General features: G+C 62.4%; 49 protein-coding genes and 1 tRNA gene. 27 read left to right on the forward strand and 23 right to left on the reverse strand.

Translation table 11 applies throughout. The features are described from left to right. Positions 1–171: 171 nt before the first annotated feature. Positions 172–1,053, forward strand: coding sequence for a 3-hydroxybutyryl-CoA dehydrogenase (locus CO670_RS27315; RefSeq protein ID WP_097593099.1), 882 nt, complete (start codon positions 172–174; stop codon positions 1,051–1,053). Positions 1,054–1,354: 301 nt separating this feature from the next. Here the strand turns inward: CO670_RS27315 and CO670_RS27320 are convergent, their stop codons facing one another. After that, positions 1,355–2,017, reverse strand: a complete 663-nt coding sequence (locus tag CO670_RS27320; RefSeq protein ID WP_097593133.1) for a TlpA disulfide reductase family protein — start codon at positions 2,015–2,017, stop codon at positions 1,355–1,357. A 26-nt stretch (positions 2,018–2,043) separates the two neighbouring features. Here CO670_RS27320 and argH point away from each other — a divergent pair, with 26 nt between their 5' ends. The 4 genes from argH (at position 2,044) to CO670_RS27340 (ending at position 8,110) form a co-directional block, all read left to right on the forward strand. Next, entirely contained in the window at positions 2,044–3,447 is a 1,404-nt protein-coding gene (argH, locus tag CO670_RS27325) for an argininosuccinate lyase (RefSeq protein WP_097593100.1), read from the forward strand. 155 nt (positions 3,448–3,602) lie between these two features. Continuing rightward, positions 3,603–3,797, forward strand: a complete 195-nt coding sequence (locus CO670_RS27330; RefSeq protein ID WP_003582619.1) for a lipoprotein — start codon at positions 3,603–3,605, stop codon at positions 3,795–3,797. An 11-nt stretch (positions 3,798–3,808) separates the two neighbouring features. After that, the gene (lysA, locus tag CO670_RS27335) at positions 3,809–5,077 is read left to right on the forward strand and encodes a diaminopimelate decarboxylase (RefSeq protein WP_097593101.1); all 1,269 of its coding nucleotides are present in this window, start codon (positions 3,809–3,811) and stop codon (positions 5,075–5,077) included. Between the two features lie 381 nt (positions 5,078–5,458). Beyond that, the gene (locus CO670_RS27340; protein WP_097593102.1) at positions 5,459–8,110 is read left to right on the forward strand and encodes a TIGR02302 family protein; all 2,652 of its coding nucleotides are present in this window, start codon (positions 5,459–5,461) and stop codon (positions 8,108–8,110) included. Positions 8,111–8,213: 103 nt separating this feature from the next. Here the strand turns inward: CO670_RS27340 and CO670_RS27345 are convergent, their stop codons facing one another. From CO670_RS27345 to CO670_RS27355, 3 genes are all read right to left on the reverse strand, one after another. Beyond that, positions 8,214–8,573 carry a response regulator gene (locus tag CO670_RS27345; RefSeq protein WP_010028815.1) on the reverse strand — a complete coding sequence of 120 codons (360 nt, stop codon included), beginning with the start codon at positions 8,571–8,573 and terminating at the stop codon, positions 8,214–8,216. A 217-nt stretch (positions 8,574–8,790) separates the two neighbouring features. Next, positions 8,791–9,333, reverse strand: coding sequence for a hypoxanthine phosphoribosyltransferase (hpt, locus tag CO670_RS27350; RefSeq protein WP_097593103.1), 543 nt, complete (start codon positions 9,331–9,333; stop codon positions 8,791–8,793). Positions 9,334–9,465: 132 nt separating this feature from the next. Next, entirely contained in the window at positions 9,466–10,116 is a 651-nt protein-coding gene (locus CO670_RS27355) for a hypothetical protein (RefSeq protein ID WP_097593134.1), read from the reverse strand. A gap of 206 nt (positions 10,117–10,322) precedes the next feature. Between CO670_RS27355 and ftsE the strand changes: the two genes are divergently transcribed. From ftsE to CO670_RS27375, 4 genes are all read left to right on the forward strand, one after another. Next, positions 10,323–10,982, forward strand: coding sequence for a cell division ATP-binding protein FtsE (gene ftsE / locus CO670_RS27360; RefSeq protein WP_097593135.1), 660 nt, complete (start codon positions 10,323–10,325; stop codon positions 10,980–10,982). Then, positions 10,975–11,988: an ABC transporter permease gene (locus tag CO670_RS27365; RefSeq protein WP_097593104.1), complete on the forward strand. Its 1,014-nt coding sequence runs from the start codon at positions 10,975–10,977 to the stop codon at positions 11,986–11,988. The genes ftsE and CO670_RS27365 overlap by 8 nt, the downstream gene beginning before the upstream one ends. Before the next feature lie 67 nt (positions 11,989–12,055). Then, the gene (locus tag CO670_RS27370) at positions 12,056–12,772 is read left to right on the forward strand and encodes a YdcF family protein (protein WP_176539034.1); all 717 of its coding nucleotides are present in this window, start codon (positions 12,056–12,058) and stop codon (positions 12,770–12,772) included. Between the two features lie 104 nt (positions 12,773–12,876). After that, entirely contained in the window at positions 12,877–13,674 is a 798-nt protein-coding gene (locus CO670_RS27375; RefSeq protein WP_097593105.1) for a 1-acyl-sn-glycerol-3-phosphate acyltransferase, read from the forward strand. Positions 13,675–13,782: 108 nt separating this feature from the next. On the opposite strand, the gene CO670_RS27380 is transcribed toward CO670_RS27375, so the two are convergent. Then, positions 13,783–14,313: a gamma-glutamylcyclotransferase gene (locus CO670_RS27380; RefSeq protein ID WP_088689333.1), complete on the reverse strand. Its 531-nt coding sequence runs from the start codon at positions 14,311–14,313 to the stop codon at positions 13,783–13,785. Between the two features lie 49 nt (positions 14,314–14,362). Between CO670_RS27380 and CO670_RS27385 the strand changes: the two genes are divergently transcribed. Continuing rightward, complete coding sequence (locus CO670_RS27385; RefSeq protein ID WP_097593106.1) at positions 14,363–15,379, forward strand: DUF2125 domain-containing protein; 1,017 nt, start codon at positions 14,363–14,365, stop codon at positions 15,377–15,379. Between the two features lie 12 nt (positions 15,380–15,391). On the opposite strand, the gene CO670_RS27390 is transcribed toward CO670_RS27385, so the two are convergent. From CO670_RS27390 to CO670_RS27405, 4 genes are all read right to left on the reverse strand, one after another. Continuing rightward, the gene (locus CO670_RS27390; RefSeq protein WP_097593107.1) at positions 15,392–15,811 is read right to left on the reverse strand and encodes a GNAT family N-acetyltransferase; all 420 of its coding nucleotides are present in this window, start codon (positions 15,809–15,811) and stop codon (positions 15,392–15,394) included. A 7-nt stretch (positions 15,812–15,818) separates the two neighbouring features. Then, positions 15,819–16,745 (reverse strand): prephenate/arogenate dehydrogenase family protein, encoded by a 927-nt coding sequence (locus tag CO670_RS27395; protein WP_097593108.1) that lies wholly within the window; start codon positions 16,743–16,745, stop codon positions 15,819–15,821. Beyond that, complete coding sequence (gene hisC, locus CO670_RS27400) at positions 16,742–17,839, reverse strand: histidinol-phosphate transaminase (RefSeq protein ID WP_176539035.1); 1,098 nt, start codon at positions 17,837–17,839, stop codon at positions 16,742–16,744. The genes CO670_RS27395 and hisC overlap by 4 nt, the downstream gene beginning before the upstream one ends. 92 nt (positions 17,840–17,931) lie before the next feature. Then, the gene (locus CO670_RS27405) at positions 17,932–18,708 is read right to left on the reverse strand and encodes a class I SAM-dependent methyltransferase (RefSeq protein WP_088682887.1); all 777 of its coding nucleotides are present in this window, start codon (positions 18,706–18,708) and stop codon (positions 17,932–17,934) included. A 53-nt stretch (positions 18,709–18,761) separates the two neighbouring features. Between CO670_RS27405 and gloB the strand changes: the two genes are divergently transcribed. Both gloB and CO670_RS27415 read left to right on the forward strand, forming a co-directional pair. Further along, positions 18,762–19,532 carry a hydroxyacylglutathione hydrolase gene (gloB, locus tag CO670_RS27410; RefSeq protein WP_097593137.1) on the forward strand — a complete coding sequence of 257 codons (771 nt, stop codon included), beginning with the start codon at positions 18,762–18,764 and terminating at the stop codon, positions 19,530–19,532. Then, a complete protein-coding gene (locus CO670_RS27415; protein ID WP_097593110.1) occupies positions 19,532–19,954 on the forward strand; it encodes a cupin domain-containing protein in 423 nt (140 codons plus the stop codon). Before gloB ends, CO670_RS27415 begins: the two co-directional genes overlap by 1 nt. A gap of 2 nt (positions 19,955–19,956) precedes the next feature. On the opposite strand, the gene CO670_RS27420 is transcribed toward CO670_RS27415, so the two are convergent. Next, positions 19,957–20,847 (reverse strand): EamA family transporter, encoded by an 891-nt coding sequence (locus CO670_RS27420; protein WP_097593111.1) that lies wholly within the window; start codon positions 20,845–20,847, stop codon positions 19,957–19,959. A gap of 30 nt (positions 20,848–20,877) precedes the next feature. Beyond that, a complete protein-coding gene (locus CO670_RS27425; RefSeq protein WP_097593112.1) occupies positions 20,878–21,657 on the reverse strand; it encodes a DUF3108 domain-containing protein in 780 nt (259 codons plus the stop codon). 240 nt (positions 21,658–21,897) lie between these two features. On the opposite strand from CO670_RS27425, the gene rpmB reads away from it, so the two are divergent. Together rpmB and CO670_RS27435 are read left to right on the forward strand one after the other, a co-directional pair. Continuing rightward, complete coding sequence (rpmB, locus tag CO670_RS27430) at positions 21,898–22,194, forward strand: 50S ribosomal protein L28 (protein WP_008527777.1); 297 nt, start codon at positions 21,898–21,900, stop codon at positions 22,192–22,194. A gap of 112 nt (positions 22,195–22,306) precedes the next feature. Next, on the forward strand, positions 22,307–22,942 hold the full coding sequence (locus CO670_RS27435) for a VUT family protein (protein WP_097593113.1): 636 nt from the start codon (positions 22,307–22,309) through the stop codon (positions 22,940–22,942). 12 nt (positions 22,943–22,954) lie between these two features. On the opposite strand, the gene CO670_RS27440 is transcribed toward CO670_RS27435, so the two are convergent. The 5 genes from CO670_RS27440 to CO670_RS27460 form a co-directional block, all read right to left on the reverse strand. Next, positions 22,955–23,521 carry an AAA family ATPase gene (locus CO670_RS27440; protein WP_097593114.1) on the reverse strand — a complete coding sequence of 189 codons (567 nt, stop codon included), beginning with the start codon at positions 23,519–23,521 and terminating at the stop codon, positions 22,955–22,957. A gap of 66 nt (positions 23,522–23,587) precedes the next feature. Beyond that, positions 23,588–24,613, reverse strand: a complete 1,026-nt coding sequence (locus CO670_RS27445; RefSeq protein WP_097593115.1) for an esterase-like activity of phytase family protein — start codon at positions 24,611–24,613, stop codon at positions 23,588–23,590. Positions 24,614–24,637: 24 nt separating this feature from the next. Next, the gene (gene cobT, locus CO670_RS27450; RefSeq protein ID WP_097593116.1) at positions 24,638–26,539 is read right to left on the reverse strand and encodes a cobaltochelatase subunit CobT; all 1,902 of its coding nucleotides are present in this window, start codon (positions 26,537–26,539) and stop codon (positions 24,638–24,640) included. 12 nt (positions 26,540–26,551) lie between these two features. Then, positions 26,552–27,544 carry a cobaltochelatase subunit CobS gene (gene cobS, locus CO670_RS27455; RefSeq protein ID WP_097593117.1) on the reverse strand — a complete coding sequence of 331 codons (993 nt, stop codon included), beginning with the start codon at positions 27,542–27,544 and terminating at the stop codon, positions 26,552–26,554. 308 nt (positions 27,545–27,852) lie between these two features. Next, positions 27,853–28,470, reverse strand: a complete 618-nt coding sequence (locus CO670_RS27460; protein WP_085779650.1) for a J domain-containing protein — start codon at positions 28,468–28,470, stop codon at positions 27,853–27,855. Between the two features lie 105 nt (positions 28,471–28,575). Here CO670_RS27460 and CO670_RS27465 point away from each other — a divergent pair, with 105 nt between their 5' ends. Then, positions 28,576–28,857, forward strand: coding sequence for a BolA family protein (locus CO670_RS27465; protein WP_097593118.1), 282 nt, complete (start codon positions 28,576–28,578; stop codon positions 28,855–28,857). A 48-nt stretch (positions 28,858–28,905) separates the two neighbouring features. Here CO670_RS27465 and CO670_RS27470 read toward each other — a convergent pair whose 3' ends face one another. The 3 genes from CO670_RS27470 to CO670_RS27480 are packed head-to-tail and all read right to left on the reverse strand — an operon-like array spanning position 28,906 to position 31,933. Continuing rightward, positions 28,906–30,216, reverse strand: coding sequence for an HlyC/CorC family transporter (locus CO670_RS27470; RefSeq protein WP_097593119.1), 1,311 nt, complete (start codon positions 30,214–30,216; stop codon positions 28,906–28,908). Further along, positions 30,216–31,346 (reverse strand): 3-dehydroquinate synthase, encoded by a 1,131-nt coding sequence (gene aroB / locus CO670_RS27475; RefSeq protein WP_097593120.1) that lies wholly within the window; start codon positions 31,344–31,346, stop codon positions 30,216–30,218. The genes CO670_RS27470 and aroB overlap by 1 nt, the downstream gene beginning before the upstream one ends. Further along, entirely contained in the window at positions 31,343–31,933 is a 591-nt protein-coding gene (locus CO670_RS27480; RefSeq protein ID WP_097593121.1) for a shikimate kinase, read from the reverse strand. The genes aroB and CO670_RS27480 overlap by 4 nt, the downstream gene beginning before the upstream one ends. A gap of 148 nt (positions 31,934–32,081) precedes the next feature. Between CO670_RS27480 and CO670_RS33110 the strand changes: the two genes are divergently transcribed. From CO670_RS33110 to CO670_RS27525, 9 genes are all read left to right on the forward strand, one after another. Continuing rightward, positions 32,082–32,258, forward strand: coding sequence for a hypothetical protein (locus CO670_RS33110; protein ID WP_088677634.1), 177 nt, complete (start codon positions 32,082–32,084; stop codon positions 32,256–32,258). A gap of 4 nt (positions 32,259–32,262) precedes the next feature. Continuing rightward, a complete protein-coding gene (gene xerD / locus CO670_RS27490; protein WP_097593122.1) occupies positions 32,263–33,216 on the forward strand; it encodes a site-specific tyrosine recombinase XerD in 954 nt (317 codons plus the stop codon). A 62-nt stretch (positions 33,217–33,278) separates the two neighbouring features. Further along, the gene (locus CO670_RS27495; RefSeq protein ID WP_008527808.1) at positions 33,279–34,232 is read left to right on the forward strand and encodes an acetyl-CoA carboxylase carboxyltransferase subunit alpha; all 954 of its coding nucleotides are present in this window, start codon (positions 33,279–33,281) and stop codon (positions 34,230–34,232) included. 197 nt (positions 34,233–34,429) lie between these two features. Then, entirely contained in the window at positions 34,430–35,656 is a 1,227-nt protein-coding gene (locus CO670_RS27500) for a murein L,D-transpeptidase family protein (protein ID WP_097593123.1), read from the forward strand. A gap of 5 nt (positions 35,657–35,661) precedes the next feature. Then, entirely contained in the window at positions 35,662–35,886 is a 225-nt protein-coding gene (locus CO670_RS27505; RefSeq protein ID WP_088689252.1) for a sulfurtransferase TusA family protein, read from the forward strand. 463 nt (positions 35,887–36,349) lie between these two features. Further along, positions 36,350–37,327, forward strand: coding sequence for a TRAP transporter substrate-binding protein (locus CO670_RS27510; RefSeq protein WP_097593124.1), 978 nt, complete (start codon positions 36,350–36,352; stop codon positions 37,325–37,327). 142 nt (positions 37,328–37,469) lie between these two features. Next, complete coding sequence (locus CO670_RS27515; protein WP_097593138.1) at positions 37,470–38,048, forward strand: TRAP transporter small permease; 579 nt, start codon at positions 37,470–37,472, stop codon at positions 38,046–38,048. Between the two features lie 4 nt (positions 38,049–38,052). Beyond that, positions 38,053–39,333, forward strand: coding sequence for a TRAP transporter large permease (locus tag CO670_RS27520; RefSeq protein ID WP_097593125.1), 1,281 nt, complete (start codon positions 38,053–38,055; stop codon positions 39,331–39,333). Positions 39,334–39,342: 9 nt separating this feature from the next. Next, a complete protein-coding gene (locus tag CO670_RS27525) occupies positions 39,343–40,113 on the forward strand; it encodes a FadR/GntR family transcriptional regulator (protein ID WP_097593126.1) in 771 nt (256 codons plus the stop codon). 19 nt (positions 40,114–40,132) lie between these two features. Here CO670_RS27525 and CO670_RS27530 read toward each other — a convergent pair whose 3' ends face one another. Next, entirely contained in the window at positions 40,133–41,290 is a 1,158-nt protein-coding gene (locus CO670_RS27530) for a GTP-binding protein (RefSeq protein ID WP_097593127.1), read from the reverse strand. Between the two features lie 11 nt (positions 41,291–41,301). Beyond that, entirely contained in the window at positions 41,302–42,435 is a 1,134-nt protein-coding gene (locus tag CO670_RS27535) for a D-alanyl-D-alanine carboxypeptidase family protein (protein WP_097593128.1), read from the reverse strand. Positions 42,436–42,591: 156 nt separating this feature from the next. Between CO670_RS27535 and CO670_RS27540 the strand changes: the two genes are divergently transcribed. Together CO670_RS27540 and CO670_RS27545 are read left to right on the forward strand one after the other, a co-directional pair. Then, positions 42,592–43,755, forward strand: coding sequence for a M20 aminoacylase family protein (locus CO670_RS27540; RefSeq protein ID WP_097593129.1), 1,164 nt, complete (start codon positions 42,592–42,594; stop codon positions 43,753–43,755). Between the two features lie 155 nt (positions 43,756–43,910). Continuing rightward, a tRNA-Arg gene (locus CO670_RS27545) sits at positions 43,911–43,987 on the forward strand. Positions 43,988–44,037: 50 nt separating this feature from the next. Here the strand turns inward: CO670_RS27545 and CO670_RS27550 are convergent. Together CO670_RS27550 and CO670_RS27555 are read right to left on the reverse strand one after the other, a co-directional pair. Continuing rightward, positions 44,038–44,283: a DUF982 domain-containing protein gene (locus CO670_RS27550; protein WP_097593130.1), complete on the reverse strand. Its 246-nt coding sequence runs from the start codon at positions 44,281–44,283 to the stop codon at positions 44,038–44,040. A gap of 86 nt (positions 44,284–44,369) precedes the next feature. Then, entirely contained in the window at positions 44,370–44,888 is a 519-nt protein-coding gene (locus CO670_RS27555) for a DUF2937 family protein (protein WP_097593131.1), read from the reverse strand. Positions 44,889–45,056: 168 nt separating this feature from the next. Here CO670_RS27555 and CO670_RS27560 point away from each other — a divergent pair, with 168 nt between their 5' ends. Then, a complete protein-coding gene (locus CO670_RS27560; RefSeq protein ID WP_097593132.1) occupies positions 45,057–45,314 on the forward strand; it encodes a hypothetical protein in 258 nt (85 codons plus the stop codon). Positions 45,315–45,383 lie beyond the last annotated feature (69 nt).

Raw genomic sequence — 45,383 nt, forward strand, 5'->3', positions numbered from 1 at the left:
CGACGCACTGCCGGAATTGCAAAAGGCGCTCTGAGCGGGCGCCATGCTTTTCTTTCGCACTTGCGAATGACAGGAAAATTGTCTTTTATCTGCTGCCGGGCGATCTTTCGTCCGGCAGTAATGCTAAAATAATCGGCAACGCGGGGGCGATTGCCGAGCGGGGGTTTGGAGATGAGTGCGGTGTTGAAGAATATTGGTATCATCGGCGCCGGCCAGATGGGCTGCGGCATCGCGCATGTTTCGGCCGCCGCAGGTTACAGGGTTTACATCTACGATCTCTCGCAGGACCGCATCGAATCCGGCCTCGCCACCATAAACGGCAACCTCGCCCGGCTGGTGACGAACGGCAAGATGACCGACGAGGAGCGCAAGGCGACCCTGGCGCGCATCAGCGGCTCCGCCGATGTCAACGATCTCGCTCCCTCCGACCTTGTCATCGAGGCCGCCACCGAGGACGAAAGCGTCAAGCGCAAGATCTATACGCAAGTCTGCCCGGTGCTGAAGCCGGAGGCGCTACTCGCCACCAACACGTCATCCCTTTCCATCACCCGGCTTGCCGCCGCCACCGACCGCGCCGAGCGCTTCATGGGCATACATTTCATGAATCCGGTTCCGGTCATGAAGCTGGTCGAGCTGGTGCGCGGCATCGCCACCGACGAAAAGACGTTCACGGCCGCCAAGGAGTTCGTCGCCTCGCTGGAAAAGACCGTCACGGTCGCCGAAGACTTCCCGGCCTTCATCGTCAACCGCATCCTGCTGCCGATGATCAACGAGGCGATCTATACCCTTTACGAAGGCGTCGGCACGGTCGATGCCATCGATACGGCGATGAAACTCGGCGCCAACCATCCGATGGGACCGCTCCAGCTTGCCGATTTCATCGGCCTCGATACCTGCCTCTCGATCATGCAGGTGCTGCATGACGGCCTGGCGGATTCGAAGTACCGCCCCTGTCCGCTGCTGGTAAAATATGTCGAAGCCGGCTGGCTCGGACGCAAATCCGGCCGCGGCTTCTACGACTATCGCGGTGAAGTGCCGGTCCCGACCCGCTAAAGCATGTCGCGCAAACTGTGCAGCGGTATTCTCAGGCAAAGCGCGAAGCGCTTTTGCCGCAACCACATGCGTAAAACAAGGACTGAAGCGGAAGGAGCGAATCTGAAAGATCGCCACGCGCTTCGGACCATCACTAGAAAGGGCGAGTGGACCGAACGCCCCCGACATGCTTTCCTTGCCGGGAACGGGAGGAAACGCCATGTCGACCGAAACACCCATGTTCCTGCTGCAGTGCTGCGTCCTTATCGGAATTGCGGGCGTTTTCCTCATCAGAGGAGACGGCGACTCCTGAGCAATACTCTTAGGAGCCGATCGCACCCTTGATCAAAGCCTTGGCGTCGTCGCTGTCCCAGGCGGCGGGGCCGTTCATGGCGGAGATCAGGCAGCCCTTGTCGTCGAGCAGCAGCGTCACCGGCAGGCCGAAGGCGAGCCCCTCCTTCTTCAGGCTGTTGAACACCCCGATCGTGTTGTCGCGGTAAAGCTGCAGCGCATCGACGCCGATTTCGTTCAGGAAACTCTTCGGCTTCTCATCGTCGCCGGTGTCGATATTGACCGGCACGACCTGGAACTTGTCGCTTCCCATCTCCTTTTCCAGCGCGTTCAGGGCCGGCATCTCCTCGCGGCAAGGCACGCACCAGGTGGCCCAGAGATTGAGAAGCACGGTCTTGCCCGCGAAATGATCGAGCGTCATCGGTTTGCCGTCGGGACCATTGAAGGAAACCGCCGCCAGCTTGCGCGGCTCGTTGGCCGCCACCATGGCGGCAACCTGTCCCTTCATCAGCGGCGTCAGATTGGCGGCTCGCTCCTTCGCCAGCGGGCATTCGGCCGAAGCGCTGCTGCCGATGCCATTGCCAATCCCCGTCTCCTTCACGTATACCGCTGCCGCACCCGCAACGACGCCTGCGACGGCGGCGATTGCGATCAGTTTTACGGACGGCAGGCCGAAGGGTTTTTTCGTCGTCATTTCATTCTCCAGGACGGGCATCTTCCATGGCCGAGAGCAACACGGACACCAAATCCTCCAACCAGATGTGGGGTGGGCGCTTCGCCTCCGGCCCGGACGCGATCATGGAGGAGATAAATGCCTCGATCGGTTTCGACAAGAAGCTATTCGCACAGGATATCCGCGGTTCGGTCGCCCATGCAACGATGCTCGCCCATCAGGGGATCATTTCATCGGACGATAAGGACAAGATCGTTCACGGGCTAAACACGATCCTGTCAGAAATCGAAAGCGGCAATTTCGAATTCTCGCGCCGGCTCGAAGACATCCACATGAACATCGAAGCGCGCCTGGCGACGCTGATCGGGCCGGCCGCCGGCCGGCTGCACACCGCCCGCTCGCGCAACGACCAGGTGGCGCTCGACTTCCGCCTTTGGGTGAAGGAAGAGCTGCAGAAAACCGAACGGATGCTGACCGGCCTGATCGCCGCCTTCCTCGACCGCGCCGAGGAACATGCCGAAAGCGTTATGCCGGGCTTCACCCACCTGCAAACCGCCCAGCCGGTTACTTTCGGCCATCACTGCATGGCCTATGTCGAAATGTTCGGGCGCGACCGCTCGCGTGTGCGCCACGCCATCGAGCATCTGGACGAAAGCCCGATCGGCGCTGCTGCGCTGGCCGGCACCGGCTATCCGATCGATCGCCACATGACGGCCAAGGCTCTCGGCTTCCGCGAGCCGACCCGCAACTCAATCGACACGGTCTCCGACCGTGACTTCGCCATCGAGTTCCTGTCGATCGCCGCGATTGCGGGCATGCACCTGTCGCGCCTGGCGGAAGAGATCGTCATCTGGTCGACCCCGCAGTTCGGTTTCGTGCGCCTGTCCGACGCCTTCTCGACCGGCTCCTCGATCATGCCGCAGAAGAAGAACCCTGACGCAGCCGAGCTGGTGCGCGCCAAGACCGGCCGCATCAACGGCTCGCTGGTGGCACTGCTGACGATCATGAAGGGCCTGCCGCTCGCCTATTCCAAGGACATGCAGGAAGACAAGGAACAGGTCTTCGACGCGGCCGAGAGCCTGGAGCTCGCCATCGCCGCCATGACCGGCATGGTGCGCGACATGACCGTCAACACCGCGCGCATGAAGGCTGCCGCCGGCTCGGGCTTTTCGACTGCGACCGACCTTGCCGACTGGCTGGTGCGCGAAGCGGGCCTGCCCTTCCGCGATGCCCATCACGTCACCGGCCGCGCCGTGGCGCTGGCCGAAAGCAAGGGCTGCGACCTGGCCGAGCTCTCGCTGCCCGACCTGCAGGCGATCCACTCCGCGATCACCGACAAGGTCTATGACGTACTGACGGTGGAAGCATCCGTCGCCAGCCGCAAGAGCTTCGGCGGCACGGCGCCCTCCGAGGTGCGCAAGCAGATCGCCTTCTGGCGCGCCCGCAACTGAGAAATGCCGGGCGCGGCGAAAGCCGCCCCGCCCCTCGCGCAAGGCCGGCAGGACCGTCCAACAATCAGGGTGCACAAGGCGGATAAACTTCGCTATGAAGATCCCCATCATTCGAAATGAATGATGTCCGCCATATCTCGTACAAGAGGATATCCATGCAGAAGAGCTTGCCGCACCTCATCCGCCTGACGGCGGTGCTCGCCGTCATCGGCCTTGCCGTTGCCGGATGCGGACGCAAGGGCGACCTCGATCCGCCGAGTGCTGCGGCAACGAAAGAAGGCGACGTTTCCAAGCCGACGAAACAGCCGGGCACTGTCGACAAGCCCTTCCTTCTCGATCCTCTTCTTTAAGGCATAAGCCCGTGAACCATTTCGAGTACCGCGACGGCATCCTTCACGCCGAGAACGTCCCCGTTCCCGAGATCGCCAAGGCGGTCGGCACGCCCTTCTATGTCTATTCCACCGCAACGCTGGAACGCCATTACCGCGTCTTCTCCGAAGCCTTCGCCGATGTCGACTCCATGGTCTGCTACGCGATGAAGGCGAATTCGAACCAGGCGGTGCTGAAGACGCTTGGCCGCCTCGGCGCCGGCATCGACGTCGTCTCGGAAGGCGAGCTGCGCCGCGCGCTTGCCGCCGGCATTCCGGCGGACCGCATCATGTTTTCCGGCGTCGGCAAGACGCCGCAGGAGATGGATTTCGCCATTGAGGCCGGCATCTACTGCTTCAACGTCGAATCCGAACCCGAGCTCGAGATCCTCAACCAGCGCGCCGTCAATGCCGGCAAGAAGGCGCCGGTCTCCTTCCGCATCAACCCGGATGTCGATGCAAAGACGCATTCAAAGATCTCGACCGGCAAGAAGGAAAACAAGTTCGGCATCTCCTGGGAGCGCGCCCGCGCCATCTACGCCCATGCCGCCAAGCTGCCGGGCATCGAAGTGACCGGCATCGACATGCATATCGGCAGCCAGATCACCGAGCTGCAGCCCTTCGACGACGCCTTCAAGCTGCTCAGCGACCTCGTCGCGACGCTGCGCGCCGATGGCCACACCATCCACCACGTCGATATCGGCGGCGGCCTCGGCGTCCCCTATAAGGACGACAACAATCCGCCGCCGCTGCCCGATGCCTATGCGGCGATCGTCAAGAACCAGCTGCGCGGCCTCAACTGCAAGATCATCACCGAGCCCGGCCGCCTGATCGTCGGCAATGCCGGCATCCTCGTGACCGAGGTCCTCTATGTGAAGGATGGCGGCGAGAAGACCTTCGTCATCGTCGATGGCGCGATGAACGATCTCATCCGTCCGACCCTCTACGAGGCCTATCACGAGATCCGTCCGGTCACGATTTCGGCGGCCAACGCCCCGCGCATCCGCGCCGACGTCGTCGGCCCCGTCTGCGAGACCGGCGACTACCTGGCGCTCGACCGTGAGATGGCGATGCCGAAGCCCGGCGATCTGATCGCCGTCAGCACCGCCGGCGCCTATGGCGCGGTGCAGGCAGGTACCTATAACAGCCGCCTGCTGGTGCCCGAAGTTCTGGTCAAGGGCAGCGATTTTCATACGATTCGCCCGCGTAGAACCTACGCCGAACTGATCGGTCTCGATTCGGTTCCGGCCTGGCTCGATTAGAGCATGATGCCGAAAAGTGTGAGCGGCTTTCAGGCGACATCATGCTCTAACTCTTTAATTTAGAACAGGATTCAGATTTTAGGCCGGGCAGGCCTAAAATCATTCCTGTTCTAAGGCATGTCGCGCAAAAGTGCGCAGCGGTTTTTGCCATCACGACATGCGTAAAACAAAGACTTAAGCGCGAGGAGCGATCTGAAAGATCGCGACGCGCTTTAAGCAGCCATCACTTTTTGGCGAACAAACGTGAAAAGCCGGTATTACCGGCCGCTCGCCCTCGCCTTCGCCACAAAGAGTGTTATCCTTGTCAATCATGAGCGTATTGCCCCGCAATCGCCGGAAGCGCCCTCTGTACCAGAACGCCAGATCGCGGAGACCGGACCGATGACAAGCCCTACGAGGCAGAAGAAAGGTGCATTCGCGCTCCGTCCCTCGCTTGCCCGGCTGGTAACGACGAAGCGCCTGTTGGCGCGCATCGTGCTCTTCTTCGAGCAGTTGCTGCCGCCGCTGATGCCGGTCCTGTCGGTCATCGCTTTTTATCTCTCCGCCTCCTGGTTCGGTCTCTTCCGCAGCGTGCCGGACTGGATGCGCATCCTGCTGCTGATCGCTTTCGCCGCCACGTTCCTCGTCTCGCTCGTCCCCTTCCGCAATCTGCGCTGGCCGAAGGTCGCCGAAGCCGACCGCATGCTGGAAGAACGCAACGGTCTGCCGCACCAGCCGGTCACCGTCCAGGAAGACGATCCGGCCTTCGATACGCCGTTCGCCCGGGCGCTTTGGCGCGAGCACCAGGCGCGCATGGCCGAGAAGATCGCCGCCCTCGATGCCGGCATGCCGAGGCCCGATATCGCCGCTCATGACCGCTTCGCCCTTCGCGCCATTCCGGCGCTGCTTGTCGTCACGGCCTTCGGCTATTCGCTGTCGATCAACGGCGGCTCGATGGGCGACGCCCTGCAGGCGGCCCCCGAACAGGTGACCGTCGACCCAGCAGTGCGGATCGACGCTTGGGTGACGCCGCCCTCCTATACCGGCCGCGCGCCGGTTTATCTTACAGCCGACGGCAGCGAGCAGGCGGCAATCGGCATTCCGCAATTTTCGGGCCTCACCGTGCGCGTCAGCGGCGGAAAGACGGCCGAAAAGGTGGTCTTCCGCAAGGCGAACGGCGAGGCGCGGGATATCCCCGTGCAGGCGGACACAAAGCCGCTACAGGCAGCGGCGCCCGCCGGCGAGCAGCCGACGGCCGGTGCACCTGCCAACAATGCCCTCGTCGCGCAGACCCATGTGATGAAGCTCGAGGAAAACGGCGCGCTCGAGGTCAATGGCCGCCGCTGGAGCTTCGACGTGCTGCCCGACAAGGCGCCTGAAATCGCCTTCGACGGCATGCCGAAGCCGAGCGTCAACGGCGCGCTCGAAATCGGCTTCACCGTCAAGGACGATTACGGCGTGCAGGAGGCGCATGCGGAAATCGTACCGGTCGAAGCCGATCCGACGGCGACGCCGCTCTATCCGCTACCGGAATACCGGCTGGATATTCCCCGCCGCAACGCCCGCGACGCCAAGGGCGTGACCAGCCGGAACCTGACCGAACATCCGCTTGCCGGCAAGCGCGTGCGCATCACCCTCGTCGCCAAGGATGCCGCCGGCCAGACCGGCCGCAGCCCGCCGCATGCGATGATCCTGCCCTCGCGGCCCTTCAACGAGCCGCTTGCCGCGGCCGTCGCCGAGGAGCGGCAGGTCTTCGCCCTCGACACGCGCAAGATGCCGCAGGCGATCGCGCTGAACGAGGCGCTGACCATTCGTCCTGAGGAGACTATTCCCAAACTCACCAATTATCTGCTGCTGGAATCCGCCTTGGCCCGCATGAAGCTCGCAAAAGGCGAGGATGCGCTGAAGGATACGGCTCAATATCTCTGGGAAATTGCGCTTGGCATGGAGGATGGTGATCTTTCGCTGGCCGAGCGCAAGCTGCGCGAAGCCCAGCAGAAGCTCGCCGATGCGCTGAACCGCAATGCGCCCGACGAGGAGATCAAGAAGCTGATGGATGAGCTGCGCAAGGCGATGCAGGATTACCTGACCGAGCTTGCCCAGCGCATGCAGAACGCCCCGATGCAGCCGAACCAGAATGCGCAGAACATTCTGCGCCAGCAGGATCTGGAACGGATGATGGACCAGATCGAGAATCTCGCCCGCTCCGGCAATCGCGACGCGGCCCAGCAGATGCTCTCGGAATTGCAGCGCATGATGAACAACCTGCAGGCCGGGCGCCCGCAACGTGGCCAGCAGGGCCAGGAAAACAGCGAAGCCCGCAAGCAGATCGACAAGCTCGGCGAGATCCTGCGCGACCAGCAGAAGCTGATGGAAGAGACCTTCCGCCTCGATCAGCAGCTCAAGGATCGCATGCAGCGCGGCGAATCCGATATGGGCGAGAACGATCCGCTCCTCGACCAGATGACCCCGGGCGAGAACGGCGAGCCGCGGGACCAGCAGCAAGGCCAGCAAGGCGAGGACCAGCAGCCTTCCGATCAGATGACGGCCGAGCAGCTGCGGGAGGCGTTGAAACAGCTGCGCGCCCAGCAGGATGCGCTGGGCAAGCAGCTTGGCGAATTGCAGAAGAAACTCGGCGAAATGGGCATGAAGCCCGGCCCGGGCTTCGGCCAGGCTCAACGCGAGATGGACGGCGCCGGCCGCGAGCTCGGCCAGGGCCGCGGCGACACGGCCGTCGAGAACCAGGGCCGCGCGCTGGAAGCCCTTCGCCAGGGCGCCCGCGACATGATGAACCAGATGATGCAGGCGCAGCGGGGCCAACAGGGACAGGGCCCGAACGGCCAGGTCGGCCAAGGCGATCAGAACGGCCGCGATCCGCTCGGACGGCCACGCATGAGCAAGGGCTATATCGACGACGACGGCGTGAAGGTGCCTGACGAAATCGACGTCCAGCGGGCGCGGGAAATTCTCGATGCGATCCGCGAAAAGCTCGGCAACAATCCGCCGCAGGAAATGGAGCGGCGCTATCTCGAACGGCTGCTGGATATCCAGTAGGCCGACGTCACCAAGCAATTTGCATCAGGCTTCGACGCGCGTAACCCCGGAAATCCCAATCGATTTCCGGGGTTACGCGTGAATTGGAAAAAATGAAAATGCGTTAAGCGACGAGCGCCCGGGCGACAGCCTTGCGTATATCGGGAAGCGCGAAGGGCTTGGCGACGACGTCGATAATCTTTTCCGCGAGGTCGTCGGCGCGCTCGCGCTGTTCGGCATAGCCGGTCATCAGCAGGATCTTCAAAGCAGGAAACGCATCCTTTGCCTGATGGGCGAGCTCGATGCCGTCCATCACGGGCATGCGGATATCCGACAGCAGCAGATCGTAGACCCCGTCCTTCAGCTTCTCCAGCCCTTCGGCGCCGTCGGCCGCTTCATCGGTCTCGTGACCGTCGAGCCGCAAGGCCCGGGCTACGAAAGACCGCAGGGAGTCCTCGTCTTCCGTAATCAGAATTCTTGCCATATGTGCATTGCTCCGTCTTCAGCCCCGCGACGGAAATCACCAGACTTTCCTTTTCGATCGGTAAAGATGGCGAAGCGATGGACGGGATGGTTAACAACCCGTCTTTGATCCCATGACAGCGCCGCGCGTCTGAAGGACACGCAAAGGACGCTGTAACACTTTGAATCGCTGCTTAATTTTTTTAAATCGATTCCGATTTAAGGCGTTATGCGGCAGCTCAGGCGTCGCCGGTAACCACGCCGACGAAGGGCAATTCGCGAAAGGCATAAGCGACATCCATGCCGTAGCCGACGACGAAATAATCGGGGCATTCGAAGCCGACATAATCGGCTTCCAGCTTTTCCTTGCGCTTGACGCGCTTGTCGAGCAGCACGGCGATCGTGACGTTGCGCGCGCCGCGCTCGAAGAGCAGCTCCTTGGCAAAAAGCAGCGTCCGGCCGGATTCAAGGATATCGTCGATCAGCAGCACGTCGCGGCCGTGCACGTCGCTGTCGATATCCTTGACGATGCGCACACCCTGGGAAACGGTGCCGCTGCCGTAGCTCGACAGCGTGATGAACTCGACCTCCGGGGCAAGCCCGGTGCCATGCAGGGCGCGGATCAGGTCCGCCGCGAAGATGAAGGAGCCCTTGAGCACGGCGATGACGAGCAGGTCCTTGGTTGGACCATTGGCGATTTCCCGCGCCATCGAATGATTGCGCTCGGCGATCTGCTCGGCGGTGAAGAGCGGCTCGATGTTTTTTCCGCGCACGACAGGCATAGGGGCTTGCTCCATGAAAAAGAAGGTAAGCCGTTAGCACATATGCAGGCATGAAACAGCCTCGCCGGGCATGAAATTAACGCGATTCGTGCGTCCTGCGGCGGGAAGCCGGCCGTCATGCCCCCTGCGGCGCTAAGGCAGGAAGGAAAGCCTGACTTCCGGCACCTTGCCGCCGGCATGCTGGACGCGGGCCGAGAAACCCCGGCTTTGACCGGCATAGACGACGTCGGCCGGCGGTTCGATGACGATGCTTGCCGTCAGCCGTTCGTCGGTCACGAGATCGGCGCGGATCGGATGCACCGTCTGCGTCGTGCCGCTTTCGTTTTCGATGATGCCGTTGATATCAAGCACGCGCATGCCGTTGGCATCACGCGGCGTCACGGTCACATGGGTGAAATGCAGTGGCGCTCCGGCGGCGGCCCCCTCGGCGGAAAGGCCGGAAAAGCCGCCTGCAAGCCCGAAGACGAGCACGGCAAGTCCCAGCACCAATACCGCGAAGCTGCGCAGAGACGCGCGCTGCAACCAGGCTTCCGCCGCCCGCAGAACCGAAGCCATCGTTGGCAGAAGCGGCGGCTGCGCGCCGCTTGCCGCGGCCATGCGTCTGCGATTGTCGTTATAGGTCCTTGCGTTGAATTCCCTTGGCCGGACTTTGCCGACCGTCACGAACTCGGCGTCGGAAATATCGGCAGGGCGTGCCGTGCGGTATTGGCGGCGTGCGGGTTCCGGCGGCAGGAAATCATAGGCCTGACCCGGCGCCCGGCGGCTGAAGGAGGATGCTTCCATGGTGGCTGCCTCGCAGATGTCCACATGGTTTCGATGCCGGTCGAAATCTTGGCATTGAAACGAATCCTCCTCAGTCGTAAATTTTAATGGTTAATGCTTCGCAAAGATTGCCATCAAACGGGCGTCTTTCCGGGAAAATTTACCGGCTGTTAACGGTGTTGGTTAACAAGTCGCGCGGTGAAACCAAGAACAGACTGAGCTGCCCGTTGATCCACTTCGAGAATGTCGGTTTGCGCTATGGCATGGGCCCGGAAATCCTCCGGGACCTGACCTTCGACATTCCGAAGAAATCCTTTCAGTTCCTGACGGGCCCATCGGGCGCCGGCAAGACGACGCTGCTCAGGCTGCTCTTCATGTCGCTGCAGCCGACGCGTGGCCTGATCCGCATGTTCGGGCGCGATATTTCCGAAATCCCCCGCCCCGAACTGCCGCTGCTGCGCCGCCGCGTCGGCATCGTCTTTCAGGATTTCCGCCTCCTCGACCATCTCACCACCTATGAGAATGTCGCTTTGCCCTTACGGGTGCGCGGCAAGGAAGAGAGCTCCTACAAGACCGACGTCATCGAGCTCCTCAAATGGGTCGGCCTCGGCGAACGCATCAACGTCCTGCCGCCCGTGCTTTCCGGCGGCGAAAAGCAGCGTGCCGCGATCGCCCGGGCGCTGATGGACCGGCCGGAAGTGCTGCTCGCCGACGAGCCGACCGGCAATGTCGATCCGCCCATGGCCCGGCGCTTGCTCAATCTTTTCCTCGAGCTGAACCGGCTCGGCACCGCCGTGGTGATCGCCACCCACGACCTGGCGCTGATGGAGCAGGTGGAAGCCCGCCGCATGATTCTTTCGGGGGGGCACCTCGATATCTATGACTGAGCCCCCATCCAGAGACCGAGAAAAGGCGCCGGCGCAAAACCAGCAGAAGCGGCCGGAAATGCGCGTGCGCCCGACGGCGCCGATCCTGCCGCCCTCCAACATCCAGGGCAACGCCCTGATGGTGGTCATATCGATCATGGCCTTCCTTGCCTGCCTGACGCTCGGCGGCGTCAGCATGGTGCGCTCGACCGCGGCAAGCTGGGAGAGCCAGATCTCCCGCGAGATCACCATCCAGATCAAGCCGGACGACAAGCTCGACATGGAAAAGGCGCTGGCTCAGGCGCGCGACCTGGCCTTGACCTTCGTCGGCACCAAGAGCGGCCAGATCGTCGACGAGGCGGCCACCGCCCGCCTGCTGGAACCCTGGCTCGGCCCCGGTCTCGATCTCAAGGACCTGCCCGTTCCCCGCCTCGTCGTCATCACCATCGACGAGAGCAATCCGCCGGATTTCGAAGCAATGCGGGGATTGCTCAAGGAGAGCATCCCGCAGGCGAGCCTCGACGACCACCGCACCTGGGTCGATCGGCTGGTCTCCATGGCGCATACGACGGTGCTGATCGGCACCGGCATCCTGCTGCTGGTATTCTCGGCAATGGTGCTGACCGTCGTCTTCGCCACGCGCGGCGCGCTGTCGGGCAACCGCCACATCGTCGAAGTGCTGCATTTCGTCGGCGCCGAAAGCTCCTTCGTCGCCACCGAATTCCAGAAGCATTTCCTGAAGATCAGCCTCAAGGGCTCGGCGATCGGCAGCGCGCTTGCCGCGCTGTTTTTCGCCACGGCAGGCTTCTGGCAGAGCCGCACGCTGGCAACCCCGGAGACCGACCAGGCGACGGCGCTTTTCGGTACTTTCTCCGTCGGCGTGCTCGGTTATGCCGGCATCTTCGCGACGATGATCGTCATCGCGCTGCTCACGACATTCACCGCGCGGCTGACCGTCATGCGGACGATCTACGAAATCGATACATTGCGTTCGGACCCGACACGGACCGACGGCATCGCAAGTTGATCGCAACCGTGCCGTTTTGTCATGTCAGCGTCTGTTCTGCGCCGCAATCAGCGTATAATCACGATTCATGACCATGGGCCATACGACACGCAACCCGATTCGGCAGGACCCGGAGCTTCAGCGCCCGGCGGGTCTGCCGCCGCGGCGCGGCCCGATCCGCCGCCTGCTGCGCTGGGGCGGCTTTGCCTGCGTGCTGGCGATCGCCCTGGTGTTCGGCGGTTTCCTGCGTTTTGCCGATTCGGTGACGACGCTGAAGCCGCCGGTCGAGCCGAAGGCAGACGCGATCGTGGTGCTGACCGGCGGTTATCAGCGCATCGATCAGGCCGTGGAACTGCTGCAGAAGGGCGCGGGCAAGCGGCTGCTGATCTCAGGCGTCCACCCGACGACGACACCGGCGCAGATCCGCAAGATGACGCAGGGCTCGGCCGATCTCTTCTCCTGCTGCGTCGATATCGGCCACGACGCCATCGACACGATCGGCAATGCCGAGGAAGCCTCCAACTGGATCCACGCGAGGGGATACAGGAGCGTCCTCGTCGTCACCAACAATTACCACATGCCGCGCAGCCTCGCCGAACTCTCCTATGTCGATCCCGACATCGAGTTCATCCCCTATCCCGTCGTCAATTCGGATTTGAAGACCCGCAACTGGTTTACCGATCCGAACGCGATGCGCGTCATGCTCGCCGAATATGTAAAGGTGCTCCTGGCCGGCGCCCGCAACATTACCGGCTTCGGCCGCCACACCGGACTGCGCTCGGCCAGCGTCTCCGCCGCCGACTGAGGCCTGACCTAAAAATGAATCCTGTTCTGGGGCATCATCAAACGCTTTTTATGACGGGCAATATCGTGTAGGCCGGTCGCGTGAGCATGCCTCGGGAAAATTTCATGATCGCCCTGCGTTCCGTCCTCTTCAACACGATCTTCTATGCCAACCTCATCATCCGGATGATCGTGCTCTCGCCCTATTATTTCGTGGTGCCGCGTCTGACCGCCTATGAAATCCCGAAGAACTGGGCGCGCTCCAATCACTGGCTGATGCGCGTGATCGTCGGCACGACCTTCGAAATCGAAGGCCTGGAGAACCTGCCCGACGGCAGCTACATCCTGGCGCCGAAGCATCAATCCTTCTGGGATACCTATGCGCTGCTGCCCCGGCTCAAGGACCCGGTCTACATCCTGAAGCGCGAGCTGATGTGGATTCCGCTCTTCGGCTGGTATGCCAAGAAGCAGCGCATGATCCCGGTCGATCGCGGCGCCCGCGGCAAGGTGATGGTGGAGGTGCTGAAACGCACGAGGGAAGAGCTTGCCACCGGCCGCCAGCTCATCATCTATCCCGAGGGCACCCGCCGTCCGCCGGGCGCGGAACCGGTCTATAAATACGGCATCGCCCGCATGTACCGCGACCTTGGCATCCCCGTCGTGCCGATCGCCATGCATCCCGGCCTCTTCTGGCCGCGTCGGAGCATCCGCCGTTACCCCGGCCATTTCAAGGTGAGGATCCTGCCGCCGATCATGCCGGGCATGGATCCCGACGCCTTCTTCGCCCATCTGATCGAGGTCACGGAACAGGCGAGCGACGAGCTTCTCATCGATACCGTCGAACGCAATCCGCATCTGCCCTTGCCGCCGACGGCAGTCAAAAGGCTGGCCGAACTGCGCAAGGTGAACGCCGCCACGGCGTGACTAAAGCATGATGCCGAAAAGTGTGAGCGGTTTTCGGCATCATGCTCTAACTCTTTAATTTAGAACAGGATTCAGATTTTAGGCCAACGGGCCTAAAATCCTCCTGTTCTAGGCGGCGCGCAGCCGCTCCACTTCGTCGACGACCTGCTCCAGCCAATGGTCCCGGATGCCCATCTGCTTCAGATGCGCAAGCGTGTTGAAGACATAGGCATCGTTCGGGCCGGATTGCCCCTTGGCCTCGTTCACCACCCGCGCCGCCGCAAGGGCATCGAGCGTACCGGCATATTGCTCGTGGCCGCGATCGGCAATGTAGGTCACCGCCTCCACCCTGCGGCCGCCGGCAAACTGCAGTCGCACCCGGCGTTCCAGATAGACGTTGGTGACGAGCTCGCGGGCGCGCAGATAATCGATCACCTCGTCCCACTTGTCGGGCGCAATGCGGAACGCCATGCCGCGGCAGGCCCCACCCCTGTCGAGGCCGAGAACGAGGCCCGGATTGTCACGCGTGCCGCGATGGACGAAGGAGCGCACGCAGAGCGAACGCCTGTAACCATGCACCAGAGCCTCTGCCCGTTCCAGGAACTCGAAGCCCGGATTCCACATCAGCGAGCCGTAGCCAAACACCCAAAATTCGTCCATATCGCACGCCAGACCGGAATCACTTTGCGATTCACCATTGGAGAACATCATGGCAGCGTCAAGCCGATCCGGCAGCGGCCAATCTGGCAGTAGCAAGAAATTCTGGTTGCTGGGCGGCGCCATTCTCCTGGCGATCGCGCTCTATACCGGCGGCTGGTTCTATGCCGCGTCGGCGCTGAAGACCACGGTGCTGAAAGCGATCGCGCCCCGCGACCAGGCGGGCGTCAGCGGCGAATGCGCCGATATCGAATTCCGCGGCTATCCCTTCCGCATCGGCTTGTTCTGCTCCAAGGTCGATGTCGACGACAATGTCAACGGCGTCTCCGCCACCTTCGGCGCACTGCGTTCGGCCGCACAGGTCTATGCGCCCGGCAATATCGTCTGGGAACTCGATTCGCCGGCGGAGATCCGCACCACCAACGGCCTGACGATCTCGGCGCAATGGACGAATCTCCAGGCGAGCCTCGCCACCAGGCTGAAAGGCATCGACCGCAGCTCGACGGTCATCGAGGGCCTGAAGGCAACGGCGGTTTCCTCGTTCACCGGCCAGACCGTCAACTTCGATGCGGCCCGCACTGAAATTCACTTACGCCAGAACGGAGCCGATCTCGACGGAGCGATCTCCGTGGAGGATGCAAACACCGCGATCAAGGACTGGCCGCAGATCTTCCCGAAACTCTCCGCCAGCATCGATCTCACCGTCGCCGGCAAGGCCGGGCTGATCGACGGCAGCGATCCGAACGGCCTCAACGGCTCCGCCGGCGAGCTGCGCCGCATCGTCGCCGATATCGGCGATGGCAAGGTGATGACGCTGACCGGCCCCTTCTCCTTTGACGAGCAGGGTTTTCTCTCCGGAAAATTCAAGCTGGAGATCGAACAGCTCGGGCCCTGGGGCGACAGCCTGAAACAGGCCTTCCCCGACATTGCATCGAGCGTCAACACAGCGACGAAGCTCCTGCAGTCGCTTGCCGGTGGCAAGGACAAGGTCTCGGTCGATCTCGTCGTCGATCACGGCAACGCCACCGTCAGTGGTTTCATCCCGCTCGGCCGGATACCGCCGATCTGACAGGCTCTGCCTTCAGCCGATGTGTTTGATGAAGAAAACCTCGGGCACCGATTGCAAGCCGGGCAGCTCGATGGCGCCGGTTTCGGTAAATCCGTTGCGGCAATGCCAGTCCTGAGGCCGGCTCTCGTCGCATTCGCTCGACGTCATCAGCAGGCGGGCGCCCTCGGCGCGCATCGCCTCTTCCCAGGCAAGAAACAGCGCAGTGCCGACGCCCGACCGGCGACGGGCAGGCTGGATACGGATCATTTCCAAATAGGGAATCCTGCCCCAGAAACGGGAGAAGCGCAGGAAGCCGACGATCTCGCCGGTCTCCCTGGCCACGAGATATTCGCCGAGCGCCACGCAACGCGATACCCACGCCTTGCCGGCATTGGCATCCTCGCGCACCAGCCAATCGATATCCGCCTGGCTCGCGCTCGCCACCTCCACCATCGCGCGGCTACTTCTTGTCCAGCGGGTGAGGGCGGCCGAAATCCGGTGCGTCGACGTCCTGGCCGGCCTGGATGATCGAGCGGCGGATGGCACGCGTACGGGTGAAGAGCTCGAAAATCTTGTCGCCCTCGCCCCAGCGGATCGCCCGCTGGAGATAGGCGAGATCTTCCGAGAAGCGCGCCAGCATTTCAAGGATCGCATCGCGATTGTGCAGGCAGACATCGCGCCACATTGTCGGGTCGGAGGCGGCGAGACGGGTGAAATCGCGAAATCCGGAGGCCGAATATTTGATCACTTCCGATTCCGTTACCGTCTCCAGATCGTCGGCGGTGCCGACGATGTTGTAGGCGATGATATGCGGCAGGTGCGAAACGATCGCCAGCACCTTGTCGTGATGTTCCGCATCCATCTCGTCGACCTTCGAGCCGAGCGCTTCCCAGAAGCCGCGCAGGCGCTTCAGCGCCGTCTCGTCGGTATTCGCGACCGGCGTGAAGATGCACCAGCGGCCTTCGAAGAGGCCGGGGAAGCCGGCATCGGGACCGGATTTTTCCGTGCCGGCCAGCGGATGTCCGGGGATGAAATGCACATTGTCAGGCGTATGCGGCTGCATCTGCGCGATGACGGAAGCCTTGGTGGAGCCGACATCGGTGACGATCGCGCCCGGCTTCAGGCTCCCGGCGATTTCCTTCGCGACACTTTCCGAAGCGCCGACCGGCACCGAAACGATGATGAGGTCGGCATCCCGCACCGCCTCTGCCGAAGAGGTCGTGTAGCGATCGCCGAGGCCAAGCTCTTCCGCACGCTTCAGCGTGTCGGCGCTGCGCGTGGCGACGACGATCTCCTTCGTAAGCCCGAGCCGCCGGATGTCGTGGGCGAGCGAAGAGCCGATCAGGCCGATGCCGATCAGCGCGATCCGGTCGAACAGCACGCTCATGCCTGACGTCCCATGAATTCGCGTAGCGTTGCGATGACGCCGCGATTGGCCTCTTCGGGGCCGATGCTCATGCGCAGCGCATTGGAAAAGCCGTAGCTGCGCACGGCGCGCAGGATATAACCACGGCTCGTCAGCAATTCGTCGGCATCGGCCGCGCGCTTGCCGTCGATGTCGGGGAAATGGATGAGGACGAAATTGGCGACCGACGGCGTCACCTTCAGCCCGATCGCTTCTAGGGCCTCCGTGAGCGTTTCCACCCACATCTGGTTGAAGAAAACGGCCTGCTGGACGAAAGCCTGGTCGCGGATGGCCGCGGCACCGGCAGCGATTGCCGCCGCATTCAGGTTGAAGGGTGCGCGGACGCGGTTTACGGCGTCGACGATCTCGGCGGGCGCATACATCCAGCCGACGCGAAGCGCCGCCAGGCCATAAGCTTTCGAGAAGGTGCGGGTCATCACCATGTTGGGGCAGGAAGAGACGACCTCGATGCCGGCTTCGTAATCGTTGCGGCGCACATATTCGGCATAGGCGGCATCGAGCACGAGGACGACGTGTTTCGGCAGGCCGGCCTGCAGGCGGCGGATTTCGCTGACGGGAACATAGGTGCCTGTGGGATTGCCGGGATTGGCGATGAAGACGATCTTCGTCCGTTCCGTCACCGCGGCAAGGATCGCGTCGACATCGACGGTATAGTCCTTCTCCTTGACGACGACGGGCGTCGCACCCGTGCCCATGATCTGGATCTTGTAGACGAGGAACCCGTGCTCGGTGATGATGCCTTCGTCGCCCGGGCCGAGATAGACATGGCAGAGCAGGCCGAGCAGCTCGTCCGAGCCGTTGCCGCAGAGGATGTTTGCCGGATTGAGGCCGTGCACGGCGGCGATCGCCTCACGCAGTTCGATCGCCTGCCCGTCGGGATAGCGCCCGAGATTTTCTGCAGCCGCCTTGACCGCCTCGATGGCTTTCGGGCTGGCGCCGAGCGGCGTTTCATTGGAGGAGAGCTTGTAGACGCGGGCAACACCCGGCGCATGTTCCTTGCCCGGCACATAGGATGCGATATCGAGAATACCGGGACGCGGAACGGGCTTGCTCATCTCAACGCTCATGGGTCGACCTTGGATTTTCCGGAAAATGACCAAGTGGCATTAAAGCGGAATGCGGTTCTTGTCGAGAGCCGGAAAGGGGATCACCGGTTGCGCGTCGTCGGCACGCCATGGGGTGCAAGAACCGGCACGAAGACGCGGCGGGAGGCGCGCGCCGCCACCGGCAGCCCCTGATAGAGCCGCTTCTGCGCCTCGACGATGATGACGCCCGAAAAGGCCGGCCACAGCGTCCGGCCTATCCGTTCGAAGGCACGGCGCAACCGCAGGATCGTCCTGAGCTTGGAAGGCGGGAAGAACAGCGCCTCGGCCGTCGCCCCGGGCGTGAAATTCGTCTCCCGCAGCAGATGCGTCAGCTGGCCGCGCGAATAAGGCCGGCCCGAACCGAAGGGCGTATGCTCCATGCGCGCCCAGACGCCGCGCCGGTTCGGCACGACGATGACCAGCCGCCCGCCCGGCGCCAGCACCCGCCAGAGCTCCTTCAGCGTCTCGCGCGGGCTTTCGGCAAATTCCAGCGAATGCACCATCAGCACCCGGTCGATCGACGAATCCGGCAGCGGCAACTCCTCATCGAAGACCAGCGTCGTTGACGAAAGCGAGCCCATCGGCCAGTTCACCGCCCCCTGCCCGGCCGGCATAAAGGCGAAGGTGCGCTCGGTATCGGCCTGGAAGCGGTCGAGGAAAGGCACGGCATAACCGAGGCCGACCAGACGCTCCTGCGGCAGCCGCACCCAGAGCGAGGAGAGCGCCATGGCGATCGATTGCTCGGCAAGACGCCCGAGATCGGAATGGTAGAACTGACGTAGGTCGACGATATCGGCGTGCATTGCGATAAATGTTATCAGCGGGCGGTTGGACTTCAAGGCCGGACCCTCTACATTCCCGCAAGACTCGCATGACAAAGGATTATTTGACGATGAAACCTTTGGAATTAGACGTTTTTCTCTGCCGCACCGACAATTTCGGCGTTCTCGTGCACGACGTGGAAACGGGCTTTACCGCGGCGATTGACGCGCCGGAGGAAGGCCCGATCCTGGAAGCGGCGACGCGCCGCGGCTGGAAGATCACCCATATCTTTACCACCCATCACCACACCGATCACGTCGCCGCCAATCTGGCGCTGAAGCAGCAGTTCGGCTGCGAGATCATCGGCCCGATCAACGAGGCGGTCGCTATCCCCGGCCTCGACCGGGCGCTGGCCGATGGCGACAGGTTCCTCTTCGGCGACCATACGATCAACGTCATCGAGACGCCCGGCCACACCGCCGGCCACATCTGCTATCACTTCGCCGACGACAAACTGCTCTTTGCCGCCGACACGCTGTTTGCGCTCGGCTGCGGCCGCCTGTTCGAGCGCCCCGCCGCCGACATGTGGCATTCGCTGCAGAAGCTCGCCGTGCTGCCGGATGAGACCGCCGTCTATTTCGGCCACGAATACACGCTCTCCAATGCCCGCTTCGCGCTGACGGTCGATCCCGACAATGAGCGGCTGAAGAGCCGCGCCGCCGAGATCGAAGCCTTGCGCGCGGAAGGCAAATTCACCATTCCGACGACGCTCGGGCTGGAAAAGGAAACCAACCCCTTCCTGCGCGCCGGCGACCCGGCGATCCGCCGCAATCTGATCATGGAGGGCAAGACCAACGAGGAAGTCTTTGCCGAGATCCGCAAGCGCAAGGACAATTTCTGATGTCTCCCGAGGAGATCATCCGCACGCTCGGCATGGAGCCGCATCCGGAAGGCGGCTGGTACGTGCAGACCTTCCGCGATACCTCGGGAGGCGCGCGCGGCCATTCGACGGCGATCTATTATCTGCTGACGGCGGGACAGCGGTCGCACTGGCACCGCGTCCATGACGCGGCCGAGGTCTGGCATTATTATGCCGGCGCACCGCTGGCGCTGCACCGCTCGGAAGACGGAACAACGAGCGAAACGCTGACGCTCGGAACCGGTCTTCCCGCCGGCGAGCGGCCGCAGGCGATCATTCCCGCCAACTGGTGGCAATCGGCCGAAACCCTGGGTGACTTCACTCTGGTCGGCTGCACCGTCTCGCCCGGCTTCGAATTTTCGAGCTTCGAGATGGCTCCGCCCGGCTGGAAACCAGGCGGCTGAGGCTACTGCGCCGCTGCCGGCTGCACCCGGGCCTTGCGACGGAACATTTCTTGAGCGGCGAGCACCGCCCCGCCGGTGACGAGAAGGCAGGCGAGCGCGATCCGCCAGCTCGGCTCGGCAAATCCGAACAGCGTCAGGATCAGCGTCGAAAGCAGCGGCGCGGCATAGCTCGCAGCGCCGAGGATCTGGATATCGCCGTTCTTGACGCCATGATCCCAGGCATAGAAGGCGGCCCCGACAGGCAGGAGCCCGAGCCCGACGACGGCGATCCATTCGAAGCCCGTGGCCGGCCAGACGGTCACCTCGAGGCCGAGATGGCAGAACAAGGACAGGATTGATGTCGCAAGGCAGAAACCGGTGACGACGTCAGTGGAGACGGCGTCGAAACGCCGCGTCAGCAGCGAGTAACCGGACCATGTGAAGGCGCAGAGGAAGGCGGCGCCATAACCGAGGGCATAGGCGCCGTCGAAATCGATGCCGTTGCGGCCGACGATGAGGAAGGTGCCGCAAAGCCCGGCAAGCGCGCCCGCCACGTGATACCAGCGCAGCCGCTCTCCCGGCAGAAGCGCCGAGCCGACGACGATCAGCAGCGGCCAGAGATAGGCGATCAGCCCTGCCTCCACCGCCGGCGCGTTCCTGAGCGCGGTGAAATAAAGGAAGTGATAGCCGAAGAGCCCCGCGATCCCCGTCACCCAGACCTTGGCCGGCTGCCTCAGCAGCGCCAGCCGCGAAGGATTGAGGATGAGCACCAGAATGCCGGGAACGCTGCCGATCGCAAAGCAGATGGCCGAAAGCTGAAACGGCGGCATCCTGCCCGAGGCCGCGGTGAGCAGCGCCAGGAACGACCACATCAGAATTGCGGTAAAACCGACCGCCGTCGCACGAAGCTTCACCTGTCCCCCTTCACGGAGGCGAAAGCTCCGTCAGCTGACGCTGCCATATTTGACGGCAGTGATCGTCACCATTCCATATTCAGTGGGAATGCGCACATAGACGGGAGCATATACATTTGCCGCCTGCGACTTGGCAAACCAGATTTCCATCCGGTCGCTCTTGCTGAGATAGTCGATATCCTTGCGGCCCTTCTTGTAGCCTGAGCGCGGCACGAATCGCACACCGCAGACGAGCGCCTTGCCCTTGAAGCCGTCCGTCGAGAAATCCTCGTCGCCCTTCGGCGAGAGCACCAGATCCATACGCGTCTCGCCGTCGAAGATCGGCAGCGTCTGCGAACAGACCTTGGTATCCCCGGTGAAAACGAGGCCGGAGATCGGATCGAGCACCGAGCGCATGTCGCGCGGCGTGACGTCGATCCAGTTCTTCGGCCGCTTCGGCGTCGGGGTCGTGGTCGCCGATATGATGTCGCCGTTGCGGTAGCTGACCTCGTAGACGCGGGCCTTCTTGCCGGTCTTATAGTAGAGCGAATACTTCACCGCCTGCAGCCGGTCGTTACGGACGACGCCGGTGACGCTGGTCTTTGCCGAGATGGTCTTGATGAGATCGGCAAGGCCGGCGGATTTGATATCGCCCGCGATCTTGTAGCTGTGATCGTCCTCGATCTGCGTCAGGAACGCGGCGCGCGCGATCGGCAGGCCGGCGAGCGTCACCCGATATACCGTCTGATGCTGGACCTCGGCCGCCGATGCCGGTATGGCAAGGAGTGCGGCGATGGCCGAAATGAAAATGCGTCTGCCCGAATGAGCCATGAGTGAAGCCTTGTCTTGCCCTGCGCCGGCAGCCTTGCTGAGCGCTCTATACTCCTGCCATGAAGGGAAGAAAACAGCAGCTTTTTGACAGAATTGCGGGAAAGGCCAAGGTTTGGCTTGACGCGCGCGGCCTGTCTGACTATAGAACCGCAACTTTCCAATCATGCCTGTTGGATTGCGAGCCCGGTTTTGCCGGGGATGGCAATTCGATGGCCCGAGAAAAACAAGAATAGGTGTTCCATGTCCCGCGTGTGCGAATTGACCGGCAAGGCCGTCCTGACTGGTAACAATGTCAGCCATGCCAACAACAAGACCAAGCGCCGGTTCCTGCCGAACCTGTGCCAGGTAACGCTGATCTCCGACGCCCTCAACCAGCGTTATCGTCTTCGTGTTTCGGCTGCGGCTCTTCGCTCAGTCGAACATCGTGGCGGCCTCGATGCGTTCCTGATCAAGGCAAGCGAAAACGAACTGTCGATGCGCGCACGCCTGCTGCGCCGCCAGATCGTCAAGAAGACCGCCGAAGCCGCTGCTGCGTAAGCTTCTGCCCTTCTTCAATACGGCTTCGAAAGGCTTGCACGGATGATCTCCGTCAGGCCTTTTGCTTTGCCGGCCTGTCTCTCCAACTGGTGGCATCACCCAGGATAAAAAAATGCTGAAGACCCGCTACACCATTGCCTATGTCGCTCTGATGACGCTTGTCGTCGTCGCCTCCAACTTCCTCGTCCAGTTTCCGCTGAACGCCCAAGTCGCCGGCATCAATCTCGCCGACATCCTGACCTGGGGCGCCTTCTCCTATCCGGTCGCCTTCCTGATCACCGATCTGACCAATCGCCAGTTCGGCCCGCAAGCAGCCCGCAAGGTCGTCTTTGCCGGCTTCGTCGTCGGTGTGACGCTGTCCTTCTTCACCTCCGTGCCGCGCATCGCCATCGCCTCCGGATCGGCCTATCTCGCCGGCCAACTGCTCGATATCGCCGTCTTCAACCGCCTTCGCCGCCAGGCTTGGTGGCGCGCGCCGCTCGTCGGCTCGCTGATCGGCTCGGCGCTCGATACGGTGATGTTCTTCTCGCTTTCCTTTGCCGCGTTCTTCGTCTTCCTCGGCCCGAACGATCCTTTCGCGCTCGAATCGGCCCCCGTCCTCGGCGTCTTCGCAGCAGAAGCTCCGCGCTGGATCTCCTGGGCGATTGGCGATTTCGCCGTCAAGATGATCGTCGGCCTCGTCATGCTGCTGCCCTATGGCGCGCTCATGAACGTGCTGCGGCCGATGCAGCCCGTCCGCGCCGGCTAAAGTCTGAGAAAGTCACCGCCGCCGCCGGACCGCACCGGCGGCGATAGCCGGATGCAGCAATACCTCCGCAGCCAGATCGTCCAGCTCTCGCGATGAATCGAGCCTGAGGACGGGCGCCGTCTGCGTTTCCAGCCATTGCTCATGCGCCGCAAGACTGCGGCGTTCCGGTCCGGCCGTGTCGTAGCTTGCCGCCCAATCCAGGAATTCCCCGCTTTTGACTTCCATGTCGCCGCCAGGCCCGATCCTGTTGCCGTATCGGGCGGTCTCCCGCGCGCGGATCCGCGCCATGCGAAGCTCCGGCTCGATCCTGAGGAAGACGATCAGGTCGTAGAGCGGTTCGACCGGCGTCCCCCATTTCAGCGCCGATCCGGAGAGAACCCAGCCGTCATGCCGCGCCGTCTCATCAAGGAGCAGCCGGATGCGTTCACCGGCCTCCCTCGGCGTCGTGAACGGCGGATCGGTAGGCAGCCAGAAGAAATCGTCGGTGTCGAGATGGGCGATATCGAGCCTTTCGGCAAGCGCAAGGCCGAGCGATGTCGTCCCGGAGCCGGAGGCGCCCATGACATGGATATGCACCACGACTTCCCTCCGAATGTTGCTGACCGACCGATCTACCACTCACTCAGATAGCCAAGCCATATGACGTCAGTCTGACGATGCCTGCTTGGCACCGGTTTCCGAAAGCCGAAACTCCAGCATCAAATTGCGCTGCAGGATCGAATGATTGTCGTCCGACACCAGAATGATATGAGTCATGCCGTCGGCAGCCTGGAAAGCATCGAGCCCTTCCATATTGTCGATCTGCGAGTTGAAATCGCCTTCGAGCAGGAGCTCGCCGCTAACGACGGCGCCGGGCCGGATATCTCCTCCCTTGATGCGCCGAAGGCGCATGCCGATGCCTTCCGCCATATTGAAACGCCGCTCCAGCAGCAGCAGGTCGCCGTTCGGCAGGAAGGCGCCGTCTGTGACATCGAAGCTGCCATCCCGCTCGACTGAAAAACGCCCTTTCAGCGGCCCGCTGAGGATGGCCGCCATCCGGTTGCCCTCGCTGTCGAGGCCGCGCTCGGAGACGATGACCACGCCGCCCTCGAGCGGGCTGGATGCCGGCGCCACGGTGATGGTCTCGATGCCGCGATTGTCGCTCAGCATCTTGCGTGGGATGAGCATCGGCAGCGTGGCGATGGCGCCCGATTCGGCAAAGCCGGGATCGGGATAGACATCGACGCGGTGCTCCTGCTCGAAGGAGACCAGTATTCTGTCGCCATCGAGCGCCACGCCCTCGGCATCCATGTGTCCCTTGCCCTCGAAGCTCCGCCCGGAGCGGTTCTTCATCGGCGTAATTTCGGCATCGGCAAGACCGGAAAGCCTGCCCTTGGCGTCGCGTTCGATGCTGCCGGTCAACCACTGGCCGGTATCGAGCACGACGATGAAATGTTTCTGGTCCTGCCGGAAACGGATGGAGGAAAGCGAGCCGAACAGCGCCCGGCTGGAAACCATCTCCAGCCCGCCGAGAAATTCCAGCGAGCCGAATTTCGTCTCCGATGATCCGATCCTGAAGTCCGTAATTTGCCGGCTAATGACCGGCACCTCGTCACCGGCTGACGACGAAGAAGCGCCCGCTGCGAGGCAGAAGGCAACCAACGCCGCGCGGCTGAGGCGCTTGACCGTCATTCCACGCATTTCCTTCCAGCGGCGTCAGCCTGCACGGCGTAGCCGGCCGCCGCGCGGCTGGGCGGATTGGTCTTCGAAGAGCGAGGCAAGCTGCTCGGTCATCGCGCCGGCAAGCTCATCGGCATCGACGATCGTCACGGCGCGGCGATAGTAACGCGTCACATCGTGACCGATGCCGATCGCGAGCAATTCCACAGGCGAGCGCGTCTCGATCTGCTCGATGACGGCCCGCAGGTGCCGTTCCAGATAATTGCCCGGATTGACCGACAGCGTCGAGTCGTCCACCGGCGCCCCGTCCGAAATCATCATCAGGATACGGCGCTGTTCGCGGCGGGCGAGCAGGCGATTATGCGCCCAGATCAGCGCCTCGCCGTCGATATTTTCCTTAAGCAGGCCCTCGCGCATCATCAGCCCGAGATTGGAGCGTGCCCGCCGCCACGGCGCGTCGGCGGATTTGTAGACGATGTGGCGCAGATCATTGAGACGGCCCGGGGTCTGCGGCTTGCCGCCGGCAAGCCAGCTTTCCCGCGCCTGCCCGCCCTTCCAGGCCTTTGTGGTGAAGCCTAGGATCTCGACCTTGACGCCGCAGCGCTCCAGCGTTCGGGCGAGAATGTCGGCGCAGGTGGCGGCAACCGTGATCGGCCGGCCGCGCATCGAACCGGAATTGTCGATGAGCAGGGTGACGACCGTATCGCGGAACTGCGTGTCGCGCTCCATCTTGAAAGAAAGCGCCTGCATCGGATCGATGATGATGCGCTGCAGGCGGGCCGGATCGAGATAACCTTCTTCCAGGTCGAAATCCCAGGAACGGTTCTGCTGCGCCATCAGTCGGCGCTGCAGCCGGTTGGCCAGACGCCCGACCGCACCCTGCAGATGCGCCAGCTGCTTGTCGAGGAAGGCGCGCAAGCGCTCCAGCTCGGCGGCGTCGCAAAGCTCTTCGGCGGTGATGATCTCGTCGAACTCTTCGGTATAGACGTGATAATCGACCTTTTCGTTGAAATCGGCGAAAGGCGTGTTCGGACGGCGGGTCTCGCCCGGCGTTTCCGAATCGTCCTCGCCCTCTTCCATCATATCGTCGTCAGAGATTTCGGCGCCTTCGGTCTCGCCGTCCTCCATCTGCTCGTCGGCGACCTCGCTGTCTTCCACGGGGGCGGCATCGGTGCCGGCATCCTCATCGACCTCGTCCTGGTCCTGCTCGTCGCCGCTCGGTTGATCTTCCTGCTCCGACTGGTCCTCATTGTCGGCCTGGCTGTCGTCGTCGCCGTACTCCTCCGCCATTTCCATGGCCGACAGCATGTTGCGGATGACCTTGGCGAATGCCTGCTGGTCGTTGATCGCGCTCGACAAGTTGTCGAGCTCGTAGCCCGCCTTGTCCTCGATGAAGCCGCGCCAGAGGTCGAGCACCTGGCCGGCGGAAGCTGGCGGGCGCTGACCGGTCAGCTTCTCGCGCACCATCATCGCGACGGCTTCGCCGATCGGCGCATCTTCCTGGCGTTCGATACCGGTGAAATTCGCCTTGGAATATTTCTCTTCCGTCATGGAGCGCAGGTTGGCCGCCACGCCCTCCATGCGCAACGCACCGATCGATTCGACACGCGCCTGCTCGACCGCATCGAAGATCGCCCGGGCGTCCGAGCCCTGCGGCGCCATCGTCGTATGCACCTTCTCGTCATGGCAGGCGAGCCGCAGCGCCATGGAATCGCCGAGCCCGCGGGTGACCGCGAGCTCGTGCGCCGTCGGTCGCTTGGAAAGCTCCGGCAGCCGGATACGCTCGCCGGTCATTCCAGGCCGTTCGTTGGCGAAGGTTACCTCGACATCGCTATCGCCGGCGATCGAGCGTACGCAGCCGGATATCGCCCGGCGCAACGGCTCGACGTCGACGGGCGCACCGGGCTTTGCTTTCGAATTGTCACCGCGAGCTGCCATGATCGGTCGGTCTCAGGCTCCGAGAACGATGTTGGCGGCACTTTCCTTCAGCTCGACGCCGAAGGCGCGCTGATAATGCTCGGCGACCAGCGGGCGCTCCAGCTCGTCGCACTTATTGAGGAAGGTGACGCGGAAGGCGAAGGCGAGATCGCCGAAGATCTCGGCGTTTTCGGCCCAGGTGATGACGGTACGCGGGCTCATGACGGTCGAGAGGTCGCCGTTCATGAAGGCGGCGCGCGTCAGGTCGGCGACCCGCACCATCTTGGAAACCGTCTCGCGGCCGTTCTTGTCCTTGCCGAAGCTCTTCACCTTGGCGGCGACGATGTTCACTTCATGATCGTGCGGCAGGTAGTTCAGCGTCGTCACGATCGACCACCGGTCCATCTGCGCCTGGTTGATCTGCTGCGTGCCGTGATAGAGGCCTGTGGTATCACCGAGGCCGATGGTGTTTGCCGTCGCAAACAGGCGGAAGGCCGGGTGCGGCCGGATGACGCGGCTCTGGTCGAGCAGCGTCAGGCGGCCGGAAGATTCCAGCACGCGCTGGATGACGAACATCACGTCCGGGCGGCCGGCATCATATTCGTCGAAGACGAGCGCCACATTGTGCTGGTAGGCCCAGGGCAGAATGCCGTCCTTGAATTCGGTGACCTGCAGCCCGTCCTTGACGACGATCGCATCCTTGCCGACGAGATCGATACGGCTGACATGGCTGTCGAGGTTGATGCGCACGCAAGGCCAGTTGAGCCGCGCCGCCACCTGCTCGATATGCGAGGATTTGCCGGTGCCGTGATAGCCGGAGACCATCACGCGGCGGTTATGCGCGAAGCCTGCGAGAATGGCGAGCGTCGTTTCACGGTCGAAGAGGTAATCGGGATCGAGATCCGGCACATAGGCGTCGCCCTTGCTGTAGGCGGGAACGCGGATGTCGGAATCGATGCCGAAGGTCTCGCGAACCGAAACGGTGGTGTCGGGCAGTTCTGAAATATCGAGGTCGATCTTGCTCATCATGTCTCCAAGGCGGGTGAAACCACCCGGCCATACTGTCTCAGGCCATGTCGCAACCGTGACGCCGCGATTATCTCCGCGTCCGTCCAGGTCGGAACGTCGGCGATACTTCTCCGGGACTGAGACGAAACCTCGGCGGGATGATGACCGCTTGCGAGCATTCTTGAAAGAGTCCCGGACAAGAAACGCCGCGTCCGGAAGGTCGGCGGAGGCGATGTCAGGAAAACGCAGAAATATGAGCCGCGTTTGCCTGCGGCCTCAGCCGATTTGGACCATACCCGATTGAAGCCCAAGAGCAAGGACGGGAATTAACAAAAACCGTTCTGCTTCAACAATTGATAGGCCTGGATGACGGCGCGGAAGCGTTCTTCCGAACCGCGGTCGCCGCCATTGGCGTCCGGATGGTGCTTCTTGACCAGTTCCTTGTAGCGGCTCTTGATCTCCGCCGAGGTCGCATTGGCATGCAGGCCCATCGTGTCGAAGGCCTTGCTTTCCAGCGATTTCAGCTTGCGCGCCTGAGGAAAGCGCGGCCCGCTCCCCTTGCCGCCTTCCTTGACGAAGCCGAAGGGATCGCGAACACGCGAATAGGCGCCGGAGCGCACTTCCGAATGCAGCGGGCTGTCCTTGGCCGACTTGTTGACGCCGACGGTCCATGTCGGCCGATGGCCGGTGATCGCCTCTTTCTGGTATCGGGCAATCTCTCCGTCCGAAAGGCCGGAGAAATAATTGTAGCCCTTGTTGTATTCCTTGACATGCTCGAAGCAGAACAGGAAGAACTGGCCCTCCGCATTGCGTCCCACGGGAGCGCGATGCGCGCCTTTCTTGTCGCAGCCGTCCCATTGACAGGTAGGCGGCGCCTGCTCTGTCTCCTGCTCGCGTTTGCGGCGTGTACGGATGCGGTCGAAATATTTGGAATCGAGTCTCATGGCGGCGCTAATTATGAGGCTGCCGCGACGCGACAACAAGAATTGACAAACAGGAATGTTGCTGGCTTGGTGGGAACCCTTTTCGCGAAGCAACAAGACCGGACGATGACCCTCAGGACCCGCATCGAAGAAAAACTCGCCGAAGCCTTCGCCCCCGAACGCCTGAGCGTCATCGACGAAAGCCATCTGCATGCCGGCCATCAGCCCGATATCACGGGCACCGGCGAAACCCATATGCGGGTGAGGATCGTTTCGGCGAAATTTTCCGGCATGTCGCGGCTGGCGCGCCACCGGGCAATTACCGACCTGCTGAAGCCGGAACTCGATGCCGGCCTGCATGCGCTGGCGGTCGAACCCGCCGCACCTGACGAACCGACCCGCTGGTAGCGACGCTGCAGCCTATATGGGTAGGCATCGCCGGCGATCCAAGCGGAATCAGGGTGCTTTCGTGCCGTCTTCCCCGGCCGGACGGATGCGCAGCTTGGTGATCCGGTTCTTCTCCCGCTTCATGACGACGAAGCGCTTCCCGTAAAAGGTGAAGGCCTGGCGCTCTTCGGGGATGGTCATGGATTCGTGAATGACGAGGCCGGCGATCGTCGTCGCCTCCTCGTCGGGCAGGCTCCAGTCGAGCGCGCGGTTGAGATCGCGGATCGGCACGCCGCCATCGACGACGACGGAACCGTCCGCCTCCTGGCGCACGCCCTGCATCTCGATATCGTGTTCGTCGGAAATATCCCCGACGATTTCCTCGAGAATGTCCTCCAGCGTGACGATGCCCTGCACTTCGCCATATTCGTCGACGACGACGGCGAAATGCTGCTTGCGCCGCAGGAAGGCGTTGAGCTGGTCTTCGAGATTGGTGCTGTCGGGCACGAACCACGGCTTCTGCGCGATCTTCACGATATCGAGATTCTGCGGCTCCATGTTCGGCTCGGCCAGCGCCCGCAGGAGATCCTTGGCGTGCACGACGCCGATGATGTTGTCGATCGTGCCACGCCACAGCGGCATGCGCGTATAGGGGCTTTCGAGAATGGCCCGCACCACCGCTTCCGGCGGATCGTCGGCATTGATCGCCCGCATCTTGGTGCGGTGGACCATGATGTCAGACAGTTCCAGCTGGCTGAGGTCGAGTACGCCGCCGAGGCGGTCGCGGTCGGCCTTCACCACCGATCCCTCGCGGTGCAGGAGATCGACGGCGCCGCGCAACTCCTCATGCGCCGTCAGCATCGATACCTCCCGCGACAGATTGATGCCGAAGAGCGCCAGGATCCGCCGGACGATCGCATTGACGAAGGAGGACACCGGACCGACGATGGCGACGAAGATCCTGGCCGGAAGCGCGACGGCAAGCGCGAAGCGTTCCGGCGTCGAAATCGCCCAGCTCTTCGGCAGCACTTCCGCGAAGATGACCAGGATGACGGTCATCGCGAGCGTCGCCAGCGCCACGCCGGAACTGCCGAACAGGCCGAGGAAGAGGCTGGTCGCGATCGAGGAGGAGAGGATGTTGGCGAGATTATTGCCGATGAGCAGCGCGCCGATCAGCCGGTCGCGCCGTTCGATCAACTGACGCACGAGGCCGGCGCGTTCGTCGCCGTTGGCCTCGAGTGTATGGATGCGGCTGCGCGACACGGCGGTCAGCGCGGTTTCCGAGCCGGAAAAGAAGGCCGACAAGAGCACCAGCGCGGCGATCGAAACAATCTCCGGCCAATATGCCGCGAGAAATTCCAGAGCGCCTTCGATCGTCATCAGACGTGTTTTTCCCTGAGAAAGCTGACGACCTCGGAGGCAGGAACGTCGTCGGCGACGAAGGATTGACCGATGCCGCGTGTCAGGATGAAGGTGAGCTTGCCGCTCTTGACCTTCTTGTCCTGCGCGATCGCCTCCATCAGCGTTTCGGCCGGCGGCAGCTCGCCCGGAATGTCGGACATGCGCGTCGGCAGGCCGACCTCCTTCAGATGCCGCTCGACACGGCGCGCATCGTCGGGGCTTGCGAGGTTCATCCGTGCGGAGAATTCATGCGCCAGCACCATGCCGATCGAAACACCCTCGCCATGCACGAGGCGGCGGCTGTCATAGGCGGTCGCCGCTTCCAGCGCATGGCCGAAAGTGTGGCCGAGATTGAGCAGCGCCCGTTGGCCGTTCTCGCGCTCGTCGGCGACGACGACGTCGGATTTGGCCCGGCAGCTTGTGGCAATTGCCTCGATGCGGGCGGAGCCGCCTGAGAAGACGGCCTTCCAGTTCGCCTCCAACCAGGCGAAGAAATCCGGCTTGTCGATCAGCCCGTATTTCGCCACCTCGGCGTAGCCGGCGCGGAATTCGCGCTCGCTCAGCGTATTCAGGACGTCCGTGTCGGCCAGGACAAGGTCCGGCTGATGAAAGACGCCGATCAGGTTCTTGCCGTGGCGGGAATTGATGCCCGTCTTGCCGCCGACCGAGGAATCGACCTGCGCCAGCAGCGAGGTCGGCACCTGCACGAAGCGCACGCCGCGCCGGACGATGCCGGCCGCAAATCCCGTGAGATCGCCGATGACGCCACCGCCGAGCGCAATGACGCAATCGTTGCGCTCGACCCGGGCTTCCAGCACCTTGTCGCAGACATCAATTAGATGTTCGAAGCTCTTCGTCTTCTCGCCGGCCGGCAGGACGACCGCGGCCGAGACAATGCCCGCTTCATCGAGACTTGTGACCAGCGCTTTGAGATAGAGCGGCGCGACATTTTCGTCGGTGACGATGGCCGCCTTCCGCCCCTTGAGACGCGAGGCGATCTCGGCGCCGGCGCGCGCGATCAGCCCCGGGCCGATCAGGATATCGTAGGCGCGCTCGCCGAGCGGCACGTGCACCGTCTGGGCGGCGGGAGCGGAGCTTATCGCATTCATGAGGCTGCACTTTCCTTATGGGCTTCGATCACGGCATTCAGCACCTCGTCGGCCATGATTTCCTTGCGCACGTCGCGCGAGAGCACGGTGACGTCAGCCTGCGCATAGATCGGATAACGCGCGGTCATCAGGTTTTCGAGCGTCTGCTTCGGATTTTCGGTCTTGAGCAGCGGCCGTGTATCGCGCTTGTTGACGCGTTCCCAGAGCACGTCGAGATCTGCCTTCAGCCAGACGGAGACGCCGCCCTTCTTGATATGCCTGCGCGTCCGCTCGTTGATGAAGGCGCCGCCGCCGGTGGAGACGACGCGCGGCCCGCCCTTTAAGAGCCGCTTCATCACCCGCGTTTCCAGCGCTCGGAATTCTTCCTCGCCATAGGCTGCGAAGAGCTCGGTGATCGTCATGCGCGAAACGCGCTCGATTTCGTGGTCGCTGTCGATGAAGGGGATGCCGAGCTGGCTGGCGACGATGCGCCCGACGGCGGATTTTCCCGCCCCCATCAGGCCGACGAGGATCAGATTGCGTGAACCGAGCGCGGCGCGAGCTCTGTCTTTCAGGCTGTCAGCAACGGTCAGCAGTGGTTCACTCATCGGTCCATTCACACTTTGTTTGCAAACCGTATCGACAAATGCAGGTGGAGCGTCAAGTCGCGGACAAGGGAATCATGGCTTGAATGGCGCTTCTTGCACTTGCGAATACGCTTCTTATAACAGAAGCACAGCATGAAGGAGTTGCCGGATGCCGACCCTGTTCCGTTTCCTGTTCTTCTGCGCGATCATCGCCGGGACGGTCTACGGAGCGATGTGGGCGCTTGTGACCTTCGTCGAGCCCGAGCCGCGCGACGTAACGATCCGCATTCCGTCCGAGCGGGTCAACCCGCCGCCGACGGGCACGATCGATCCTAGCAGGAAATGACGCCATGAGGGATCTCAGCCGCGTTCATGTGGAATCCTTCCTGGAGATGATGAGCGCCGAGCGCGGCGCGGCCGCCAACACACTGCAATCCTACGAGCGCGACCTCGATGACGTCAGGTCCTTCCTGAACGGCCGCAGCATACGTCTCACCGAAGCCGCCTCCGCCGATCTTGCCGCCTATCTCTCGTCGCTTGCCGGCCAGGGTTTCAAACCTTCCTCGCAGGCCCGCCGGCTTGCGGCGATGCGGCAGTTCTACAAGTTCCTCTATGCCGAAGGCATTCGCACCGACGATCCCACAGGCGTTCTCGACGCGCCGAAGAAGGGCCGCCCCCTGCCGAAGACGATGGGCGTCGAGGAAGTCAGCCGACTGCTTTCCCAGGCGCAGGCCGAGGCGGACGATCCGGCGGCCGGCCAGTTGCAGCGCCTGCGCATGCTGGCGCTTCTGGAGCTGCTCTATGCCACCGGCATGCGCGTCAGCGAGCTCGTTTCGCTCCCCGCCCGCGTGCTCGATCAGGAGGGCCGCTTCCTGATGATCCGCGGCAAGGGCAACAAGGAACGGCTGGTGCCGCTTTCGCAATCGGCGATATCGGCCTTGAAATCCTACGGGCGCCTGATGGCGGCGGAAAACGCCGCGGCCAAGGATCCGCAGGAAAGCCCCTGGCTGTTTCCCGCCGCCTCCAAGGAAGGCTATCTGCCGCGCCAGGTTTTCGCCCGCGACCTCAAGAACCTTGCGATCCGCGCCGGTCTGACGCCCTCGATGATCTCGCCGCACGTCATGCGCCATGCCTTTGCAAGCCATCTGCTTGCCAATGGCGCCGATCTGCGCGTCGTGCAGGAACTCCTCGGCCATTCGGACATTTCGACCACACAGATCTACACGCATGTGCTCGAAGAGAGGCTGCAGCAGCTCGTCCAGACGCATCACCCCCTTGCCAAACAGGCGAAAAAGCACGAATAGGACCGGCGACAAGGGGCGGAGCCAGGAAAACGCCCCGGGCACAAGGAACGGAAACGCACCTCATGCACAATTATCTCGACTTCGAAAAGCCGATCTCCGACCTCGAAGGCAAGATCATCGAGCTGAAGAAGCTCGCAACGGAAGACGAGAGCATCGATACCACCGATGAGATCGGCAGGCTGGAGGTTCGCGTCCGCGAGGCGATCGTCGAAATCTATTCCAAGCTCAATGCCTGGCAGAAGACGCAGGTCGCCCGCCATCCGCAGCGCCCGCATTTCGTCGATTACGCCAAGACGCTGTTCCAGGAATTCACGCCGCTTGCCGGCGACCGCAAATTTTCCGAGGATGCCGCGATCCAGGCCGGGCTCGCCCGCTTCCGCGGCCAGCCCGTCGCCGTCATCGGCCAGGAAAAGGGCAACGACACCAAGACGCGCCTCAAGCACAATTTCGGCAGCCCCCGTCCGGAAGGCTACCGCAAGGCGATCCGCATCCTTGAAATGGCCGATCGTTTCGGCCTGCCGGTCATTTCGCTGGTGGATACGGCAGGCGCCTATCCCGGCGTCGGCGCCGAAGAGCGCGGCCAGGCGGAAGCCATCGCCCGCTCGACGGAAATGTGTCTCGGCGTCAAGGTTCCCCTCGTTTCCGTCGTCATCGGCGAAGGCGGCTCGGGCGGCGCGATCGCGATCGCCACCGGCAACCGAGTTTATATGCTCGAGCATTCGATCTACAGCGTCATCTCGCCGGAAGGCGCAGCCTCCATCCTCTGGCGCGATTCCACCCGCGCCCGCGAAGCGGCGACCAATATGAAGATCACCGCCGAAGACCTGAAATCGCTCGGCGTCATCGACGGCATCATTTCCGAGCCGCTCGGCGGCGCGCATCGCGATCCCGACAGCGTGATAGCGGCAACCGGCGATGTCATCGCCAATGCGCTCGGCGAAATGGCCTCGCGTTCCGGCGAGCAATTGCGCAACGAGCGGCGGCAGAAATTCCTGAACATGGGCCGCAATCTCTAAGCAAGACTTGGCGCCGGTATCGATTGCGGCCAAACCTTGGCCACAATAATGTTATCTGTGACATTTGCGCTTGCGGGGGTATTCCGGGCACGTCATAGGCTGTTAAGACTTTGTGAAGTATAAGCCACTTATGATTCCGCTTCCTGCCCGGACTCCATAGGCGGACCGGGTCGCATCATCTTTATGGGCTAGTTTGAATGCGCATACGTCATTTTGCCTATGTCTCCCTCATGGCGCTGGCTCTGGCCGGCTGCAACGATACGTTGGAAACGGCGCAGGTCGATCTTTCCAAGGTCAAGAACAAGGTCGAGCAGCCGCTTCCATCCCATATCCTCGCGCAGATGTCCGCCAAGGGCATGGACCGCAATTCGCCGATCATGATCCGCATCTTCAAGGAAGAAGGCGCGCTCGAAATCTGGAAGGCGAAGACCGACAACCGTTTCGACAAGATCGCCGATTACAAGATCTGCGCCTGGTCCGGCCGTCTCGGCCCGAAGGTCAAGACCGGCGACCGGCAGGCGCCGGAAGGCTTCTACGACCTGACGCGCGCCAACCTGAACCCCAATTCGAAATATTATCTGGCGATCAACACCGGCTTCCCGAACCGCTACGACGCGGTGAACGGCCGCACCGGCTCCGACCTGATGATCCATGGCGCCTGCTCGTCCTCGGGCTGCTATTCGATGACCGACCAGCAGGTGCTCGAGATCTACGCCTTCGCCCGCGACGCCTTCAAGGGCGGCCAGACGAGCGTGCAGCTGCAGGCCTTCCCCTTCCGCATGACAGCGGAAAACATGGTGAAGCACCGCCTCGACCCGAGCTACGACTTCTGGAAGATGCTGAAGGTCGGCTACGACAATTTCGAAGTGACGAAGCGCCCGCCCGAAGTGAATGTCTGCGAGAAGAAATATGTCTTCAACCAGCAGGCAACCGATGGCGGCGCCTTCAATGCCGGCGGCAAATGCCCTGTGATGTCGACACCGCCGGCGCTGACGGCTGCGCTTGCCTCCTACGGCAAGACCTATGACGCCGACTATGCCAAGGCGATGAGCAAATATGACGGCATGGCCTGGTACGACCCGTCCGAAGCCGAGCGCAAGGCCGTGGTCGCCAAGCTGCGCAAGGGCCGCGAACTCGCCTTCGCACCGACCGGCACGTCGCTCGAAGCCGGCCGCATGGTCAAGGTCGCCGAACTCGAAGGTATGATGGCCAAGCGCACCGCGCAAAGCCTCACAGCCAACTCCGCGGCGGGCGCCACGCCCGCGGCACCCGCCCAGCCGCAGGCAACTGCCGTTGCCGCCGCGGCACCGGCGGCCGTGCCGGTGCCGACGCAGAACCCGCTGGCCTATACCGCGCCTGAACCGCAGGAAACGGCGGACGCCGCGACGAAGAAGCCCTTCTGGAAATTCTGGGCGCGGAACTGAACGGCTTGAACCCCGTTCTCTACGATCTTCGCGGCCTGAAATGCCCACTCCCCGTGATGAAGACGCGCAGGAAGCTTGCCGCCATGGCAAGCGGCGCACTCATCCTCGTCGATACCAGCGACCCTCTGGCGGTGATCGACATGCCGCATTTTTGCAATGAGGATGGCCACGAACTGGTCGAGACGGAAAAGACCGATAACGGCCACCGCTTCCTGATCCGCAAGCGCTGAATTTCTCATCCATGAGGCCAAGCCGAAGGCCGTCGTCGCGCGCCTTCGTTTTCCGCTGCCCACGCTCCCGCCGTCGAGGACGAATGTCGAAGCAGTTCAAAAATTCATCATACAACTTGGCAACTTTTGTATGTTGACATTATCCCTTGCCGGTTTTAGCCATAATGGGCCGGTTGGAGGAGCGGCAGGATAAGGGGTCGATCGAGACCTCTGTTCCACGAGAAGAGCGCAAGCGCCTGCATGCAGATGCAAATAGCCGTGCCATCGGTCCGATGGCCACGTCGATCCGCATTTGGCTTGCCCGGTTGGCCTCTTCTCACAACTTCTCAATCGTACCGACGCCAGTGCCTGATTGTGGAATATCGCCGGAAGAAGGCGACGCGTGCAGGGTTCCTTCCCTGGATTCGCAAAGCTGGCGCGCCGACTATGAAAAGTGAATTGTAATGCAATACGGGAGGATAGCATGAAAAATTTCGTTAAACTGGCGGCAGGCCTGATGGTTGCCGCCGCGTTCATGAGCAGCGCCGCCAGCGCTCAAACCGTACTGAAATCATCCGATACCCATCCCGACGGCTATCCGACCGTCGAAGGCGTCAAATATTTCGGCGAGCTGGTCAAGGAGCGCACCAAGGGCCGCTATTCGGTCGAGGTGTATCATTCCGCCCAGCTCGGCGAGGAGAAGGACACGATCGAGCAGGTGCGCTCCGGCGTGATTGAGCTGAACCGCGTATCGATGGCGCCCTTCAACGGCACGGTGAAGGAATCGATCGTTCCGGCCCTGCCCTATATCTTCCGCTCGGAAGACCACATGCACAAGGTCATGGACGGAGCGGTCGGCGATCAGATCAAGAAGGCGTTCGAACCGGCCGGCCTCGTCGTGCTGGCCTTCTATGATGCCGGCGCCCGCTCCTTCTACAACAAGACGAAGCCGATCAACTCGGTTGCCGACATGAAGGGTCTTAAGTTCCGCGTCATCCAGTCCGACATCTTCGTCGATATGGTGGCGGCCCTCGGCGCCAATGCCACGCCGATGCCCTATGGCGAAGTCTATTCGGGGATCGAAACCGGCGTCATCGACGGCGCCGAGAACAATTTCCCGAGCTACGACACCGCCAAGCATGCCGAGGTGGCGAAGAACTATTCGCTCGACGAGCATACGATCCTGCCGGAAGTGTTCGTCATGAACAAGGCCGCGTTCGACAAGCTGACGCCGGAGGATCAGGAGATTTTCAAGCAGGCAGCCAAGGACAGCGTCGGCAAGCAGCGCGAACTCTGGTCGGCCAAGGTCGCCGAATCGCGCGCCAATGTCGAAAAGCTCGGCGCGCAGATCACCACGCCTGAGAAGCAGGGCTTCATCGACGCCATGGCGCCGGTTTACGAAAAGCACGTCAAGGACGATGTGCTGAAGAAGATGGTCGAAGATGTGAAGGCCGTGCAGTAGCCGCAACCTGCCTTCTTTCTGATCAGGGATGGCGTCAGCCGTCGGGGTGGAGATATCTCCACCCCGGTTTCTCCGCCGTCTCGTGCCCATCTTTCGATCCGCCCGATAAGGGATGGTGAGCGCCCATTTCGACGAGGCCCTTATGTCGAACAACCTGACACCTGCCGCCAATTTCCTGACGCGGCTGAGCAACGCCGCGCTATGGCTCGCTGGCATCGGCCTGGTGCTGATGACGGTCTTTGTCGCCTGGCAGGTATTTTGCCGCTACGTGCTGAACGACTCGCCGAGCTGGACGGAGCCCGGCTCGGTCATGCTGATGAGCTGGTTCATCTTCCTGGGCGCCGCCGTCGGCATCCGGGAAAACAATCATCTTGGCTTCGACGTGCTGCTCTATGTGCTGCCTAAATCCGGAAAGCGCGTGCTGCGCATGATCTCGGACATCGTCATCCTCGCCTTCGGTGCCGGCATGATCTGGTACGGCGGCGCGCTCATCAGCCTGACCTGGAACACCACCTTGCCGTCGCTGGGTATCTCGGGCGCGTTCGATTATCTGCCGCTCGCCGCTGGCGGCGTGCTTGCCGTGATCTTCTCGCTGGAGCGGATCGTGCTGCGCCTCGCCGGCGAACCGATCGACGAGGTGCTGGATGAGGTTCTGCCGGCGGAGATCGCCGTCGAGATCGAAAACATCAATGTCGACCCGAAGGCCAACTTGAAGGTGTAACGCGATGGAACTCTGGATCCTGTTTGGTGTTTTCACCGCCCTGATGCTGATCGGTACGCCGATCGCCTTCTGCCTCGGCGTCGCCAGCTTCGCCACGGTGCTCTACATGGGCCTGCCGCCGTTGGTCATCTTTCAGCGGCTCAACTCCGGCATGAGCGTATTTTCGCTGCTTGCCATCCCCTTCTTCATCTATGCCGGCGATCTGATGGTGCGTGGCGGCATTGCGAGCCGCATCGTCGCCTTCGCCGCATCATTGGTCGGACACGTGCGCGGCGGGCTCGGACAGGTCAACATCGTCACGGCAACCCTGTTCGGCGGCATTTCCGGTTCGGCCGTGGCCGAAGCCGCAGCCGTCGGCGGCCTGATGATCCCGCAGATGAAGCAGCGCGGCTATGGCGCCGATTACGCGGTCAACGTCACGTCGATGGCGGCTCTGATCGCGCTGCTCCTGCCGCCATCCCACAACATGATCATCTATTCGATCTCGGCCGGCGGCAAGATATCCATTGCCGACCTGTTCACCGCCGGCGTGCTGCCCGGCCTGCTGCTTGCGGCAGCGCTGATGGTGACCGCCTACATCGTCGCACGCTCGCGCGGTTATCCCACGGAGCCCTTTCCCGGCCTGGCCATGGTGGCGCATTTGCTTGCCGTCGCAGTGCCCGGGCTTCTGCTGATCGCCATCATCTTCGGCGGCGTAAGGTCCGGCATCTTCACGGCGACGGAAAGCTCCTGCATCGCCGTCATCTACGCGTTGCTGGTGACCATCTTCGTCTACCGGCAGATGAGCTGGAAAGACTTTGTCCACGCCACGCAAGGCGCTGTGCGTACCACCGCAATGGTGCTGCTGATCATCGGCACCGCCGCCGCATTCTCCTGGCTGATGGCCTTCCTCAAGGTGCCGGCCTCGCTGGTTCTCTGGATGAAGTCGGTCGCCGACGACCCGCTGACGGTGCTGCTCCTGCTCAACGTCCTCATGCTGGTGCTCGGCACTTTCATGGATATGGGGCCGACCATCATCATCTGCACGCCGATCTTCCTGCCGGTGGCGCAGGCCTATGGCATCGACCCGGTGCATTTCGGCGTGATCATGATCCTGAATTTCGGCATCGGGCTGAACACCCCTCCGGTCGGCGCGGTGCAGTTCGTGGCTTGCGCGGTCGGCAAGATTTCCGTCTGGGAGGCGATGCGCTCGATTTGGCCGTTCTACGGCGCGGGCCTCGTGGTGCTCGGGCTGGTCACCTACATCCCGGCAATTTCGCTGTGGCTGCCGGCCGTGTTCAAATAGGAGGCCGACATGGCTGCCGATACAGCCGTTGTTCTGAAGATCGAGCGAAAGCCGAAACTCTGCGAAAGCGTGGTTTCAGCCATCCGCAGCCAAGTCTTGTCAGGCGAATACACGCCCGGCGAAAAGCTGCCGACGGAGACCCGCATGGGCGAACTTTTCGGCGTCAGCCGCACGGTCGTCCGCGAGGCGATCGCAACCCTTGCCGCCGACGGGCTCGTCGAGGCGCGGCAGGGGGCAGGCGTTTTCGTCAAGAATCACCCGACGATCGCCTTCAGCTCGATCAGCTTGGATGTCGGCAACAAGATTTCCCATGCGCTCAACGTCATCGAGGTGCGCATGGGGCTGGAGATCGAAAGCGCCGGACTTGCCGCGCTGCGCCGCAATGCCGCCCAGGAGGCGCAGATCCAGGAAGCGTTCTTCGAATTCGACCGGCTGCTGGAGCGCGGCGAAGCAACGGGCAAGAGCGACTTCGCCTTCCACCGGCAAATCGCCGCGGCCACCAACAATTCATATTATGTGGAAGTTCTCGACGCGCTTGGCATGCGGGCGATCCCCTGCGATGTAGCCTCACCCTGGGGGACGGACAGCACGCTGTCGCGCGACTATCAGGAAGGCCTGCAGCGCGAGCATCTGGCAATTCTGAAGGCGATTTCGGCCGGCGACCCGGAAGCGGCCCGCGCCGCCATGCGCGCCCATCTGACCGCAAGCCAGGAGCGCTATCGCGTCCTGTTGAGCGGCCAGCAGGCCCGATGGCTTTCGGGCACCCCTAAAAAGGCCTGACGAAGATCGCGCGCTAGATCTAGATCCGCATGCCGGGAATGGCGAGCGGATTGTCCGACAGCGCTGCGCGATCCGGCGTATCGATGCGCGGCTTGCCGAGAAAGGCGTCGAAGAGATCCTTCACGAAAGCCTCCGGCAGGTCCTTGGTGATCAGCACCATGCGCGTGCGCCGGTCCTGCGGGTCCGGCCAGGCGGCAAGACGCACCGGCGGATGGAAAATGCTCTGGACGCCATGCAGCACCAGCGGCCGCTCCGGCCGGTCGGAGACGGAAACGATCGCCTTCATTCTCAAGAGCTTCTCGCCATGGGCCGAGCGCAGAAGATCGATGAACATGTCGAGCGCCATCGGATCGATCGGCTTTTCCTCGATGATGGAGAAAGACCGGATCGAGGCGTCATGGCGGTTGACGTCATGCGGATCCTGATCCGCATGGCCATGATGATGATCGTGGTGGTGATGATGCCCATGATCGCCATGGTGGTGATGGCGATGATGCGCCTCGTGCGCATCCTCGTCATGCAGCCAGCGGCCGACATCGGCGATCTTCGTCGCAGGATCGTAGAGCCCGTTCACCAGCACCGCCGCGGTGCCTGCCTCGACGCTGTCCGCATCCATCATCGCGGCGCGCGGATTGAGCGATCTCAGGCATTTTTCCAAGGCATCCGTCTCATCGGCCATCGACCTTTTCGAGACGATCAGCCGGTCGGCGACCGCCGCCTGCTTGCGCGCTTCCTCGTGATTGCCGAGCGTCTGCAGCCCGTTCACCGCATCCACGACGGTGACGACGCCGTCGAGTTCGAAATTCGTGGCAATGATCGGATTGCCCATGATCGCCTGCATCACCGGCGCCGGGTCGGCAAGTCCGGTCGTTTCGATGACGACGCGCTTCACCGGTTTGACGCGGCCCGTCTGCACGGCGTCCATCAGGTTCGCCAGCGTATCCACAAGTTCGCCGCGCACGGTGCAGCACAGGCAGCCGTCCGACAGCTCGATGATCGAATCGCCGGAGCTTTCGACCAGGAGATGGTCGATCCCGACATCGCCGAACTCGTTGATGATGACAGCCGCGTCCTTCATCGAGGGATCTTTGAGGATGCGGTTGAGCAGCGTCGATTTGCCGGCGCCGAGAAAGCCGGTCAGGATGGTGACCGGGATCCTGTCGTTGAGCGCACTCATCTCACCTTGCCTTAGAAAGCTGTCGGGCGCGGCATCGGCACCGGCACATTGGCGATCGTTCCCGCCGTATCGCCACGCGCCACCTTTTCCGGCTTCTGCGCCGGCTGCGGATCCTGCCCTGGAATGAGGCCGGCAAAGACGAATTGCGGCTCATGGTCCATTTCTCTTATATAGGGCGACTGCACCTTCATGCGGCCGACCTCATCGCGCGTTTCGCTGCGGATCTTGGCGCCCTTGGCGCTGCAGATATCGGCGGTAATGTCGGTCACCTGGTCCTGGCCCGGCCCATATGGCCGCAGCGAACCGAGTGTATCGGGAGCGGGCATCTGGGTGGTGAAGCCCTTCTGCAAAAGGTTCGCCGTCGCATCGGCGCGTGCCGCAAGGCTGTCCGTGCCGAGCACGACGGAAACCAGCGTGCGGCCGTTGCGCGTCGCCGAGCCGATCTGGTTGAAGCCCGAGGCACAGATGAAGCCGGTCTTCATGCCGTCCGCGCCGGCGAAACGGCCGATCAGCATGTTGAGGTTCGGCACGTTCTGCTGGCCGGTCGTAAAGCCCTCGAGCGAGAAATAGCCGGCATATTGCGGAAAATCGCGGCGCAGCGCCACCGTCAGCACCGCGAGATCGCGCGCCGTCGTATATTGGCCCTTGCCGGGCAGGCCGTTCGGGTTGACGAAGTGCGAATCCGTCATGCCGAGCTTCAGCGCCGCGCCGTTCATGCGCGTCACGAAGCCTTCCTGCGTACCGCCGACGGCTTCGGCGACCGCAACCGCGACGTCGTTCGCCGATTTCACCAGCAGGATCTTCAGCGCGCTGTCGAGCGTCAGCTTCTGGCCCGGTTTAAAATACATCTTGGCGGCTGGCTGCGCGGCGGCGCGCTTGCTGATGACAATAGGCGTGTCGAGGCTGATCTGACCGGCGCGGATCGCGTCGAACACGGTATAGACGGTCATCAGCTTGGTGAGCGAGGCCGGATACCATTTGCGGAAGGCTTCTTCGTGCTCGAGCACACGGCCGGTCTGCACGTCGACGAGAATATGCGGATTGGCCTGGGCGAGCGGGACGGAAGCAAGAAAACCGGCAGTCGCGGCGACTATGAAGCTAAGTGGCCGCAATGCGGCAAATAAACCAAAGTGGCTCGTCGACACGGCTCATCCTTCAGATATCAGGAAATCTCGAAAGCTTCACCTATCTAGCCTATATGGCTATGACATGGCAAAGGTCATTGACGAAGTAATTTGCATGAGCCTCACGCCCTTGTGAAGCGATCAACGATTGCCGGGATTGATAACAGGAACGCCAATATGCCGATTTTGAACAGAGCCGCCGAATTGCAGGACGAAGTCGCCGAATGGCGCCGCCATATCCACGCCCGGCCCGAGCTCCTTTTCGCGGTGGAAAACACGGCCGCCTTCGTTGCCGAAAAGCTCAAGGAATTCGGCGTCGACGAGATCGTCACCGGCATCGGCCGCACCGGGGTCGTCGGCCTGATCAAGGGCAAGGGCGAAGGCCGCCGCACGGTCGGCCTGCGCGCCGACATGGATGCGCTGCCGGTCACCGAAATCACCGGCAAGCCCTGGGCATCGAAGACGCCAGGCAAGATGCATGCCTGCGGCCATGACGGCCATACCGCCATGCTGCTCGGCGCGGCGAAATACCTGGCCGAGACCCGCAATTTCAACGGCAATATCGCCGTCATCTTCCAGCCCGCCGAAGAAGGCGGCGGCGGCGGCAATCTGATGGTCCAGGACGGCATGATGGAGCGCTTCGGCATCGAAGAGGTCTATGGCATGCACAACCTGCCCGGCCTGCCTGTGGGACAGTTCGCCATCCGCAAGGGCGCCATCATGGCGGCGACCGACGAATTCACCGTCACCATCAAGGGCCGCGGCGGCCACGCCGCCCAGCCGCACCGCACAATCGACCCGATCGCCATCGGCGCCCAGATCGTCACCAACCTGCAGATGATCGCCTCGCGCACGATCGATCCGCTGGCCTCCGTGGTCGTCTCCGTCACCAAGTTCAATGCCGGTTTCGCTCATAACGTCATTCCGAACGACGCGACTTTCGCCGGCACGGTCCGCACCCTCGATCCCGAGATACGCACGCTCGCCGAGACCCGGCTGCGGCAGGTCATCGAAGGCGTGGTCGCAGCCCACGGCGCCGACGCCGAAATCAGCTTCCACCGCAATTATCCCGTCACCATCAACCACCCCGACGAGACCGAACATGCCGTCGCCGTCGCCAGCGCCATTGCCGGCGAGGCCAACGTGAATCCCGAGATCGATCCGATGATGGGCGGCGAGGATTTTTCCTACATGCTGAACGCCCGCCCCGGCGCCTTCATCTTCATCGGCAACGGCGACAGCGCCGGCCTGCACAACCCGGCCTACGACTTCAACGACGACGCCATCGCCCACGGCATCTCCTACTGGGTCCGCCTCGCCGAACAGCGCCTCGGTGTCTAAAGCGCGTCGCGATCTTTCAGATCGCTCCTCGCTTTAGGTTTCTTGTTTTTGCGCATGTCGTTATCGCAAAACCGCCGCACACTTTTGCGCGACATGCTTTGGCAACAATTAAGGCTTGGCTTCGCGCCAAGCCTTTTGTATGCATGGCGTCAAGTGGTCCCGTAGCTCAGCAGGATAGAGCACCAGATTCCTAATCTGGGGGTCGCGCGTTCGAATCGCGCCGGGATCACCATTTTTCAAGCGCCAAGCAGATCGAGCCGAATGGCCAATCGCGGCGCGACTTCATTCCTTGATGGGAATCCCCGCTTCAATCGCAGCCTCGATAAAAGCCTGCCGCGCCTCTTCCCGGCTTCGCTTGCCTGACATGACATCCGCGCAGACAGCGCAAGCCCGGTCCAAAGCAGGCCCCTCGTCGGTCGGCCAGTCTTCGATCAACGCCCATGTTGCAGCCTGGGTGGTCTGGATCACCACCCATTGGTCCGGCCCTTTGAGGGCGATCGTCACCGGCTTTTTCCAAATGGTTTGCATTGTCTTTGCCTGCCTTGCGTGTTGCGGGAGTAGTTAGAATGACCGGTCTCGCTTTGTAAACCGGCGAACGAGTGTCCTGTACCCATTCACGGCACCTGACGATAGGTTGCTCTTCTGCGCACAACGCGCCGCGCCCCAAATCCCAGCAGCGCAGCCATGATCCACCCGCCGATAAACCCGATCGCGCCCCAGGCGAGACCGGCAAAACCGACGGGTACGCCGGGCACGAAATCGCGCCAGGTATTGGCGAAAACCACATCATCGGCATTCCGCATCAGCACGAAGGGCTTGGCGACAGGGGCAGCGGTGCCGAGTTTCAGCTGTTGCGAAAGCAGCGTTTCGTAGCGCGTGATCGTGCTTTGCATGGAGACGCCGCGGTCGCGCAAAAAATCGTCGGGGGATTGGGCATAGGCGTTGAGCGCCTGCTGGCGATCGAGCTGGTGGGCGGCGGCCTGCCTGTTGAAGTCCTCGACGATGACGCGCAATTCATCGAGCGCGCCGCCGATCCGCTGGCGGTATTGCTGGGCGAATTCCGGCGCCTGCGAGAAGACCGTGCCGCCGGCAAGCCCGGCGGCGATGGCGACTATTCTGGCAATCGGTCCCATGATCGGTGCCTCCGGCTATTCCTCTGCGCTAACGAGCCGGCGGGCCAAAGGTTTCTCCCTTCGACACAATCGGTAACCCTATGTGATTGAACCGGCAACGCTTCCGGCGAGTTGATGGCGTGACCCAACAAGTTGCTCCCGTGAGCAACTGAGAAAGAGAGGCTCGTCATGAAACAGCTTATCCTCGCCTGCACGCTCGCCGCAGCGTCCGTTTTGTCAGCCATGCCGTCTCAGGCGGCCAGCGTCACCATCACCACGGATAACCCCCGTCCCTATTACGGCGAATCCGAACGGCCCTATTACCGCCATCGTCCCCACTACCGCCATTATATGTCGCATCGCGTGTCGCGTGACTGCTTCACCAAGACCGAAAAGATCCGCCGCCACGGCCATACGGTCGTCAAGGAAACCCGGATCTGCCGATAAGGCAATCCCCTGCGTGAAAAGCCCGGCCGATCCTCTGAACTGACCCCGTAAAGTTGGACGGTTTATTGG

Origin of the sequence: Rhizobium sp. J15 (assembly GCF_002531825.1) — a bacterium.
GTDB lineage: Bacteria > Pseudomonadota > Alphaproteobacteria > Rhizobiales > Rhizobiaceae > Rhizobium.

Excerpts from the sequence above, each read along its gene's own strand:
- CO670_RS27515 (WP_097593138.1), top strand. The coding sequence starts at position 37,470 with ATGTCGAACAACCTGACACCTGCCGCCAATTTCCTGACGCGGCTGAGC.
- gloB (WP_097593137.1), top strand. The coding sequence starts at position 18,762 with ATGAAACCTTTGGAATTAGACGTTTTTCTCTGCCGCACCGACAATTTC.
- cobT (WP_097593116.1), bottom strand. The coding sequence starts at position 26,539 with ATGGCAGCTCGCGGTGACAATTCGAAAGCAAAGCCCGGTGCGCCCGTC.
- CO670_RS27340 (WP_097593102.1), top strand. The coding sequence starts at position 5,459 with ATGACAAGCCCTACGAGGCAGAAGAAAGGTGCATTCGCGCTCCGTCCC.
- CO670_RS27540 (WP_097593129.1), top strand. The coding sequence starts at position 42,592 with ATGCCGATTTTGAACAGAGCCGCCGAATTGCAGGACGAAGTCGCCGAA.
- CO670_RS27365 (WP_097593104.1), top strand. The coding sequence starts at position 10,975 with ATGACTGAGCCCCCATCCAGAGACCGAGAAAAGGCGCCGGCGCAAAAC.
- CO670_RS27480 (WP_097593121.1), bottom strand. The coding sequence starts at position 31,933 with ATGAGTGAACCACTGCTGACCGTTGCTGACAGCCTGAAAGACAGAGCT.
- rpmB (WP_008527777.1), top strand. The coding sequence starts at position 21,898 with ATGTCCCGCGTGTGCGAATTGACCGGCAAGGCCGTCCTGACTGGTAAC.
- CO670_RS27390 (WP_097593107.1), bottom strand. The coding sequence starts at position 15,811 with ATGGTGGAGGTGGCGAGCGCGAGCCAGGCGGATATCGATTGGCTGGTG.
- CO670_RS27425 (WP_097593112.1), bottom strand. The coding sequence starts at position 21,657 with ATGGCTCATTCGGGCAGACGCATTTTCATTTCGGCCATCGCCGCACTC.
- CO670_RS27460 (WP_085779650.1), bottom strand. The coding sequence starts at position 28,470 with ATGAGACTCGATTCCAAATATTTCGACCGCATCCGTACACGCCGCAAA.
- CO670_RS27500 (WP_097593123.1), top strand. The coding sequence starts at position 34,430 with ATGCGCATACGTCATTTTGCCTATGTCTCCCTCATGGCGCTGGCTCTG.
- CO670_RS27345 (WP_010028815.1), bottom strand. The coding sequence starts at position 8,573 with ATGGCAAGAATTCTGATTACGGAAGACGAGGACTCCCTGCGGTCTTTC.
- CO670_RS27330 (WP_003582619.1), top strand. The coding sequence starts at position 3,603 with ATGCAGAAGAGCTTGCCGCACCTCATCCGCCTGACGGCGGTGCTCGCC.
- CO670_RS33110 (WP_088677634.1), top strand. The coding sequence starts at position 32,082 with ATGCCGACCCTGTTCCGTTTCCTGTTCTTCTGCGCGATCATCGCCGGG.
- CO670_RS27435 (WP_097593113.1), top strand. The coding sequence starts at position 22,307 with ATGCTGAAGACCCGCTACACCATTGCCTATGTCGCTCTGATGACGCTT.
- CO670_RS27495 (WP_008527808.1), top strand. The coding sequence starts at position 33,279 with ATGCACAATTATCTCGACTTCGAAAAGCCGATCTCCGACCTCGAAGGC.
- CO670_RS27550 (WP_097593130.1), bottom strand. The coding sequence starts at position 44,283 with ATGCAAACCATTTGGAAAAAGCCGGTGACGATCGCCCTCAAAGGGCCG.
- CO670_RS27465 (WP_097593118.1), top strand. The coding sequence starts at position 28,576 with ATGACCCTCAGGACCCGCATCGAAGAAAAACTCGCCGAAGCCTTCGCC.
- CO670_RS27520 (WP_097593125.1), top strand. The coding sequence starts at position 38,053 with ATGGAACTCTGGATCCTGTTTGGTGTTTTCACCGCCCTGATGCTGATC.
- CO670_RS27355 (WP_097593134.1), bottom strand. The coding sequence starts at position 10,116 with ATGGAAGCATCCTCCTTCAGCCGCCGGGCGCCGGGTCAGGCCTATGAT.
- CO670_RS27510 (WP_097593124.1), top strand. The coding sequence starts at position 36,350 with ATGAAAAATTTCGTTAAACTGGCGGCAGGCCTGATGGTTGCCGCCGCG.
- CO670_RS27370 (WP_176539034.1), top strand. The coding sequence starts at position 12,056 with ATGACCATGGGCCATACGACACGCAACCCGATTCGGCAGGACCCGGAG.
- cobS (WP_097593117.1), bottom strand. The coding sequence starts at position 27,544 with ATGAGCAAGATCGACCTCGATATTTCAGAACTGCCCGACACCACCGTT.
- CO670_RS27375 (WP_097593105.1), top strand. The coding sequence starts at position 12,877 with ATGATCGCCCTGCGTTCCGTCCTCTTCAACACGATCTTCTATGCCAAC.
- CO670_RS27555 (WP_097593131.1), bottom strand. The coding sequence starts at position 44,888 with ATGGGACCGATTGCCAGAATAGTCGCCATCGCCGCCGGGCTTGCCGGC.
- CO670_RS27380 (WP_088689333.1), bottom strand. The coding sequence starts at position 14,313 with ATGGACGAATTTTGGGTGTTTGGCTACGGCTCGCTGATGTGGAATCCG.
- CO670_RS27315 (WP_097593099.1), top strand. The coding sequence starts at position 172 with ATGAGTGCGGTGTTGAAGAATATTGGTATCATCGGCGCCGGCCAGATG.
- CO670_RS27320 (WP_097593133.1), bottom strand. The coding sequence starts at position 2,017 with ATGACGACGAAAAAACCCTTCGGCCTGCCGTCCGTAAAACTGATCGCA.
- CO670_RS27445 (WP_097593115.1), bottom strand. The coding sequence starts at position 24,613 with ATGACGGTCAAGCGCCTCAGCCGCGCGGCGTTGGTTGCCTTCTGCCTC.
- CO670_RS27525 (WP_097593126.1), top strand. The coding sequence starts at position 39,343 with ATGGCTGCCGATACAGCCGTTGTTCTGAAGATCGAGCGAAAGCCGAAA.
- xerD (WP_097593122.1), top strand. The coding sequence starts at position 32,263 with ATGAGGGATCTCAGCCGCGTTCATGTGGAATCCTTCCTGGAGATGATG.
- CO670_RS27560 (WP_097593132.1), top strand. The coding sequence starts at position 45,057 with ATGAAACAGCTTATCCTCGCCTGCACGCTCGCCGCAGCGTCCGTTTTG.
- CO670_RS27530 (WP_097593127.1), bottom strand. The coding sequence starts at position 41,290 with ATGAGTGCGCTCAACGACAGGATCCCGGTCACCATCCTGACCGGCTTT.
- argH (WP_097593100.1), top strand. The coding sequence starts at position 2,044 with ATGGCCGAGAGCAACACGGACACCAAATCCTCCAACCAGATGTGGGGT.
- hisC (WP_176539035.1), bottom strand. The coding sequence starts at position 17,839 with ATGAGCAAGCCCGTTCCGCGTCCCGGTATTCTCGATATCGCATCCTAT.
- CO670_RS27385 (WP_097593106.1), top strand. The coding sequence starts at position 14,363 with ATGGCAGCGTCAAGCCGATCCGGCAGCGGCCAATCTGGCAGTAGCAAG.
- aroB (WP_097593120.1), bottom strand. The coding sequence starts at position 31,346 with ATGAATGCGATAAGCTCCGCTCCCGCCGCCCAGACGGTGCACGTGCCG.
- CO670_RS27395 (WP_097593108.1), bottom strand. The coding sequence starts at position 16,745 with ATGAGCGTGCTGTTCGACCGGATCGCGCTGATCGGCATCGGCCTGATC.
- hpt (WP_097593103.1), bottom strand. The coding sequence starts at position 9,333 with ATGCCTGTCGTGCGCGGAAAAAACATCGAGCCGCTCTTCACCGCCGAG.
- CO670_RS27415 (WP_097593110.1), top strand. The coding sequence starts at position 19,532 with ATGTCTCCCGAGGAGATCATCCGCACGCTCGGCATGGAGCCGCATCCG.
- CO670_RS27470 (WP_097593119.1), bottom strand. The coding sequence starts at position 30,216 with ATGACGATCGAAGGCGCTCTGGAATTTCTCGCGGCATATTGGCCGGAG.